At 67.3% G+C, this 49,022-nt stretch carries 50 protein-coding genes, 1 tRNA gene and 1 pseudogene (1 of these 52 only partly in view); 17 read left to right on the top strand and 35 right to left on the bottom strand.

The window, feature by feature from the left end; translation table 11 throughout:
- The coding region (locus tag ACWEVR_RS22165; RefSeq protein WP_452468523.1) for a hypothetical protein at positions 1 to 231 on the top strand (231 nt) is incomplete at its 5' end.
- 108 nt (positions 232 to 339) lie between these two features.
- On the opposite strand, the gene ACWEVR_RS22160 is transcribed toward ACWEVR_RS22165, so the two are convergent.
- Positions 340 to 1,473: a metallophosphoesterase gene (locus ACWEVR_RS22160; RefSeq protein ID WP_452468522.1), complete on the bottom strand. Its 1,134-nt coding sequence runs from the start codon at positions 1,471 to 1,473 to the stop codon at positions 340 to 342.
- Between the two features lie 114 nt (positions 1,474 to 1,587).
- Here ACWEVR_RS22160 and ACWEVR_RS22155 point away from each other — a divergent pair, with 114 nt between their 5' ends.
- Positions 1,588 to 1,710, top strand: a complete 123-nt coding sequence (locus ACWEVR_RS22155; protein WP_281201975.1) for a hypothetical protein — start codon at positions 1,588 to 1,590, stop codon at positions 1,708 to 1,710.
- Positions 1,707 to 3,014: a replication-associated recombination protein A gene (locus ACWEVR_RS22150; RefSeq protein WP_452468521.1), complete on the top strand. Its 1,308-nt coding sequence runs from the start codon at positions 1,707 to 1,709 to the stop codon at positions 3,012 to 3,014. The genes ACWEVR_RS22155 and ACWEVR_RS22150 overlap by 4 nt, the downstream gene beginning before the upstream one ends.
- 178 nt (positions 3,015 to 3,192) lie before the next feature.
- On the opposite strand, the gene ACWEVR_RS22145 is transcribed toward ACWEVR_RS22150, so the two are convergent.
- The 9 genes from ACWEVR_RS22145 to ACWEVR_RS22105 all read right to left on the bottom strand — a co-directional run bounded on the left by ACWEVR_RS22145 (position 3,193) and on the right by ACWEVR_RS22105 (position 13,577).
- Positions 3,193 to 4,497, bottom strand: a complete 1,305-nt coding sequence (locus tag ACWEVR_RS22145; RefSeq protein WP_452468520.1) for an FAD-binding oxidoreductase — start codon at positions 4,495 to 4,497, stop codon at positions 3,193 to 3,195.
- Between the two features lie 221 nt (positions 4,498 to 4,718).
- Positions 4,719 to 6,059 (bottom strand): UDP-glucose dehydrogenase family protein, encoded by a 1,341-nt coding sequence (locus tag ACWEVR_RS22140; protein WP_452468519.1) that lies wholly within the window; start codon positions 6,057 to 6,059, stop codon positions 4,719 to 4,721.
- Positions 6,052 to 7,002 (bottom strand): glycosyltransferase family 9 protein, encoded by a 951-nt coding sequence (locus ACWEVR_RS22135; protein WP_452468518.1) that lies wholly within the window; start codon positions 7,000 to 7,002, stop codon positions 6,052 to 6,054. Before ACWEVR_RS22135 ends, ACWEVR_RS22140 begins: the two co-directional genes overlap by 8 nt.
- A gap of 64 nt (positions 7,003 to 7,066) precedes the next feature.
- Complete coding sequence (locus tag ACWEVR_RS22130) at positions 7,067 to 7,630, bottom strand: D-sedoheptulose-7-phosphate isomerase (RefSeq protein ID WP_452468517.1); 564 nt, start codon at positions 7,628 to 7,630, stop codon at positions 7,067 to 7,069.
- Between the two features lie 3 nt (positions 7,631 to 7,633).
- The gene (locus tag ACWEVR_RS22125) at positions 7,634 to 8,731 is read right to left on the bottom strand and encodes a glycosyltransferase family 2 protein (RefSeq protein WP_452468516.1); all 1,098 of its coding nucleotides are present in this window, start codon (positions 8,729 to 8,731) and stop codon (positions 7,634 to 7,636) included.
- On the bottom strand, positions 8,728 to 10,350 hold the full coding sequence (locus tag ACWEVR_RS22120) for a carbamoyltransferase family protein (RefSeq protein WP_452468515.1): 1,623 nt from the start codon (positions 10,348 to 10,350) through the stop codon (positions 8,728 to 8,730). The genes ACWEVR_RS22125 and ACWEVR_RS22120 overlap by 4 nt, the downstream gene beginning before the upstream one ends.
- Positions 10,351 to 10,431: 81 nt before the next feature.
- Positions 10,432 to 11,394 (bottom strand): UDP-glucuronic acid decarboxylase family protein, encoded by a 963-nt coding sequence (locus tag ACWEVR_RS22115; protein ID WP_452468514.1) that lies wholly within the window; start codon positions 11,392 to 11,394, stop codon positions 10,432 to 10,434.
- Positions 11,391 to 12,602, bottom strand: coding sequence for a glycosyltransferase (locus ACWEVR_RS22110; RefSeq protein WP_452468513.1), 1,212 nt, complete (start codon positions 12,600 to 12,602; stop codon positions 11,391 to 11,393). Before ACWEVR_RS22110 ends, ACWEVR_RS22115 begins: the two co-directional genes overlap by 4 nt.
- Positions 12,603 to 12,632: 30 nt before the next feature.
- Positions 12,633 to 13,577: a glycosyltransferase gene (locus tag ACWEVR_RS22105; protein WP_452468532.1), complete on the bottom strand. Its 945-nt coding sequence runs from the start codon at positions 13,575 to 13,577 to the stop codon at positions 12,633 to 12,635.
- 201 nt (positions 13,578 to 13,778) lie between these two features.
- Here ACWEVR_RS22105 and ACWEVR_RS22100 point away from each other — a divergent pair, with 201 nt between their 5' ends.
- The 5 genes and pseudogenes from ACWEVR_RS22100 (at position 13,779) to ACWEVR_RS22080 (ending at position 18,919) form a co-directional block, all read left to right on the top strand.
- On the top strand, positions 13,779 to 14,654 hold the full coding sequence (locus tag ACWEVR_RS22100) for a glycosyltransferase family 2 protein (RefSeq protein ID WP_452468512.1): 876 nt from the start codon (positions 13,779 to 13,781) through the stop codon (positions 14,652 to 14,654).
- A gap of 3 nt (positions 14,655 to 14,657) precedes the next feature.
- Positions 14,658 to 15,554, top strand: coding sequence for a glycosyltransferase family 2 protein (locus ACWEVR_RS22095; RefSeq protein ID WP_067639418.1), 897 nt, complete (start codon positions 14,658 to 14,660; stop codon positions 15,552 to 15,554).
- A 447-nt stretch (positions 15,555 to 16,001) separates the two neighbouring features.
- Complete coding sequence (locus ACWEVR_RS22090; protein WP_452468511.1) at positions 16,002 to 17,153, top strand: alpha/beta hydrolase family protein; 1,152 nt, start codon at positions 16,002 to 16,004, stop codon at positions 17,151 to 17,153.
- A gap of 40 nt (positions 17,154 to 17,193) precedes the next feature.
- Positions 17,194 to 17,566, top strand: a pseudogene (locus ACWEVR_RS22085) (DUF6196 family protein); the annotation flags it as partial.
- Positions 17,567 to 17,725: 159 nt separating this feature from the next.
- On the top strand, positions 17,726 to 18,919 hold the full coding sequence (locus tag ACWEVR_RS22080; protein WP_452468533.1) for a hypothetical protein: 1,194 nt from the start codon (positions 17,726 to 17,728) through the stop codon (positions 18,917 to 18,919).
- Here ACWEVR_RS22080 and ACWEVR_RS22075 read toward each other — a convergent pair.
- From ACWEVR_RS22075 to ACWEVR_RS22040, 8 genes are all read right to left on the bottom strand, one after another.
- Positions 18,894 to 19,544, bottom strand: a complete 651-nt coding sequence (locus tag ACWEVR_RS22075) for a hypothetical protein (RefSeq protein WP_452468510.1) — start codon at positions 19,542 to 19,544, stop codon at positions 18,894 to 18,896. The two genes, ACWEVR_RS22080 and ACWEVR_RS22075, sit on opposite strands and share 26 nt — an antisense overlap.
- A 237-nt stretch (positions 19,545 to 19,781) precedes the next feature.
- Positions 19,782 to 19,855 (bottom strand) — tRNA-Pro (locus ACWEVR_RS22070).
- Positions 19,856 to 19,912: 57 nt separating this feature from the next.
- Positions 19,913 to 21,004 (bottom strand): mechanosensitive ion channel family protein, encoded by a 1,092-nt coding sequence (locus tag ACWEVR_RS22065; RefSeq protein ID WP_452468509.1) that lies wholly within the window; start codon positions 21,002 to 21,004, stop codon positions 19,913 to 19,915.
- 91 nt (positions 21,005 to 21,095) lie between these two features.
- Entirely contained in the window at positions 21,096 to 22,004 is a 909-nt protein-coding gene (locus tag ACWEVR_RS22060) for a TIGR03564 family F420-dependent LLM class oxidoreductase (RefSeq protein ID WP_452468508.1), read from the bottom strand.
- Positions 22,005 to 22,084: 80 nt separating this feature from the next.
- Positions 22,085 to 22,516, bottom strand: a complete 432-nt coding sequence (locus tag ACWEVR_RS22055) for a DUF3592 domain-containing protein (RefSeq protein WP_452468507.1) — start codon at positions 22,514 to 22,516, stop codon at positions 22,085 to 22,087.
- 51 nt (positions 22,517 to 22,567) lie between these two features.
- Complete coding sequence (locus ACWEVR_RS22050) at positions 22,568 to 23,506, bottom strand: alpha/beta hydrolase (RefSeq protein WP_452468506.1); 939 nt, start codon at positions 23,504 to 23,506, stop codon at positions 22,568 to 22,570.
- Between the two features lie 180 nt (positions 23,507 to 23,686).
- Positions 23,687 to 24,949, bottom strand: a complete 1,263-nt coding sequence (locus ACWEVR_RS22045; protein ID WP_067488994.1) for a PucR family transcriptional regulator — start codon at positions 24,947 to 24,949, stop codon at positions 23,687 to 23,689.
- Positions 24,950 to 25,143: 194 nt separating this feature from the next.
- Positions 25,144 to 25,305 carry a hypothetical protein gene (locus tag ACWEVR_RS22040; RefSeq protein WP_452468505.1) on the bottom strand — a complete coding sequence of 54 codons (162 nt, stop codon included), beginning with the start codon at positions 25,303 to 25,305 and terminating at the stop codon, positions 25,144 to 25,146.
- 352 nt (positions 25,306 to 25,657) lie between these two features.
- On the opposite strand from ACWEVR_RS22040, the gene ACWEVR_RS22035 reads away from it, so the two are divergent.
- Positions 25,658 to 27,211 (top strand): acyl-CoA carboxylase subunit beta, encoded by a 1,554-nt coding sequence (locus tag ACWEVR_RS22035; protein ID WP_181697288.1) that lies wholly within the window; start codon positions 25,658 to 25,660, stop codon positions 27,209 to 27,211.
- A 54-nt stretch (positions 27,212 to 27,265) separates the two neighbouring features.
- Here ACWEVR_RS22035 and ACWEVR_RS22030 read toward each other — a convergent pair whose 3' ends face one another.
- Positions 27,266 to 27,637 (bottom strand): STAS domain-containing protein, encoded by a 372-nt coding sequence (locus ACWEVR_RS22030; RefSeq protein ID WP_067488991.1) that lies wholly within the window; start codon positions 27,635 to 27,637, stop codon positions 27,266 to 27,268.
- A 162-nt stretch (positions 27,638 to 27,799) separates the two neighbouring features.
- Here ACWEVR_RS22030 and ACWEVR_RS22025 point away from each other — a divergent pair, with 162 nt between their 5' ends.
- Positions 27,800 to 28,246, top strand: coding sequence for an ATP-binding protein (locus ACWEVR_RS22025; protein ID WP_452468504.1), 447 nt, complete (start codon positions 27,800 to 27,802; stop codon positions 28,244 to 28,246).
- 7 nt (positions 28,247 to 28,253) lie between these two features.
- Here ACWEVR_RS22025 and ACWEVR_RS22020 read toward each other — a convergent pair whose 3' ends face one another.
- The 5 genes from ACWEVR_RS22020 to ACWEVR_RS22000 form a co-directional block, all read right to left on the bottom strand.
- Entirely contained in the window at positions 28,254 to 28,697 is a 444-nt protein-coding gene (locus ACWEVR_RS22020; RefSeq protein ID WP_357143243.1) for a response regulator, read from the bottom strand.
- A complete protein-coding gene (locus ACWEVR_RS22015; protein WP_452468503.1) occupies positions 28,694 to 30,289 on the bottom strand; it encodes a sensor histidine kinase in 1,596 nt (531 codons plus the stop codon). The genes ACWEVR_RS22020 and ACWEVR_RS22015 overlap by 4 nt, the downstream gene beginning before the upstream one ends.
- Positions 30,286 to 31,521 carry a PP2C family protein-serine/threonine phosphatase gene (locus ACWEVR_RS22010; protein WP_452468502.1) on the bottom strand — a complete coding sequence of 412 codons (1,236 nt, stop codon included), beginning with the start codon at positions 31,519 to 31,521 and terminating at the stop codon, positions 30,286 to 30,288. The genes ACWEVR_RS22015 and ACWEVR_RS22010 overlap by 4 nt, the downstream gene beginning before the upstream one ends.
- Before the next feature lie 232 nt (positions 31,522 to 31,753).
- Positions 31,754 to 32,674, bottom strand: a complete 921-nt coding sequence (locus tag ACWEVR_RS22005; protein ID WP_452468501.1) for a LysR family transcriptional regulator — start codon at positions 32,672 to 32,674, stop codon at positions 31,754 to 31,756.
- Positions 32,675 to 32,708: 34 nt separating this feature from the next.
- Complete coding sequence (locus ACWEVR_RS22000) at positions 32,709 to 33,938, bottom strand: PE-PPE domain-containing protein (protein ID WP_452468500.1); 1,230 nt, start codon at positions 33,936 to 33,938, stop codon at positions 32,709 to 32,711.
- 411 nt (positions 33,939 to 34,349) lie between these two features.
- Between ACWEVR_RS22000 and ACWEVR_RS21995 the strand changes: the two genes are divergently transcribed.
- Entirely contained in the window at positions 34,350 to 35,117 is a 768-nt protein-coding gene (locus ACWEVR_RS21995) for an ankyrin repeat domain-containing protein (RefSeq protein ID WP_452468499.1), read from the top strand.
- A gap of 129 nt (positions 35,118 to 35,246) precedes the next feature.
- Complete coding sequence (locus ACWEVR_RS21990; protein ID WP_452468498.1) at positions 35,247 to 35,486, top strand: hypothetical protein; 240 nt, start codon at positions 35,247 to 35,249, stop codon at positions 35,484 to 35,486.
- Between the two features lie 2 nt (positions 35,487 to 35,488).
- Here the strand turns inward: ACWEVR_RS21990 and ACWEVR_RS21985 are convergent, their stop codons facing one another.
- A complete protein-coding gene (locus ACWEVR_RS21985; RefSeq protein ID WP_452468497.1) occupies positions 35,489 to 35,845 on the bottom strand; it encodes a hypothetical protein in 357 nt (118 codons plus the stop codon).
- A 107-nt stretch (positions 35,846 to 35,952) separates the two neighbouring features.
- On the opposite strand from ACWEVR_RS21985, the gene ACWEVR_RS21980 reads away from it, so the two are divergent.
- A complete protein-coding gene (locus tag ACWEVR_RS21980; RefSeq protein ID WP_452468496.1) occupies positions 35,953 to 36,639 on the top strand; it encodes a ZIP family metal transporter in 687 nt (228 codons plus the stop codon).
- A 4-nt stretch (positions 36,640 to 36,643) separates the two neighbouring features.
- Here the strand turns inward: ACWEVR_RS21980 and ACWEVR_RS21975 are convergent, their stop codons facing one another.
- Positions 36,644 to 38,692 (bottom strand): heavy metal translocating P-type ATPase, encoded by a 2,049-nt coding sequence (locus ACWEVR_RS21975; protein WP_452468495.1) that lies wholly within the window; start codon positions 38,690 to 38,692, stop codon positions 36,644 to 36,646.
- Between the two features lie 88 nt (positions 38,693 to 38,780).
- The gene (locus ACWEVR_RS21970) at positions 38,781 to 39,104 is read right to left on the bottom strand and encodes a hypothetical protein (protein WP_452468494.1); all 324 of its coding nucleotides are present in this window, start codon (positions 39,102 to 39,104) and stop codon (positions 38,781 to 38,783) included.
- A 48-nt stretch (positions 39,105 to 39,152) separates the two neighbouring features.
- Here ACWEVR_RS21970 and ACWEVR_RS21965 point away from each other — a divergent pair, with 48 nt between their 5' ends.
- Positions 39,153 to 39,935 carry an LmeA family phospholipid-binding protein gene (locus ACWEVR_RS21965; protein WP_452468493.1) on the top strand — a complete coding sequence of 261 codons (783 nt, stop codon included), beginning with the start codon at positions 39,153 to 39,155 and terminating at the stop codon, positions 39,933 to 39,935.
- Here the strand turns inward: ACWEVR_RS21965 and rph are convergent.
- The 5 genes from rph to ACWEVR_RS21940 all read right to left on the bottom strand — a co-directional run bounded on the left by rph (position 39,932) and on the right by ACWEVR_RS21940 (position 45,515).
- Complete coding sequence (rph, locus tag ACWEVR_RS21960) at positions 39,932 to 42,517, bottom strand: rifamycin-inactivating phosphotransferase (protein WP_452468492.1); 2,586 nt, start codon at positions 42,515 to 42,517, stop codon at positions 39,932 to 39,934. The two genes, ACWEVR_RS21965 and rph, sit on opposite strands and share 4 nt — an antisense overlap.
- A gap of 158 nt (positions 42,518 to 42,675) precedes the next feature.
- Positions 42,676 to 43,239 (bottom strand): ABC transporter permease, encoded by a 564-nt coding sequence (locus tag ACWEVR_RS21955; protein WP_452468491.1) that lies wholly within the window; start codon positions 43,237 to 43,239, stop codon positions 42,676 to 42,678.
- A 28-nt stretch (positions 43,240 to 43,267) separates the two neighbouring features.
- The gene (locus ACWEVR_RS21950; RefSeq protein ID WP_452468490.1) at positions 43,268 to 44,302 is read right to left on the bottom strand and encodes a medium chain dehydrogenase/reductase family protein; all 1,035 of its coding nucleotides are present in this window, start codon (positions 44,300 to 44,302) and stop codon (positions 43,268 to 43,270) included.
- A 73-nt stretch (positions 44,303 to 44,375) separates the two neighbouring features.
- A complete protein-coding gene (locus tag ACWEVR_RS21945) occupies positions 44,376 to 44,945 on the bottom strand; it encodes a TetR/AcrR family transcriptional regulator (RefSeq protein WP_452468489.1) in 570 nt (189 codons plus the stop codon).
- A 57-nt stretch (positions 44,946 to 45,002) separates the two neighbouring features.
- Positions 45,003 to 45,515, bottom strand: coding sequence for an ArsI/CadI family heavy metal resistance metalloenzyme (locus tag ACWEVR_RS21940; protein ID WP_452468488.1), 513 nt, complete (start codon positions 45,513 to 45,515; stop codon positions 45,003 to 45,005).
- 99 nt (positions 45,516 to 45,614) lie between these two features.
- Here ACWEVR_RS21940 and ACWEVR_RS21935 point away from each other — a divergent pair, with 99 nt between their 5' ends.
- The 3 genes from ACWEVR_RS21935 to ACWEVR_RS21925 all read left to right on the top strand — a co-directional run bounded on the left by ACWEVR_RS21935 (position 45,615) and on the right by ACWEVR_RS21925 (position 47,493).
- Positions 45,615 to 45,974 (top strand): Rv2640c family ArsR-like transcriptional regulator, encoded by a 360-nt coding sequence (locus ACWEVR_RS21935; protein WP_181697306.1) that lies wholly within the window; start codon positions 45,615 to 45,617, stop codon positions 45,972 to 45,974.
- 149 nt (positions 45,975 to 46,123) lie between these two features.
- Positions 46,124 to 46,795 (top strand): cutinase family protein, encoded by a 672-nt coding sequence (locus ACWEVR_RS21930; protein ID WP_452468487.1) that lies wholly within the window; start codon positions 46,124 to 46,126, stop codon positions 46,793 to 46,795.
- A gap of 38 nt (positions 46,796 to 46,833) precedes the next feature.
- On the top strand, positions 46,834 to 47,493 hold the full coding sequence (locus tag ACWEVR_RS21925; protein ID WP_084457009.1) for a TetR/AcrR family transcriptional regulator: 660 nt from the start codon (positions 46,834 to 46,836) through the stop codon (positions 47,491 to 47,493).
- Between the two features lie 12 nt (positions 47,494 to 47,505).
- On the opposite strand, the gene ACWEVR_RS21920 is transcribed toward ACWEVR_RS21925, so the two are convergent.
- The 3 genes in view from ACWEVR_RS21920 to ACWEVR_RS21910 are tightly spaced (at most 58 nt apart) and all read right to left on the bottom strand, a layout consistent with a single transcriptional unit that may run on beyond the window.
- On the bottom strand, positions 47,506 to 47,679 hold the full coding sequence (locus ACWEVR_RS21920) for a hypothetical protein (protein ID WP_452468486.1): 174 nt from the start codon (positions 47,677 to 47,679) through the stop codon (positions 47,506 to 47,508).
- 58 nt (positions 47,680 to 47,737) lie between these two features.
- Positions 47,738 to 48,811, bottom strand: a complete 1,074-nt coding sequence (locus tag ACWEVR_RS21915; protein WP_452468485.1) for an oxygenase MpaB family protein — start codon at positions 48,809 to 48,811, stop codon at positions 47,738 to 47,740.
- Between the two features lie 11 nt (positions 48,812 to 48,822).
- Positions 48,823 to 49,022: the 3' portion of a hypothetical protein gene (locus tag ACWEVR_RS21910; protein WP_452468484.1), read on the bottom strand. 373 nt of this gene lie beyond the right edge of the window; 200 of the gene's 573 nt are visible here — the last part of the coding sequence; the start codon falls outside the window, past its right edge — the gene reads right to left on this strand; it ends in the stop codon at positions 48,823 to 48,825.

Below are 49,022 nucleotides of genomic sequence, written 5' to 3'. Positions count from 1 at the left end.
CCGGAGAAGACCGACATCATCGTCGAAGACTTCGACGTGTTCCGGTATTACCTGCACCGGTTGGACGACCAGAAGGTGCAGTGGGACGCGGACCGGGTGCATACCCTGCTGGCGCGCCTCGGTGTCGCGCATCGCTACGACGGCCGTCGGGAGACGATCGCCGCCGCGCTCGGCGAACCTGTGCACCCCGCCGACGGTGTTCCCGGTGCGCCTCCACTGCGCTGCTACTGAAAGGCAAGCGTGTTCTGCTCGGCGCGGTGTCCGACGAAGCCTGTGTGATCGTCCTCGGTGAGAATCGAACGCCGCGTCCTCAGCGGCGGCTCGGGAGCTGTCGCCCCTTCACCTCTGCGGATGCAGGACCAGCACAGTGATCTCGCTGGGCGCGAACACTCGCATCGGCGGCCCCCAGTACCCGGTACCACGGCTGGTGTAGAGCTGGGTGCCGTTCGCGTGGCTGCTCAAACCGGAGACGACCGGCTGGTCGAGTCGGACCAGGTAATGGAAAGGCCAGATCTGACCGCCGTGGGTGTGTCCGGAGATCTGCAGTTCCACCCCCGCCGCCGAACTGTCGGCGACCTGACTGGGCTGATGTGCGAACAGAACCACCGGCAACCCCGGGTCGGTGCCCGCGAGCGCGCCCGCGAGATCAGGGCCGTGGCCTGGCACATCGTCGCCCGTGGGATCGTCGATCCCGGCTACGGTCAACCTGTCCCCGTCGCGTTCGACGGTCCGGTGCGCGTTGTGCAGCGGCTGCCACCCGATCGAGGTCATGTAGTCCAGCCACGACTGGGCGTCGCCGAGGTACTCGTGATTGCCGGTGATGTAGAACCGCCCCAGCGGCGCCCGCACCCCGGCGAGCGGAGCAACCTGATGGCGCCGTTCGTCCACCGAGCCGTCGACGAGGTCACCCGCCAGTCCCACGATGTCGGGTCGCTGCGCGTTGACTTCCTCGACCACCCGTCGCGACCAGCCCTCCCGATCGAGCGCGGCGAAATGGGTGTCGGTGAGCACCACCACCCGCAATCCGTCGAGGCCCGGCGCCAGCCCCGGTATCGCGACGTCGACGGTGCGCACCTGCGGCACCCGCCGCGCCTCGTAAACGCCGTACCCGGTCAGCACCACCGACACCACCACCACGGCGAGCGCGACAACTCGACTCGCACGAACTCCCCGTGCACCGACCATCCGCAGCCCACCACCGACCACCAGCCCGATCACCGACCAGCTGAACAGCACCCACACCACCCCGAGCAGGACGTCCCCGACGATCGCTGCCGAGTCGATCTGCGGCGGCCCGTGCCCGAGGATCAGCGCGGCCGGCAGGCAGATGTACCCGGCGACGAAAGCCACAGTGCCGACCCGGTACAGCGGACCACTGCGTTCGGTAGGGGCAGCGATCAGCGCCCACCACGGCACAGCGAGCATCACCGCCGGAATCAACACGATCAGTACCAGAAAGACAGCGGAGCTCACGAAATCCCGTTCTTCACAAGGCACCCCCGGGGCGGGACGCGGTTTCGGCGACACCGCTATTGTGCGACAACGCGAGATGTCGATGACGACCGGTAGCTTCGGAAAGGCAGAGCGATGACCCTCTCGGGGGAGCAGCTTCAGCAGGTCGCCCGCGAGACCGCGGGGGCGCTCGCCCACGTCGGCCACGGGCGGCCGTTCACCCCGCACCTCGATGTGGACCCAGGGAAGAAATCGTGAGTGAACAGCCGCCGTCGCTGTTCGAGGCCGACGACGCTTCCCGCCCTTTGGCGGACCGGTTGCGGCCTCGGACCCTGACCGATGTCGTCGGTCAGGACCATCTGCTGGCCGAGGACGCCCCGATCGGCCGGATGGTCGCCGCGCACCGGTTGGCGTCGATGATCCTGTGGGGCCCGCCCGGCTGTGGGAAGACCACCATCGCCCGGCTCCTCGCCGAACGGACCGACCTCACCTTCGAACCGTTGTCGGCGACGTTCTCCGGTGTCGCGGATCTGCGGAAGGTGTTCCACGCGGCACAGCGACGGAAAGAGGTCGGACAGGGCACGCTGCTGTTCGTCGACGAGATCCACCGCTTCAACCGTGCGCAGCAGGACTCGTTTCTGCCCTACGTCGAGGACGGCACGATCGTCCTCGTCGGCGCGACCACGGAGAACCCCAGCTTCGAACTCAACGGCGCATTGCTGTCACGCTGTCAGGTATTCGTCCTGAGACGTCTCGACGCCACCGCCCTGCGCGCACTCATCGGTCGGGCCGAAACCCTGCTCGGACCGCTGCCACTCGACGAGGACGCCCGGCAGGCGCTCGTCGCGATGGCGGACGGGGACGGCCGGTACTTGCTGAACATGATCGAGCAGGTGCAGGCATTGCCCGCACCCGTCGACTCGCTCGCCCTCGCCGCCGCGGTGCAGAAACGGGCACCGCTGTACGACAAGTCGCAGGAAGGCCACTACAACCTCATCTCCGCGCTCCACAAATCGATGCGCGGCTCCGACCCCGATGCGGCGCTGTACTGGTTGGCGCGGATGCTCGACGGTGGCGAGGACCCGTTGTTCATCGCCCGCCGCATCACCCGATTCGCCACCGAGGACATCGGCCTCGCCGATCCCGCCGCGGTGCAGCAGGCCCTCGCCGCATGGGATGTGTACGAACGGCTCGGCTCACCCGAAGGCGAACTCGCGATCGCGCAGGCGGTGCTCTATCTGGCGACCGCGCCGAAGTCGATCGGGGTGTACCGCGCCTTCGGCAAAGCCCGCGCGGCGGCGAAACGGACCGGCTCCTTGATGCCACCGGCGCACATTCTCAACGCCCCGACCCGGCTCATGAAAGACCTCGGTTACGGGAAGAACTACCAGTACGACCCCGACACCGAGACCGGCTTCTCCGGGGCGAACTACTTCCCCGACGGCATGCCACGGCAGACCTTCTACGAGCCGACCACCGGCGGATACGAGGCAGCGATCACCGAACGACTCCGCCACTGGGCGCGACTCCGCAAGGACAGCGACACCGGCACCGACTCATGACGTGAATCATGGCTTGGCTCAACCGATCCGGTGACGGCCACTTTTCGTGAGTCTGCCGCGGCAAGCCCTCTGCACCGGGCGGCCCCGCGCCGATCGTGGCGAATTCGGACCTCGCGGCTGTCGATCACGACGACCTCGGAGAATCCACGACGCCTGCGGATTCTCAGAGCCTCGGATTTCAGTGGTGGAGTGAGGCTCGGATGGTGTTGTGCGGATCGCGGGTGGTTTTGATCTGTCGTAGGCGCGCAAGGGTTTCCGGGTCGAAGGCTGCTGAAGCCGTCTCGCCGGGGGCGAGGAAGGTGTAGGGCTTGGAGCCGGTGATATGGGGGCCGAGGGCGCCGAGGATTTCGGTGAACCTGGCCTGGATGTCGTCGAGCAGGTGCGGAAGGCCGAGGCCGAGCATGTAGAGCGCGTACGGCTCGGTGACGGGCCCGCGGGCGCCACCTTCGGGCCGGGGTTCGGCGAGGGCGCCGCCGAGGCCGCGGAGTTGGATGTTGAGCAGCGGCGCGACCGGAGCCTCGATGAGGGTTTTGACCACCGCGTCGTCGAGATCGGTGAGCAGTTCACCGCGCGACAGCGAGGGGCTGGGATCGGTGGGTTCGGCGGTGATCCGGCCGATCTGGGCGGGGGTCAACGTGCCTCGGGTGTCGGCGAGGATTCCCTCGATGCTGTCGAGCCGGGCGGTCAGCGCTCGGCCTTCGTCCGGCTCGCCGAGGTAGGCGAAGTCGATCGCGACGGTCGGAGCGGCGCCGGGGATCTGGTAGCGCTGCAACCAGAGCGACAGTTCGGGCGGTGCGTCCGTGGTGAGCTCGGTGAACAGGTCGAACACCGCGCGGGTGCGGTCGGCGGGCCACATCACGCGGCCGCCGTACAGTCGCGGCAGCGGGAACAGGTCGAACTCGATCTCGGTGACGATCGCGAAATCGCCGCCGCCGCCGCGCAGTGCCCAGAACAGCTGCGGGTCGGTTTCGGCGGTGATCCGAGCGCAGCGGCCGTCGGCGTCGACGATCTCGAAGGCACGCACCGCGTCGGCGGCCCAGCCGTATTTGCGTGCGAGCCAGCCGAATCCGCCGCCGAGGGTGTAGCCGGTGACGCCGACGACGGGATTGCTACCGGCCAGGCCGGTCAGTCCCTGCGTGGCGGCGGCGGCTTGGACGGCACCCCATTGCACGCCGGTACCGACCCTGGCCGTGCGGCGCTCGGGCTCGATCTCGAGACGGTTCAGGGCGCCGGTGCGGATGAGGATCGCGTCTTCGATTCCGCCGGTCGCGCCGTGCCCGGTTGTTTGGGTGACTAGTTGCCGGTTCGTGCTGCGTGCGAACTTCACCAAGTCGGCGGCGTCGTGGGCGTCGGCGATAGCGACGACGCCCGAAACCGGCTGCGCCACCGCAAGATTCCACGGCTGAACCGCCTGCTCGAATCCCGCGTCACCGGGCAGCAGCACACGTCCACGGACCGCACTACGCAATTCCTCGATACCCATTGCCATGTCCTCGCTTGCTGTTGCTGTGGTCTCAGGTTGCTGCCTGGTTGACGACGTAAGGCAGGCAAGTGTGACATGCGATGGGTGAACGGGATTTCGTCGTGAACTAGAACCTCGGTCACTGCCTGACGGCCCCGATATCCGGGTGCGCTGATCGGCGGGCCCCGCCGTTCTTCATCGCGCTCAGGACGAAAGCCGCAAGGGCGCCGCACCTACCCCGGTTACTTCGACTGGTCCCTGAATCCGGCGGGGACGGATGACCCGATGCCCGCCACCGTGAACCCTGTGCCGTCCAGTAGTTGTTCATCGAGCAGGTTGCGGGTGTCCACGATGACGGGGTGTTCGACGGCGTCGGCGATCTTCTTCCAGTCGAGCGTTCGGAACTCGGGCCACTCGGTGAGGATGAGGATCGCGTTGGCGTCCTTCGCGGCGAGGTAGGGGTCGTCGACGACCTGGATCGCATCGGGGCCCGCCGCGAGGTCGTGTGCGCCGGATTGCGGCACGCAGGGGTCGTATGCCGTCACGAGGGCGTCGTGGTGGGCGAGCTGACGAGCGATGGCCACGGCGGGGGAGTCGCGTAGGTCGCCCGTGCCGGCTTTGAACGCGAGCCCGAACACCCCGATCCGCATACCCGCGAGGGAGCCGTCGACCGTACCGGTGACAGCGCGACGGACCTTGCGCAAGACCATCGCGCGCTGGTGGTCGTTGGCACGCACAGCGTCGCGGACGATGGCGAAGTCCACACCGGAGGCCTGCGCTACCGCCAAGAGGGCGCGGGTGTCCTTCGGCAGACACGAACCGCCCCAACCGGGTCCGGGTGCGAGGAACGACGGCCCGATACGCGCGTCCTTGCCCATCGCGTCGGTGACCTTCGAGATGTCGGCGTCGACGTGTTCGCACAGTTCGGCCACGGTGTTGACGAAGGAGAGTTTGACGGCGAGAAACGCGTTGCTGGCGTACTTGGCGAGTTCGGCGCTGGCCGTGTCGGATCGCAGGACCGGCGCATCCGTCCCCTCGTAGAGGCCGGCGACGTGCTCGGCCGCCTCGTGATCCGGCTCATCCGCACCGACGACGACGCGGTCGGGGTGCAGGAAGTCGTGCACGGCGTAACCCTCGCGCAGGAATTCCGGATTGCTGACGACCGGATGCCGGTGGCCGGTCAGTGCGGGGATGCGCGTGGCGGTGCCGACGGGGACGGTGGACTTGGTGACGAGCACGCACCCCGGGGACAGGATCGGACTCAGGGTCACCAGCGCGTCCTCGAGAATGCTGAGATCCGCTGTGCCGTCGGTGCCCATGGGTGTGGGCAGGCACAGCATGACCACTTCCGACTCGGCCAGTGACTGCGGGTCCGAAGTGAAGGTCAAGCGGTCCTCGGCGAGTCCTTCACGGACCAGTTCGGGTAGGCCCGGCTCGACAATCGTGACGGTGCCCGCGCGTAGGGCCTCGACCTTGGTCTCGTCGTTGTCCAGACAGGTCACATGATGGCCCAGATGTGCCAGGCATGCGGCACTGGTGAGGCCGACATAGCCCGCACCGACCACACCCACGCGGTTACCCATGGCGCGCCTCCTGTCCGATCAGTCTCGCCGCGGTCGAAAGCACTTGTTGCGGTGTGATGGAGAGCAGTCCGGGATCGGGTCGGTCGGCATGTGGATCGCCGACTACACCAGCCCAGAGCGTGATGTGGCTGCGCGCGTCGGGGGGTGGCCCCCACACACGCGGTGGGGTCGGTCCGAACAGCAGGACCGACGGTGTGCCGAAGGCGGTGGCGAGATGACCGACACCGGTGTCGCCGCAGACCACCAGAGCCGCGTCGGCGACGATCGCGGCGAGTTCGGCCAAGTCGGTACGGCCGGCGTACACCGCGGCGGGCGGGAGTCCCGCATCGCGTGCGACCGCGGTCGCCAACGAGACTTCATTCGCCGAACCGGTCACCACCACTCGATGACCATCGGCGCTGAGCTCCCGGGCCACCGTCGCGAAATATTCAGCGGGCCACCGTCGCGCGTTCGACGCCGCGCCGGGATGGATCACGATCACGTTCGACTCCGCGGCGGCGATCTCCGGCTTGGGCAGCGCAAGCGCCCGCGGATCGGTGTCGATACGCGCGTACGCCAGCAGCCGGCACCACCGCTGCACCTCGTGCAGTTCCGCGGACCACCGCGGCCCGGGGATTTCGGGAAAATCCGGGTGCCGATGAGTCAGCATCGTGGCGGGGCGCACCGCCGCCAGGTCCCGAATGCTCTGCGGCCCGCTGCCGTGCAGGTTCACCGCCATCCTGGGTGGTGTGCCGCTCCACCGCAGGGCGCCCAAGCCTGGAGTCGGTAGCAACTCGTCGACCGCGTCGATCAGGTCGACCAAGGGGCGCAGGGGTTCCGGCGCGGCGAGTACCACGCGATCGTCGGGGTACGCGGTCCGCAGCCCACGCAGGGCGGGCACGATCGTCAGCAGGTCGCCGAGGCCGAGCGCGCGGAGCACGAGAATCGTGCCGGTCAAGGCCACGACCCCGCTTCGGTCGTGCGCCGTGGGTACCACTGCGAGCTCGCGCCGACCACGACCACGGGCCTCATGTCGGGACTCCCAGTGCTTCGTCGAGCGACTCGCACAGCGCGTGCACCATGACCAGATGAACCTCCTGCACGGTGGCTGTGCTCGGCGCGTCGACCGGCAGCGCGTCGTCGCAGAGCGCGGCGAGGGGATTGGGCGCGGGGCCGGTCATCGCCCAGGTGGTGACGCCTATCTCCTGCGCGGCCTTGGCCGCCGCGACCACGTTCTGGCTGGTTCCACTGGTGGACAGCAGCACGAGCACGTCTCCGGTCCTGCCGTGTGCCCGGACCTGACGCGCGAACAGTTCGGCCTCGCCGTAATCGTTCACGATCGCGGTGCCCGCGGAGGTGTCGGCGTGCAGCGGGATCGCCGAGAGCGGTCGTCGTTCGTTGCGGAAGCGCCCGACCAGTTCCGCGGTCAGATGCTGGGCTTCGGCGGCGCTGCCGCCGTTGCCACAGGCCAGCAGTCTGCCGCCGTTGTCGAATACCGCGGCCAGTTCGCGACCCCACCTGCGAAGTCCCGGTGCCAAGGAACGGTTCCGCTCCAACGCGCTGGACAAGACGGCGAAATGATCCTCGTTCACGGCCTACCTCCTGTTCGCGGACTCACTTCCGGCGGTGAGTTCTTCTGCCACCGAGACCGTCGACGGATCGGCGAGGTCGGGAACGTCCCCGATGACGGTGTCGTCCCCGTCGAACAGCGGGGCCTGCGGTGAGGGGGGCGTCGCGTTGCGATGCCGCATTTCGCCGCGGAACCGATACCAGCATGCGGCAGGCGGGATCAGCGCACTGGTCACCACCATTCGCCCGATCTCACCTGCGGTTCGAGGACCCTGCACGATTCGGCGCGCGGCGAATTCGGTCGTCAGCGCCGCCCATGCCGCCGCGAAACCGAGAGCCCAGCGCTGACGGCCCGCCACGCCAGAACCAACGGCGGCCGCGCCCAGCGCGGTGGTGAACGCGTGGCGGCCGAGCATGCCGGGTCTTTCGCCGATCCGCTGCCGCCACCGAGGGCCGAACTTTCGCCGCATCAACGCGTTGTCGAAATTTCCCCGTTGGGCTCGAACACTGGCCATCGGCCCCGACCTGCGCGTCGGATGGGTGGTGACCCGCTCACCCTGGGCGATCCGGTAGCCGGCCAGGCACACCCGCATCGCCAGATCGGCGTCTTCGCGAAAGGCACGGGGAAAGCGTTCGTCGAAACCGTCGACCGCGAGTAGCACCGCTCTGCGGTAGGCCATGTCGGCGGTGATCCAGCGCGCGACGGTCAAGCCCGCCGTTCCCCGTTCCTCGTCGGTCGGTTCGCGATCGGTCGGCAGCGGCACCTCGATGTGCGCGGTGGAAGCGGCCGTCGTCTCATCGAGATCCGCGAGATCCTCGGCCAAGCGGTGGGGCCAATCGGGTGTGGTGACGACATCGTCGTCGAGGAAGGCCACCCAGGTACCCGATGCGTGCCGCCAGCCCACATTTCTCGCCGCCGCCGGTCCGCGACCACCGGAGTGGAGCACCCGCACCTGCGGCGAGGTGTCCACCAGGGGAAGTTCTCCGCCGTCCGGGCGATCGTCGACGACGATGATCTCCCTGGGCGGCGGACCGGTGGCGGCAGCGAGCGCGCGCAGCAATACCCGCAGGCTCTCGCGGCCTGTGGTCGGGATGACGATGCTGTAGTCGATGGGTGAATTCATCGGCGCCACACCAGGAACGGGCCGATGGCGAGCAGGTCGATCGGCGCGGAACCGAAGCATTCGAGCGCGTCGCGGGGGGAATCGACCATCGGTCTGCCCGCGGTGTTGAGGCTCGTATTGACCACGACGGGCACACCGGTGCGCTTGTCGAATTCCGAGAGCATCCGGGCAAGTAGCGCATTCTCGGCGGGGTCGACCGTCTGCACCCGGGCGGTGCCGTCGACGTGGGTGACCGCCGGAATCCGGTCGCGCCAGTCGGCGGCGACATCGTGGACGAACAACATGTAGGGACTGGGCAGCGGCCCACGCGAAAAGATCTCGGGCGCTCGATCCGCGAGCACCATCGGGGCCACCGGCCGGAACTGCTCACGGCCCTTCACATCGTTGAGACGCTCGAGGTTCGCGGCCCGACCGGGGTGGGCCAGCAGCGAGCGGTGCCCGAGCGCACGCGGGCCGAATTCGGCACGGCCCTGGAACCAGGCGACGATGCCGTCGTCGGCCAGGGCTTGCGCCACATCGGCCGCCACATCGTCCGAGCGGGTGTAGCGGACCTTCGCCGCACGCAGAATGGATTCGAGTTCGGCGTCGCTCCATTCACGGCCGAGGTCGGCACCCCGCATCGGGGTGACGGGCTCACCGAACTCCGCGGCCAGTTGCAATGCCGCGCCCAGCGCGGTGCCCGCGTCGCCCGCAGCCGGCTGAACCCAGACGTTGTCGAACGGTCCTTCGTCGTGCAGGCGCGTATTGGCCACACAGTTCAAGGCGATACCGCCTGCCAGCGTGAGGTTGCGTTGACCCGTTTGCTGATGCAGCCACGTGATCAGCTCGAGCAGCACGTCCTCCAACCGGCGCTGGACGCTTGCGGTCAGGTCGGCGTGCTCGCTGCCGAAGTCACCGCCGTGCCCGGCCGGTGCGAAGCTCTCCCACGGCACCGGTTCGGTGCGGAATCCGCCGTCGCCGGTGGTGTACAGCAGTTCCCGGAACCGGTCGAGAAATCGCGGCTCGCCATAGGAGGCCAGGGCCATGACCTTGTACTCGTCGCTGGAACGCTCGAATCCGAGGTGCTGGGTGAGATCCTCGTACATCAACCCCAGCGAATGCGGCAGTCGCTGCGACGCCAGTTCCACGAATTTGCCGTCCCGGTATTCCCCGGCCAGATAGGACGTGCTCTCCCCGCGTCCGTCGGCGACCAACACCGCCGAATCACCCAGCGGCGCCGCCAGCGCTGTCGACGCAGCGTGCGCGACGTGATGACGGACGAAGCGGACGATCGATGGATCCAGACCGGGTAGTGCGGCGCGCAGAAAGGCGGGCGCGCGGCGGGCGTAATCCGTTCGGGTCTGCTCGCTCTGCTGGTCGAGACCGTCGAGCGAATGATCGACCAGCCCCGGATCGTAGGAGTAGCCCACCGCGTCGAGCTGATCGGGACGGATGCCCGCCTGCGCCAAGCACCACGCGGCCGACTGCTCGGGCAGCTCCCACGTCGAGAACGGCACTGGCCTCTTACCGTGTTTGCGGCGGCTGAATCGTTCCTCTTCCGCCGCCGAGACGATTTCGCCGTCCACGATCAGCGCCGCGGCGGGGTCGTGGAACACTGCGTTGATTCCGAGAATGCGCAACGGCTCGCCTTTCTCATCGAGGCGACAGGAGGTTGCGCCTCCCGCCGCTACCTGCGTACGCGCTACCCGGGTAAGTCGGGGCTAAACCGTCCGCGCCACGCATCGCTGCCGGGCGAACCACTCGATCGTGCGGCGCAGCCCCTCGGTCCGGGTGATCATCGGCTGCCAGCCCAATTCGCGTTGTGCCAGCGAGATGTCCGGGCAACGCCGCTTCGGATCGTCGACCGCCTCGTCGATGTATTCCAGCGTCGACGAGCTGTCGGTGGCGATGCGGATCTCTTCGGCGAGCGCCCGCACGGACAACTCGTGCGGATTACCGATGTTGATCGGTCCGGGATGATCGGAGCTGGCCAATGCGCGCAACCCGAGCACGGTGTCCTCGACGTAACACAGCGAACGGGTCTGCTCACCGGTGCCCGCCACGGTCAGCGGTGCGTTCGCCAACGCCCGCGCGATGAACGTCGGCACCACCCGGCCGTCGTCTGCACGCATGCGTGGGCCGTAGGTGTTGAAGATCCGGGCGATGCCGGTGTCGACCCCGCGCTCGCGGCGGTACGCCATCGTCAACGCCTCGGCGTACCGCTTGGCTTCGTCGTACACGCTGCGCGGACCGATGGAATTGACGTTGCCCCAATAGCTCTCGGGCTGAGGATGCACTGCGGGATCGCCGTAGACCTCGCTCGTGGACGCGAGTACGAAACGCGCGTGATCCCGCTCGGCCAGTTCCAGGACGTTGGTCGTGCCAAGCGAGCCGGCGCGCAGCGTCTCGATCGGTAACCGCAGGTAGTCCGGCGGCGAGGCGGCCGACGCGAGATGGTAGACGACGTCGAAGGAGCCGATATCGGGCAACGGCTCGGTGACGTCGTGCTGGAGCAGTTCGAAGCCCGGCCGATGCAGTAGCCCCGCCACATTCTCGGGGGTGGAGGTGGCGAAGTTGTCGACGGCGACGACGTCGGTGTCCGCCGCGAGGAGTTGCTCGCACAGATGGGATCCGACGAAACCACAACCGCCGGTGACCAACGCGCGCGTCGCGGCGGTACTCACTGTGCTTGCTTTCGCTCGTCGGCGACGCGTCCGCCCGCGGTCCGGCGATAGGCGCGCAGCGTCTCCACCGCGACCCGGTCCCACGAATACCGCGTATGGACGCGCTCGTGCCCGGCCGCACCGTACCGGCGCCGGAGGGCGGGCGCGTCGATCAGTTCGCGGATCGCCGCTGCCAATCCGGAGGGATCACGCGGGGGAACCAGCGTGCCGGTGCCGCCGTCGACGACGGTGTCGATGAGACCGCCGACCGCGGCGGCCACGACAGGAACACCGCACGCCATGGCCTCGAGGGGGGTGATGCCGAACGGCTCGTACCACGGTGTGCACACCGCGACATCGGCCGAACGCAACAGGGGAGCCACCTGCGTTCGAGGCACCTGGCCGAGCATGTGCAGCCGGTCGCCGACGCCGAGATCGTCGGCCAACCGCAGCAGCCGCTGCGCTTCCGGGTCGTCGGCCAGTCGGCCGTCCGGTCCGCCGACCAGTACCAGTTCGGTCCCGGCCAGCTCGGCGAGGGCGGTGACGGCGATGTCGAAACCCTTTCGCGGCACGAGTCGCCCCACACTGATGAGGCGGTGTTCGGCTGTCCTCGCGGCTTTCGGGCCCTCGGGGGAGAACTGGTGGAGGTCCACGCCGCAGGGAACCACCGACGTCCGGTGGCGCGGAACACCCATTCGAGCGAGTTCGAACACTTCGTCAGTGCAGGTGGCGATGATTCGGTCTGCCTGCTCGGCCACCTGCTGTTCCAGCCGCAGCCGGTCGGGCGGGCTGGTGTCGGCATTGCCCTGATACCGACGTTTCACGACACCCAGTGCGTGAAAAGTCTGTACCACCGGGATATCGGTGTCGCGAACCGCGGCCAGGGCGGCCAGACCCGACATCCAGAAATGGGCGTGCACCACATCGGGACAGTCGTCGCGCCACCGCGCGCTCAGGAAATTTCCGAATTCCGGCATATAGGGCAGAAGTTCGTCCTTCGGCAGGGGATGCGCGGGTCCCGCCGGAACGTGCACCACGCGATAACCGGGCGCGGTGGTGACAGTGTGGGGTACCCGCGCGCTCTCGCGCCGCGTGTACACCGTGACGTCGTGACCCTGCCGGCACAGGGCTGCGGACAACTCCGCGACGTGCACGTTCTGCCCGCCGGCGTCGACGCCACCCAAGGTGGCGAGCGGGCTGGCGTGTTCGGACACCATCGCGATCTTCATGTTTCCGCCTTTCCGACCTGGATGCCGCCTTTATTCGGTGATCTCGGCCAGCAGGCGATCCCAGCGATGCAGGAAGCTCTCGAGGCCGTAGTGCTCCAGCGCGAACTGCCGTCCCGATTTCCCCGCGAGCACCGCCAGATCGGGTTCGTGCAGCAATTCGCGAAATCTCGTGGTGAGGGCGGTGACGTCCGTGGAGAGAGCGCCCGCCTCGGGCGGTACCGCGCTGACGGCCTCGGTGGTCGCCAGCGCCACCACCGGCATTCCCAGGTGCATGGCTTCCAGCAGCGACAACCCGAGCGAAGTCCACCGCGCGGTGTGCAGGTAGACCCGCCTCTTGGCCATCTCGGGGTGCAATGTCGACTGCCGCAGATCCGCTATCCCGTTGACCGGATGCGCGGTCGGCCCGTGCGCCCGGAAGTCCTGCGCGCCGATCCCGTAGAGATCGACCGGCCCTTCGCGCGCGAAGCGGGTCAGCAGATCGCTGCCGGTGATCCGCCCGCGCCGCATCGGCTCGTTGATCAGCGCGACACCGTGGGGCAGTTCGCCGGTGTAGAGCTCACCGGGATCCACGATCCCGTGCGGGATGACACGCGTGGGCGCCGTGCCGTTGTCCCACATCACCTCGTTGAAATGGGTGACGTGCACGACCGGTATATCGGTTCGCTCCGCCATCGGATGCGCGGTGAGCGCCGCGCTGGGACGTGGGGTGTTGTGCTCTACATAGACGGCGGGGATGTCGACGCCGGGTCGCCGCCCGAGCCATCGATGCGCGAGGTCGATCTCCTCGGGACGCTGCAGCACGATCACATCCACTTCGATGTCGCGCAACGCGCCGACGGTGACCTCTTCGGCATTCGGCCAATCGCGTCCGCAACGGCCAAGGCCCCAGGGTCCGCGCTCGTCGGTCACCGGTAACAGATAGCGGTGCGGCCCTTGGACGAAGGCGGTAGTCCACGAGCCGTGCACATGCCACAGAAGAATTCCGCGCGGACTGATCATGCCGTAGTTCTTGCCGTTCGCCGCGTGATCAAACCGCGCGGTGCCCCGCTGATTGGCGCGGCGGACACCGGGTATGTGTCGAGGCATGTGCGTATTCGTCATCGGATGGGCAAATTGCTGCACGATGGACGCATCGATTTCGGAGTCGCTCGACGAGCTGCTGCCGGGGCGGGTGTCATGAATACGAGCAAGATCACGGTCGTCATCGCCACTCGAAATCGCGCGACGGAATTGGCGAGAACGCTCACCGAGTTGTGCACGCTTCGACCGCGCCCGGCGATCGTCGTACTCGACAACGCATCCGACGACAACACCGCCGACACTGCCGAAACATTCCCGGACGTACACGTTGTCCGGTTGGCCGACAATCGTGGAGCGGCCGCCCGCAATCTCGGTGTGGCGATCGCCCGAACACCGTACGTCGCCTTCAGCGACGACGACTCCTGGTGGGCAAGCGACGCGCTCGCCGAAGCCGAACGGATATTGGATTCCTATCCACAGGTGGGCCTGATCGCCGGACGCACCCTCGTCGGCTCGGAACATCGAGACGACCCCGTCAACGAACTGATGGCCGACAGCCCGCTCGGACACGATCCGGACCTGCCCGGTCCGTCGGTTCTCGGCTTTCTGGCGTGTGCGGCGATCGTGCGGAAAGAGGCCTATGCGCAGGCCGCCGGATTCAGCCCGCTGCTGCATTTCGGTGCCGAGGAACGCTTGCTCTCGCTCGACCTGGCCGCCCGCGGTTGGCATCTGTGTTACGTGCCGGCGGTGCGGGCCCACCATCACCCCTCCACCCACCGACCCACGCAGGCGTGGCGGCGGCGGGCCGAACAGCGCAACAACGCCTTGATCACCTGGATGCGGCGACCACTACGGCACTGCGCCGCGGAGTCGCTCGACCTGGTTCGCCGGATCGTGCGCGAGCCACTGACGCTCTTGACCGTCGCCCAGATCGTCCAACGGCTGCCGAAAGCGTTGGCACAGCGGCGTCCTCTGCCCCCGGAGATCGAAACCCGAGCCAGGACACTCGAACTCGCCCACACAAGGAGCTGACCGATGTCGACACACCGGATGACGGTTGTCATCATCACCCGAGACCGGCGTGACCAGCTACTGCAGACCCTCGCGCATATGACCGCGCTGCCCGACGCGGCCCCGATCATCCTCGTCGACAACGGTTCCGCCGACGGCACAGCCGACGCGGTCGCGGCGAACTACCCACAGGTGCAATTGATCCGCTCCGCCGAAAACCTGGGCGCTCTCGGTCGAAACCTCGCCGTCGAACGGGTGCGAACGCCCTACGTGGCCTTCTGCGATGACGACACCCGCTGGCAGCCCGGTGCGCTGACTCGCGCGGCCGATCTCCTCGACGAGTATCCCGGCTTGGGCTCCGTGACGGGACGCTGTCTCGTCGCACCCGACCTGCGTGAAGACCCGATCACTCCCGAATTCCGCGATTCGCCGATCTCCGGCCCCGACTGGCTGCCCGGGCCCGCGCTCCTGGGCGTGATGGCCGGCCTGTCCGCCTTCCGCGTGCGCGCGTTCGAGGAGGTGGGTGGCTTTTCCCGGCGCCTGTGGTTCGCGGGCGAGGAAGAGTTGCTCGCGTTGGATCTCGCGGCACGCGGATGGTGGATGTGCTGGGTGGAAGACATGATCATCCACCACGAGCCCTCCCGCACCCGCGACGCCACCCACCGTCGCGGACTCGGAATCCGCAACACGCTGTGGACCCTGTGGTTGCGCCGACCGGCCCGCAGCGCGGCCCGCCGTACCGCCGACATCCTCAGATCGGCCCCCGCCGACCGTACGACAGCCGCCGCCGTATTCGCGGCCCTACGCGGGCTGCCATGGGTATTGCGCGAACGAAAGGTCCTGCCCGCCCAGGTCGAGGCGGGCCTCGTCCTGCTGGAAGCCTCGCAACGCAACTCGACCGCCCGCCGCTACGTCGGCTAGTCGATGTGCCTCACGAACCATCGACATTTTCGCACCGGCTAAGAAACCGAGCGCGGTGTTAAGAAATCCATTCGTATCGTGATGCGAACGACGCCGATCGGGAACAAGCCCGGTTGGAGCCACGACATCGCTGCTCGCTCTCGTGCGGTACTCGAGGACGGTAACCGTAATCACCTCCTGTCGCCTGACGGTACGTGGAACATCGAGGGCCCGCCAGGCACGTGGTGGTTCGACGGCCAGATGCGCCAAGGCGCTTGCAATGGGTCTTGGAACTACACCGTGAACTGAGGTCGTTCGGAAACGACCGTTTATCGAACGCCTTGCTTGAAGCAGCCGTTGGACGAAGCTGCCCTGCGTCCGCGCTTGTAGGCTCCATGCATCACCGATTCGATGTGGGGGTAGGCATTGGCAGGCAAGGGATTACGCCGAGTCGCGGCAGGCCTGGCGATGGCACTGGTCGCAACAGGTAGCGGTGCCGGGCTGGGTGCTGCGGCTCCGCAGGCGCCGACCGTGGTGAGCGTGGAACTGCCCGCGCCGACCGGCCTGTCCCCAGTCGGGGTCACCGAATGGCATCTGATCGACAGAAACCGCACTGATCCGTGGACCGGCGGGCCGCGGGAAGTGCTGGCCCAGATCTGGTACCCCGCCGAGAACACCGCGGCCGAGGCTGCACCGTGGATGCCGCCGGGTGCTTCGACGGCGCAGGAGGAATTCCTCAGCGAGCTCGACGTTCCCGCCGGCACCTGGACCCTCGCCTCGAGCCACAGCCGCCGCGACGCACCGGTCCGCAAGCGCGATGGCGGGTTTCCGATCCTGTTGAACTCTCCCGGAATGGGCGACGCCACCGGCTGGAGCACCGCCCAAGCCGAGGATCTCGCCAGCCACGGTTACGTGGTCGTCGCCCTCAATCACACCCACGAAGCGTTCGCCGTCGAGTTCCCCGACGGCCGCACCGCCCTGACACAGGTACCGCTGGATTCCCCTCAGGAAGTCCTGCGTGACCTGTTACTGCCCACCCGGGTGGCCGACACCCGCTTCGTCCTCGACGAACTGACCGCCACCCACACCGACGAGCGGAGCACGAGTGCGCTACCTGCCGGACTCATCGCGAACCTGGACTCGAGCCGGGTGGCGATGTTCGGCCACTCGCTCGGGGGGTCGACCACAATGCAAGCCCTACACGAGGACCCCCGGATCCGGGCGGGGGTGAACTTGGACGGCCCTGTGCTCGGATCCGTCGCCGAGAGCGGCCTCGACCAACCGCTGCTGATGGTGGCCGGCGAGTTCTCGCCGTGGTTCGGTGAGCCGGGCTGGGAGCCGTATTGGCAGAACAACACCGGGCTGAAATTCCCACTGCGGGTACGGGAAACTCAGCACATGTCGTTCTGCGACCAGCAACTGATCCTTGCCCGTCTCGCCGACACCGGGCTCCTGCCCGATGAGGTGCGACAGAAAGCGGTCGGTGCCATCGACCCGGCCCGCTCGATCGACCTGCAACGCACCTACCTACGCACCTGGTTCGACACCGTCTTCGGCCGCGCCGACCTCACCACAGCCGTCACCGGCCTGGCGCAGCCGGAAGTCATGCCGTACCCGTAGATCGACGTGGCTACCGTGCTCTGGAAAGAGTGCTTCCCGAATGGTCCGGTCGATCTTCGTGAGTCGCCTCTGCTATCGGCGGGCAACAGCGTCTGTATCGCGCGCTACGTCGGGTGATCGCCCAGACCGACCTCGTGTGCACAAGGGCGTCTGGTGTTTCGAAGATTTTCCGGCCGACCAGCCACCCGCACTCACCACCGAGACCCTCGCCATTGTCCGGTACCGACAGGTTTGGAGTCACCTGGTCCCGTTCGACCGAGATGACGATCTCGTCGAACGCTTTGGAATCTTCTCCTTTCACTTCGCAGGCGACGTTGGCCACACGCCTCGAGGTTGATTTCGGGACAGGCGTGTTCGTTGTCTGTTGCAGCAATCGTGAGCGCGGTGGGGTCTATGCCTACTGGGACGCGTCTTGCGGTGCGGTTGCGGCGTACGCCAATTCGGTGGCCGTCGGACGCTGCGACGGATTCCCGTCGTTCACGCGATTCGGCGCGGAAGGCACCGTCGGCTTGGGACAATCGTTTTCGGAGCCGGTCGGCGAGGCAATCGGGGGTGGTCGTTCGATGACGAGGATGCGTGGATCGAATGGATACGGCGGTGGGGCCGAGGTGCCCGACATCGCGCGCCGGCCCGGGCCTACGCCGCTGCCGGAGCCGGTGTCCGTGCTGCACGATCGAATCCTGCTGCACGCCAACAGACATACCGCCCGCGCGCTCGTGCCCCTTCCCACCCCCGTCGCTGGGCTGGTGCTGACGGGCAAGACGGCGGCCGCCGGGATCAAGACCCTGCGCCGCGAGCATCCGGACCTGCTGCTGCTCCGGGATCCCGAAGGGTACCGCCGTGCCCTGGCCACCGAGCACGTGCCTTTCGTGCTCGATGACGACGAGTCGCAACATCTGTTCCCGCTGTCACTCGACGACTACTTGCAAGCTCAGCGCGACTGCGGGGCCGACCTGGCGCTGACGCCGACCGGCTACCTCGGCGCCGGGAATGATGACGCGCTGCGGGCGGTGATCCGTACGGCCGACCGGATCGGGCGCGACGATGTGATCGTCAGTCTGCCGATCGATATCGCCTGGCTACGCGACGATCACATCGACCACCTCATCGCGGCAGCCACCGGGCTCGAACGGCCCAAGGCGGTGCTGCTCGGTGGACAGTTCGATCCCATGCGAAGAAGCGCGGAGGCGGTCCAGAATTTGCGTCGACTGGTGGCCGAGGGAGGCGATGTCGCCGTGCTGCGAACAGATCTCACCGGCTTCGACGCCATGAGTCACGGCGCTTACGCGACGTCCCTCGGCACCGGCGGCAGCCTTCGCCACGTCATCCCGTTCGGACAGCGGCCATTCGGTGGGGGCAATGACCCCTCACCGACCGTATTGCTCGCCGAACTGATGTCCTTCTACAAGGGCTCGACGCTCGTCGAACGGTTCGCCGACAGTCGGCCGCCGGTGTGTGCGTGTCTGTCGTGTCAGGGACGGCCGATGGACCGGTTCGTCGGCCGAGACGACACTCTCGACGCGCACCGCCACAATGTGCACGTGTGGGCATCGTGGGCGAACGACCTCTACGGCCAGCCGACAGTGGACGGGCGGGCCACCTGGTGGAAGAACCTGTGCTCGGCAGCCGTGGATTACGCCGCGGTGCTCAATGCGCGGATCAGGCAGCCCGGTGCGTTCCAGCCGCCGAGTACTCTGCGTTCCTGGGCAGAGCTACCCGAGTGGTGGCCGATGCCGGGAACTACCGCGCGAGTTCGGACGCGCTAGTCTTCTCGTACAGCTTCTCAGCGAACAACCACTGGCCGCACGAATGCCGTTGTCGCACATACAGTTGCGGTTCGACGAGCGTTCGCAGCCCGGATGCGTCGGACACGCAGATACCGATCCCGAAGAACGAGGCTTGCAGCTGCGCTTCCGCGAGATCGGTCGGGATCGACCGCAGCAGCATCGCACGGCTACAGAACGGGGCGAACCGACCCGCCGAGCGCAGCCCTTCCTGCCATGTTCGGCTCGCCACCACGGCCAACCGGGCCGATATCGGCGCCCTGGCACGTCGGACGTAGTAGCCGCCCTCGACCTCGACGACGCCGGCCGGCGCCTGCCCGATGATCCGGCGCTCGCGGCTGGTGAGATCACCGACGGAGATCGGCAGCCCGACCGGCAAATTCATCACGACGTCCAACAGGTCCAATCGGGTGACCGCGCCGAGACGGAGCCGTCGGCGGCGTTCGATTTCCTGGACGTCGGGTAGATACGCGATCCCCACGGTGGCGTCGAACATCCGCACGACGGCGTAGGCGCACGGCTCCGACGAGCCAGCCGACTGCTGTGCGGACAAGGCGACGCGCGCTGCCTCGACCACACCGCTTCTACTCACGAGACTGCCGTCCACGTCACAGATCGGAGCGTAGCCGCAACGCTGAACCGCCGTACGACGACGTCACTGTCCGGATGAGGGCGCCTGCTGACCGGTTGTTTCACCTCAGCTCTACGCAAACGGGTCCCGAAAGCGGCCCTCGACCGATCGGTTCAAGCAATAGCTGTGGGATTTCTGTGTGAGCCGGGCAAGCCACGTTGAATCCCGGACACAAGAAAACCCCTCCGACTCGAGTCAGAGGGGTTTTCGCTGTCGGGCTGACAGGATTTGAACCTGCGACCACCTGACCCCCAGTCAGGTGCGCTACCAAGCTGCGCCACAGCCCGTTCCTTGCCCCCGTCGCCGGGTGCTCGGAAAGATTACCGCAACAGTCCGCGTGAGTACTAATCGGCTGGTAGATGGCCGTTGCGGGACGTGGTCGAGACTGGTTCGGGGGGTGGGTCGGTGGGGTTGGTGATGAGGGTGGGGATTTTGGGGAGGGCGTGGGGGTGGTGGTCGGAGAGCCAGGTGAGGAGTTCCTCGCGGACGGCGCAGCGCAGGGTCCAGGCGTCGTCGGCGTCGGCGGCGGACATGGCGGCGCGGACGACGATGTTGGTTGGGGTGCTGTCGGTGACGAGCAGGCTCCAGGTGCGGCCGTCCCAGTCGGGGCGTTGGCGCAGGTAGGTGTGCAGGTGTTCGCGGAGGGCGGGGATGGGGGTGGAGTGGTCGAGGTGGAGGGCGACGGTGCCGGTGACTTCGGATCCGCCGCGCGACCAGTTCTCGTAGGGCTTGCTGTTGAAGTAGGAGACCGGCATGGTGAGGCGGCGGTCGTCCCAGATGCGGACGGTGAGGAAGGCGAGGGTGATGTCCTCGACCACGCCCCATTCGCCTTCGACGACCACCGTGTCGCCGATCTTGACCGAGTCGCCGAAGGCGATCTGCAGCCCGGCCATCAGATTGCTGAGGGTGGATTGGGCGGCCACGCCCGCGATGATGCCGATGACGCCGGCCGAGGCGAGCATCGAGGTGCCGAGTGTGCGCAGGCTGGGGAACAGCAGCAGGATCACGACCGCCGCGGTGGTGACGACGAGCACCGAGGTGATGATGCGGCGCACCAGTCCGAGCTGGGTGCGCAACTGTCGCACCCGCGAAATCTCGGTTGTGCGTTGGGCATAGCGGCGCAGCAGGTGCTCGGCGACGGCGTCGGTGGCGCGAATCACCAACCACGCTGCCACGATCAGCGCGGCGGTGGCGAGGAAATTCTGGACCACCGTGTCGCGGCGTGGATCCACGTCGGCCAGGGGGTAGAGGGCACGCAAAAGCAGTGTGCCCAGCAGTAATTGGAGGGGCACCCGTATCCGGCGTACCGCATTCAGGGGGACACCGGGACGGCGGCGGGCGCTGTAGCGCAGCAGCCGGTCGATCGCCAGGCCGGCGGCCACGGTGATCGCGATCGTGCCGAACACCACGAGCATCGGCCGCAACAGGTCTTCCACGAGATCGAACTCCTCTCGTTCCTCGACTCGCCTCAGCCGGTCGCTTACCCGGGTGTCGCGGCCTCAGACATGACGTTCTGATGGCAACGGATCACCGCCGGGCCAGTTCGCCCACTAGGGCGATGGTGCGGCGATGGTCGGCCTGGCCGGTGAGGTCGGTCGCGGTGAGGACGACTTCGGTGGCGCCCGCGTCGAAGTAGCGGCGGATGCCCGCGGCGACGGTTTCCTCGTCACCGATCAGCGCGAGTTCTGCCGCTCTGGCGACTCCTTCGAGGTCGAGGACGCGGCGATAGGACGGAATCTGCTCGTAGAAAGCCAAGTGCCGCAACGCTTCGGAACGGGCCGTCTCGACATCGGCGGTGACGACGGCAGGCACGAAGGCGACGATTCGCGGGGGAGTGGCTGCCGCCCTGGTGATTTCGGGCACGATGTGTTCGCTCAGCGTCTTGGGCCCAGCAAGGTAGGGCAGGGTGCCGTCGGCGAGTTCACCGGTGACCCGCAGTGCCTGCGGACCCATGGCAGCCACCAGCACCGGAAGCCGCTCGGCGCCGGGAACCGAGGTCGGTAGCGCCGGGGTGGTGGTGAACAGTTCACCGTGGATGTCGGCGGTTCCGGTGTCGAGAAGCTGCCGCAACGCGGTGAGGAACTCGCGCAAGCGGGCGATGGGCCGATCGAACGGCTGACCGAAAGCACTTGCGGACAAGGTGGAGCCGACCGCGAGACCGAGATGGTAGCGGCCGCGCGTGGCGGCCTGGGCGGTCTGTGCCTGCGACGAGATCAGCAGCGGATGTCGCCCCGTCACCGGAATGGCGGAGGTACCGACCTGCAAGGTGGGTATCTCACGTCCGACGATCGCGGCGAGGGTGGGGGAGTCGTAGTCCATCCGCTGCCCGAACCACACCGCGGGCACACCCTGTTCGGCGACATAGCGTGCCTGCTCGACGATGTCGTCGACGTAGTTGGTGGCGTTTTCGACGGCCAGCGCGATTCCGAGAGTCATGCCCGGTCCAACCGGGCCCTCGGGAGGCTTTGTTCCGAAATGCCGCTATCTGATCACCATGATCGAAAGGGCCGCCGGGCTCAGAAAGCCGCCACCAGGCACACCGCGAGAGTCACACCGAGCACACCCGCGCCCAGCAGGCAGAACAACCATTCCGAACCGCCGCTGTAGCCCTCGATGACCATCTTCGCCGGGCGATCCGGATCGTAATGAACGAGTACCGGCGTACCGGGCCGGAAATTCACAATCCACGACTTACCTATGACGGCGCGTTCCTCCACGGTGCGCCCATCGGCCGTCACCCACTGGACCACCGGGTGATACAGGGTGCCGTTCTGTCCCGAACTGGTCGACAATCGGACTACTGTGCCGACCGCTTTCGCGCCGGAACTCTTCAACTTTCGAGTACGGCGAATCAAGACCAGACCGATAACGAAGAAGACCGACCCCAGGCAACCCGGAATCAGCGCGAACAACCATTCCGTCGACACAGTCTTCCCTCCCCACGACATTCACGCGCATCCGGCTCGCGAGGCCGAGTACCTCCGGCAGTCCGGCACCGATCAGCCGACGCCCACGGAACGCAGCAGATCCCGCAGCGCCCAGGACATCGCCGACGACCAAGCCGGCCAGTCGTGTCCGGCCCCTGCGTCATAGCGTTCCCTGACATCCACGCCGGGCGTGTTCTCCAGTTCGGCGACGAAGCGTGAGTTCTGCTCGTAGACAGCGGATTCGACGAGCCCGTTCTTGCCGTAGGTGACGAACAGGGGGATTCCGGTCAGCTTGGCTGCTTGGGTGTAGGGGTTGTTCTGCTCCCAGATGTGGCGCTGGGCCGTGTAGTCACCCCAGACGCGTTTCCAGTCCGCGGCACATCCCTGGCCGGGCTTGTCCGGTTCGCCGGGAGCGCCCGAGTCGTGCAGCGGGTCGACGTTGCCGCTGAAACTGGCCGCCGAACGGAACCAGCCCTGGTACTTCGCGGCGAATTTCATCGCGCCGAGACCGCCCATCGAGTTGCCCGCGATGGCGCGGGTGGTGTTGGCGCGGTAGGTCGATTCCAGCAGGGTCCGCACGTCGCCCATCAGGTATTTCTCCCAGGCGGGCGCGCCGTAGGAACCGTAGTTCCACCAGTCGGAATAGGCACTGCACCAACTGGTTTCGGGGAGCACGTAGATGGCGTCGGTGTTCGCCGTGAGGGCTTCGAGATCGCCCTTGTCGGTCCAGGACTTGTGATCGTCGAACCCGCCGTGCAGAACCCAGATCGTGGGCCAGGTGCGGGTGGCGTCTTTCGACCAGCCGGGCGGGAGCAGCAACCGCACCACCTTCACCGCGAAGTCGGGACCCTCGAGGTTCGGCGAGGAGATCCCGATATCGAGGATGCGGTCACTGACCCGCGCTTCCCACCGCACCGTGGCCGCGGCCTGTGCGGGAGCCGGGATGAACGAGGGCGCCATGGCGACCAGGACGGTGACGAGGGTCAGGATCGCAAGCCGGAGTCTGGACAACGGGGGTTCCTCTCGATCGCCGAACCGGTGATCGAGAGCGATCACGGGTGCTCGGACAGGTGCCCACGCTCGCTGTCCGCCCCGGTGAGGCTCGCGCGACGCGACGGTGCACCCTTATCGAAGAACGATCCCGTTCGTAGGAAAGCCCGGCCAGACCCCAGAAATGTGGGCACACGGCCCTCAGCCGGCGCGGGAACCCCGGTCAGGGGAGATGTCGCTCGACGCCGTTCCTCGGTGCGCGCGGATGAGCAGCGCCGCCCGCAGGTAACACAATCCGGTGACGTCGTTGAGGTCGAAGCCCGTCATCTGGCTGATCCGCTTGAGGCGGTAGTCGACGGTATTGGTGTGGATGAACATCTTCCGGGCCGTGCGTGAGCGCTGCATATTGGTGGCCATGTAGACCTCGAGGGTCTGCATGAGTTCCGGATGCGCTTCGAGGGAATCGACGACCGAACTCAGGTAGTCGCGGGCGGGGCCGGGACGGGTGAGCTGGTATTCGAAGGCCAGTTCGTGCGGGCGGTAGACCTTGCTCGGGCCGCCGAGGCGGTGCACGATCTCGACGAGTTCGTGGACTTGTTCCGCGGCGCGCGGGATCTCACCCGGCGCGGCCGACATCACCACGGCGCGCACCGGCACCTGGGCGGCGGTGGACAGATGCACGATCAGCTCGTCGAGCTCAGGCTCGGTGAACTCGGTGGCGGGCAGCAGCAGGGTGCCGCCGTCGACGCTGAGCAGCGACAGCACCTTGCCGTCGCAGCGGTTGGCGAGTTCGGCCTGCACGCGCCGCAACTTGCGCCGCGCAACGACTTTCGCGTTCAGGCCGGGCTCGGATTCCTCCGGGTGTGGTGGCAGCTCCAGGGCCATCACGTGGTATTCGTCGGCGACCTCGATGCCGCATTCGCGGGCCATGGTCGAGGTGTTCTGGCCGCCGAGCAGTGCGGAGGTGAGGGTGTGCACGGCGGTGTGGTGCTCGCTGACGACGGCGCGAAGCTCGCGCACGTAGGCCGCCGAGACGGCGGAGGTGATCATGTCCTGGGCGTCCATCAGGCGCCGGGCCACGCCGACCACGGTGTCGTAGTCGTGGTTGGTGACATTGGTGATCACCAGGTCGAAGCCGAGTTTGAAGCCCTCGTGGACGGCGTGGTGGATGGTGTCGATCGGGATGCCCTCGCGCGCCCAGTCGGCGGCGGCGGCCTGCACGCGCTCCACCCGGCCGGGCAGATCGCGACCGTCGAGCATGCTTCGGGTGAGCTCGAGGCAGACCCTGGTGACGGTGGTGACGTCGCCGTCGAGCGCTTCGCCCGGCAGCGTCGCGCAGGGGACGACGTTTTCGATGAAATGCACCACCATCTGGCGCGAGATTGTGCGTACGTCTTTCAACGGGGTTGACACCGGGCGGCCCGAAGCGGTCAAGAACGGTTCGATGGAAGTTGTGACAGCCATGATGAATCCTTCCCACCCAGATCGCTGGGCAAGTGACCAAACTACCGCGTAGGCCAATGTCACGTCCGGGCTTCGCTTGTGACAAAGGTCAAGAGAATAGGGGAATGATTAGGGTTACGACGAGTACCGGATACACGCCGGTGTGGGCGGCCCCGACGCCCGCCCACACCGGCTGACCGCGCCGATCTAGCCGGTCAGAGGCACAGGCTCAGCTCGAGCGGGCCCAGCGGCAGCGGCGCGCACACCTCGACCGACCCGGCGACGGGGCCGGCCGCGGCCGCAGTGCCGGTGCTGAGCGCGGCGGCCGAGAGGGCAAGGGCGGCAACGGCAATCGGGCGGGCAATTCTGGAGTTCATACGTACTTCCTCGCGTTCGGTGAACATCCCATGTTCGGGACATCTCGATCAGATCACGGTGGCAATCCCGAATTCACGTGTCGGCGACGGCTTTTGACGTTTCCATTTGGTTCGACGCGCCATTCTCGGAGAAATCCACAACAATTCGGCGCGGTCGTCATATCGCCTTGTGCCGCGCGATCAGGTATGGACCGGTGGTTCGGCGCGGACCACAACGGGGTTGTCGGAACCACGAGGGATCGCCACCGATCACTGTGACCTGTCCACATACCGCACACAGGCGTCGTGTGCGCGCGCGATTGGGCCTAGGTTCGCCCGGAGTACTACAGGTGGTTGGAAGGTGGCAGCGAGCGTGGCGACAACGCAGGCGAAGCTCGACGAGTTGGTCAAGATCCTGGCGATCGCCGCGGAACCCGCGGGTGCGGCCGGCGTCGCGAAGCGGGCGAAGAAGGGCGTGCCGAGCGTGCGGGAGCGGCTGAACATGCTGCTCGATCCCGGGACGTTCATCGAGGTGGGTGCCTTGGCGCGCCAGCCCGACCAGCCCGACGCGCTCTACGGCGACGGCCTGGTCACCGGGCGGGGCCTGATCGACGGGCGGCCGGTGGTGGTGATCGCGCACGACCAGACCGTGTACGGCGGATCGGTGGGTGTGGTGTCGGCGCGCAAGTTCATGCGGGCGCTGAAGCTGGCGTTCGACTCCGGCTGCCCCGTGGTGACGATCAACGACTCCGGCGGTGCGCGCATCCAGGACGCGGTGGGGTCGATCGCGTCGTTCGGTGACATCTCCCGGGTACTGGAGAAGCTGTCGGGTTATGTGCCGCAGGTGTCGATCATTCTCGGCAAGTGCGCGGCGGGGTCGGTGTACGGGCCGATCAATACCGATGTGCTGATCGGGACCGAGGATTCGTACATGTTCGTCACCGGGCCGGAGGTGATCAAAGCCGTCAACGGTGAGGACATCAGCGCCGAAGACCTCGGCGGGGCCGCGGTGCAGGCCGAGCGCGGCACGCTGCACCACGTGGCGAAGACCGAGGCGGATGCCTACGCCTGGGCGCGGGCCTACCTCAGCTACATGCCGTCGAGTTGTCTCGAGCAGCCGCCGATCGTGAATCCCGGCCTGGAGCCGGAGATCACCGGCTCGGACCGTGAACTCGACACCATCATTCCCGACTCCGATCGCACCGGCTACGACATGCACGAGATCCTGCTGCGGATCTTCGACGACGGCGAATTCCACGAGATCCGTGCGGCATTCGCCCCCAACCTCATCACCGGCTTCGCGCGGGTGGACGGGTATCCGGTCGGCGTGATCGCCAATCAGCCACTCGTGCTGGGTGGTTCGATCGACGCGGCGTGCTCGGACAAATCGACCTACTTCATCCGGCTCTGCGACGCGTTCAACATCCCGCTGGTGTTCGTCGTCGACACACCCGGTGTGCTGCCGGGGCTCGATCAGGAAGCCGCGGGCGTGATCATCCGGGGTGGGCGGGTGCCGAGGGCGATCATCGAGGCCACCGTGCCGATCATCAATCTCGTGGTGCGCAAGTCCTACGGCGGTGCCTACGGGATGATGGCGGCGCGTCAGGTGGGCGCCGACGTGAGCTTCGCGTGGCCGACGGCGCGGATCGCGGTGATCGGCGCCGAGAGCGCGGTGGACCTGATCGGTAAGCGGCAGCTGGCGGCGGTCCCCGAGGAACACCGTGCCGCCGCACGAGAATTCATGATCAACCAGTACAACGAGACGGTCGCCACGCCCTGGATCGCGGCCGAACGCGGCTATATCGATGCCGTCATCGAACCGGCGCGTACCCGGCTCGAGATCCGCCACGCGCTCCGCCTCTTGCGCGACAAACCGCCGGTGGCCCGGGAATTCAACCCGCGCAAGCATTCGGTGTATCCGATGTGAGTGCCGCGGTGCCCGGATCGCATACGACCGATCCGGGCACCGCCCGGCATGCGCTTACAGCGCGGAGGGCGCCCCGTCGGTGGCGGCGACGGCCGCTTCGAGGGTGCTGTACACGGCGAGGAGCTTGTCCAGGCCGGTCAGCTCGATGGGGCGCGCCACCTCACGGGAGGCGACCACCCGCAACTGGCCCGGTGCCGCTTTCGACACGACGAGCAGCGCGCTGAGTCCGGCCGACCCGAGGAATCCCACCTGGGTCATGTCGACGACGAGCGTATTTCCACCCTGCTGTGCCTTTTCCAGCGCGGCCTGCAACTGCGGCGCCGATGCCATGTCGACTTCGCCGCGAACGGTGAGGATTTCGAATCCGTCTTCGGCGCGTACCTGCACATCGAGGTCGGGGATTCCGTTCTGGTCGCGATTCGCCACTTTCCACCTCTTGCCTCGGTGTCGCCGGGTCGGCGAACACATCTTACTCAACTTACCCGATGAAAGCGGACCTTACAGAGGAGGTCTCATGTCCTCGCGCTATCCTCGCCGGACGTATGCATCACACTTGCGCCCTGCTTAGCAGTGGATCGGATGGGGTAAATGCCAGAAGCGAGACCGACAGCACACAGTTCGGTGCCGAGGCGCCCGTCCGGTCAGGAGAACACCCTGAGACCTTTCTATCTGGAATTTTCTGCGAAGGCTGATCGTTTGGTCGAGGTCCGTCGTGCGCTGCGTACCTGGCTGAGCGACATTCCGGTGCGGCAAACACTGGTCGACGATGTGGTACTGGCCGCGGGAGAGGCCTGTACCAATGCTGTCGAGCACGGACATCGCGGTGATGGCGGGCCCGTCGAAATCGGCGCATCGGTCACCGACGGTCACATTCGTGTGGTCGTCACCGACCACGGCAGCTGGCGGCCGGGTGCCGCGGTCGCCGACGAGTCGCGCGGCCGGGGGCTGACCATCATGCGTGCGGTGAGCAGTGAATTCGACGTCGAGACAACCGAATCCGGGACCGTCGTCACCATGCTCATCGCCTGCTCGTGAACCCCGGTCAGCGCACCCTCGGCAGCCGGACGACCTGCACGAAGAATTCGTCGATCTGCCGGATGGCCGCGATGAACTGGTCGAGGTCGACCGGTTTGGTCACATAGGCATTCGCATGCAACTTGTAACTGCGCAGAATGTCCTCCTCGGCGGCGGATGTGGTCAGCACGACCACCGGAATCGGTGACAACTCGGGATCGGCCTTGATCTTCTCCAATACCTGCCTGCCGTCGTATCTCGGAAGATTCAGATCGAGCAGGATCAGGTCGGGTGTCGGCGCATCTGCGTAGTCGCCGTTACGGTAGAGAAAGTCGAGAGCCTCCTCACCGTCTCTTACCACATGCAGGGTATTGCCGATTTTGTTGTCTTCGAACGCTTCTCTCGTCATCAATTCGTCGCCGGGGTCGTCTTCGACGAGCAGAATATCGATGGGCTGGCCGGGAACGGTCACGCGATAGCCTCTTTCCGGGCGTCGGATGCGGTGGTGGATTCGTCGAGGACGGGGAGGGTGAAACACAGGCGGGTGCCGTCGTGATAGTCGGTGTCGATCCAGATCCGGCCGCCGTGGAATTCCACGATCTTCTTGCAGACGGCCAGCCCGATACCGGTTCCGCTGTAGGCGTCGCGGGCGTGCAGGCGCTGGAAGATGACGAAAACCTTGTCCGCGAATTCGGCGTCGACGCCGATGCCGTTGTCGGCGACGCTGAACTGCCAATACGAGCCGGTGTCGTCCGGTGCGTAGGTGATCCGGATCAGCGGTGTCGAGCCCGGGGTGCGGAACTTGATCGCGTTGCCGATGATGTTCTGCCACAGCATGACCAGCAGTGTCGGCTCGCCCTCGACTCGTGGCAGCAGCTCCGGTCGCTCGATCACCGCGCCGGTCTCCTCGATGCTCGACGACAGCGCCGTGAGCCCGGCGTCGAGACTGTCGGCGAGCTCGACGGGTTCGGTGCCGTCGGATACGCGCCCGACCCGCGAGAAGGTGAGCAGGTCGTTGATGAGTATCTGCATGCGTTTGGCGCCGTCGACGGCGAAGTCGATGTACTGCTTGCCGCGTTCGTCGAGCTGGTCGCCGTAGCGTTTGTCGAGCAGCTGGCAGAACGAGGCGACCTTGCGCAGCGGCTCCTGCAGGTCGTGGGAGGCGACGTAGGCGAACTGCTCGAGTTCGGTATTGGAGCGCCGCAGTTCCTCCGCCTGGTCGGCCAGTTCCTGTTTCTGCTGGTGCAGCACCGATTCCTGCACGCGTGAGGAGGCGAGTTCGGCGACGATATGGTCGCGCATGTTCTCCACGGCGGCGCAGACGAGCGCGATGTCGGAGGGGCCGACGGGGTCGATGCGGGAGTCGAATTCGCCTGCCGCGACGCGGCGGGAGGACTCCGTGAGATAGCCGAGCGGCCGGACGACGAGGCGGCGCACCAGGACGGTGAGCGCCGCTCCCGTCACCAGGAAGGCGACCACGATGCCCGACAGCACGAGGTTGCGGGTGGTGCGGGCGGTGTCGAGCCGGCTGTTGTCGCGGGCGACGGCAGCGGTGAGATTGTCGTTCTGGTTGGCGAACCGTGATTGCAACTCGCCGAAGTAGGTGATGCCCATGTCTGTCCGGTTCGGTGCGCCGCCCTGGGCGATCACCGGCTCGGCATACGCGGTGCGCCACAGGTCGGCGGCGGTCAGCAGAGCGGTCAGGTCGGCCTGGAGTTCGGGACGGCCCTCGATCAACTGCTCGAGCCGTTCGACGGCTTTCGCCTCGTCCTGTCGGGCGCTGGTGTAGTGCGAGACGAACAGGGGGTCACCGGTGAGCACGTAGCCGCGGATGCCCGCCTCTTCGTTCACCAGCGCGCCCTGCAGTCGCGCGGCCTCGGCGGCGGCCGGAAGCGTTTGGGCCACCAGCCGGTCGGTGACGCGGTTGGTGTGTGCGATGACCTGGGCGCCCGCCACGGCGCCGACGATCACGGCGACGATCATCGAGGCGAAGACGAGCTGGAACCAGCCCTGAGCCGTCATCCGGCTGATCAACCGTTTCCGGTCGTGGGCTGTGGTCGTCACTGCGCAAGCCTTCCGTTGTCGCGCCACCGCACATAGAGGATGGCCACGTCGTCTTCCAGGCCGCCCGCGGTGGCGGCCTGGTCTTCTACTCGTTCGATCAGCGCGTCGACGAATTCGTCCGGGTGTGCGATGGGCAGGGTGTTGGCGAGTTCGAGCAGGCCGTCCTCGCCGAGGCGGCGGCTGCCGTCGCCGACGTGGCCTTCGAACAGTCCGTCGGTGAACAGCATCAGCCCGGCGTTCTCGGCAAGACTGAGCTCGTGCGCAGGCCACTGCCCGTGGCCCGGGACGAACCCGAGGGCCGGGCCACCGTCGACTTCCAACCAGCTCGAGACGCCCGCCGCGCGCCGCAGCATCCCCGGATGGCCCGCTCGGCGCACCTGAACCAGCCTGGTCACCGGGTCGAGCCGCAACACGGTCGCCGTCGCGAAGGTTTGCTCGTCGCGGCGTTCGGCCACGAGCAGTTCCTCGAGCAAGGAGAGCTGACGGGCACCGGTGACGCCGCTGAGAACCAGTGTGCGCCAGGCCAATCGGAGCGCGACACCCGTAGCGGCAGCGTCGGGGCCGTGACCCGCGACATCACCGATCACCACGTGCACCACGCCGTCGGCGTCCTGGACCGCGTCGTAGAAGTCACCGCCGAGCAGGGAGTGGTCGGCTCCGGGTCGGTACCGGGCGAGCACCTCGACGGCACGGTCGGCACCGAGCAGGGGAGTGGGCAGCAGGCCGCGTTCCAGACGCGCGTTCTCCTGTGCCCGCATCTGGCTGCTCCGCAGGGCGGCGGTCGTGCGCTCGGCGTGCTTACGCTGGATGGCGTAACGCACCGCGCGACCGAACAGTTCGGGCTCCACCCGGCCCTTGACGAGGTAGTCCTGCGCGCCTGCGGCCAGGGCGTTGAGCCCGGTCTGCTCCTCGTCGAGCCCGGTCATCACCACGACGGCGATCTGGTCGTCGATCTGGTGCAGTCGCGCCAGTGCCTCGAGCCCGTTGGCATCGGGCAGGTGCAGGTCGAGCAGGACACAATCGGGGGTGTCGGTGCGCAGCCGTTCGCCCGCCTCGGCCAGGGTGCGCACCCACTCCAGGCGCGGTCCGGCGCCGAGATCGGCCACCAGCTCCTCTACCAGCAGTGCGTCACCCGGGTCGTCCTCGACGAGCAGGATCCGGGCTGCCCGGCCCGGCAGGGCCGCGGCCTCGGTGACGAGGAGATCGGCGGCGGTTGTATCACTGCGCGGCACGACGACCTGTGGGAACGCCGATCTTGACACTCACACTGTTTCGGCGAGTGGGTCTTCTCCCGCAGGTGGACAGCCGAAATCCAGCGGTGTGCACGAATGTCTCCGATCCCGAGCGCCCGCAGCGCAAACTGGCTCCTTCAGCCGCTGGCTGGACCGAATGAGCTCTGCGATCTTATCCGATCACCGAACCGCTCGGCGCCACCCGATGCGGGGTGCCCGGCCGCCCGGTGGATCACCAGGTCGGCGCAACCTCGCGAAGACGGGTGCGGACGAGTGCGACGTGGGGGCGTTCGGTGCGAGTGGAACGGCCGACCAGGTAGGCGGTATTGATCGGCGGGTCTTCCGGATCGAGAAGCGCGACAACGGTTCCGGCGGCCAAGGCGGACGCGCAAAGATAGCGTGGCAACACGCTTACGCCACCGCCTGCTGTCACCACGGCGAGGACCGCGCGCAGGTCGGGGACGACGACGGCGGGCCTGCGCTCGAGGCGGCGCCCGAAGACGTGGCGCCAATAGCGGCGCAGGATCGGCAGATCGGGGGCATAGCTCACCAGTGGCACATGGGCGAGTGCGGTGGCGTCGCCGCGTTCGAGGCGTCCGGTGTCGATGCGAGCGGCGGTGGCCGGGTTCGCGACGAGAACGAACTCCTCGTCGGCCAGCGGTTCGGCGAGGACGGCTCGGCCGCGCGGCCGGATTGCGGAGATGACCAGATCCAGAGTACCGGTGCGTAATTCGGCGAGCAGGTCGTCGGCGAGGCCGGTTACCACCTGCAATCGCACGCCCTCGGTGATCAGCGGTGCCAGGGCGGGCACGGCAAGGGTGGCCAGCATCTCGGCGGGCCCGCCGAGCAGCACGGGTGGCTCAGGCGGCGGGTGACCAGTGGTGGTGCTGGTGACCTCGGCGAGGGCATCGAGCGGGTCCGCGATCCGGGCGGCCAGTTCGTGAGCGGCGGCCGTTGGGGAGACGCCACGGGGTAGGCGGTCGAAAAGTGTTCGGCCCACGGCTTTTTCCAGTGTTTGCAGCTGGCCGGTGACGGTGGGCTGGGACAGGCCGACCTGGGTGGCGCCCGCGGTGAGCGAACCGGAACGGTAGACGGCCAGGAAGGTCCGCAACTGAACCAGGTCGAGACTGCCATCACCGTGCCGATGCTTCATTCATCCAGTGTATTGGTGAACAAATAGCACCTGGTCAGGGCGCGGCCGGAAGAAATTCGCGGATGAGCGACACGACCGGATCGGGTGGGAGCAGATCTTCGATGTTGGCGAGGACCGTGTCCAGAGGCAGGGTGCGGTCGGTGTTGTGGGTGGGATTCTTGATCTCGGCGGTGGCGTCGGCGATGCCCTGGTCGACGGCGGCAGGGAGATCGGTGGCCAACGTCGCGGTCTTCTGCGGGTTGAGCGGCTGGTCGATCCGCAACGGGGTCGGCGCGGAGTAGTCGGTGCGGTCGTAACCGGTTTCGACGAGTACGCGCAGGGCGGGTTCGACCAGTGCGGCGGCCGGTTCGGTAAAATCGGTGCGGTTCGTGTGCTTGCCGATGGCGCGCAGCGGATACAGCAGCGGCAGCGCACCCTGAGGGTTCGGAACGGTGACATATGTTGTGTCGCCGTGGTTTTGGCAGTGCTGTGGCATCTCGTCGCAGTTCTGTTGCGCGATGAACTCGGACCGGTCCGGGTATCCGTAGATCGCGGCGCCCGCCTTCGGCTCACCTCCCGCGCCGTTGCCCTTGGGCTGCAGATAGGACGGGTGGATGAGTAGCGTGCCGAGCAGCGCGTTGGCGTCGGCGAGCACATTGAGCGGGTAGGCCGGGAAATCGGAGATGCCGTCGTACTGCATGGCGATGTCGGTGGTCGCGATGCCGGTGTCGGTGGGTGTCGGTGGCCCGAAGGTGATGTCGGCGACCGCTATCGCACCGAAAAGGACCGGGCGTTCGATGATTCCGCCGTTGGGCCGGTTCGGATTCGCGATCAGCACGAACGACAACCGGGTTTTGTCCTCGGGCGAAAGCCCGGCCAACGCTGCTTTTTCCTCACTGGCGACCGTGGAACCTTGCGAGTAGCCGAACACGGTCACGGTACCCGGCGCGCCGAGCTGTCGGCGGGTGAGCTGATCGAGTGTGGCGACCCCACCCGCGACCGAGGTGTCCCATTTCGCGGACGACGCCCCCGGCCCCTTGGACGAGATCACCGGCCACAGCGAGGCGTCGTAGGGGACCGGAACGAAATCGACACCCGGGCAGGCGTTGTCGGTGCAGCCCTGCGCACCGGGGTCGATGAAGTTCTGGTAGGCGTTGCTCTCGAAATCGCGTGCCACAGACGGGTCGCTCGTCCCGGTGCCGGGCACGATCAGCGCCGACGCCGCCGCCAAAGCCACCGCACACAGGCTCTGGACCTCGAGCCAGCCGACGCCGAGCGCCGTCACGAATGCCGCGGAAGCACCGACCCGTGCCGCCGAACGCTTCCGATGCCGACCACGCCTCTTCTGCACGTCCAAAAATCGCGCATTCGGCCTCATGGACTACCTCTTCGGTATCAGGGAGAAACCTCGGCAACCGCTGAGCAATTGTGGCAGCTGGGGCCACCGGGGTACAACCATGTGTCCGGATTGTCGGGCTACCGCTGCGGTCAGGTAGTCGGTAAGTGTGTGGATGACGTCGGTGAGTGTCGGTTCGTTGCCGTCCTGTCGACTGTCGCGTACAGCGTCGGTCGACGTAGCGTCTAACGTAGCCATCGTGGGTGGTCAGGGGCGTGAACTCGACCGGCGCGCCTGTCCACCGGGGCCGGAGCAGGTCGGCTCGCCGATGTACCGGATGCTCGGCAAAGGAGGCTCCACATGATCACCTCGATCCGCATGGCAATGCTGGCGCTCGCCGGGACGGCGGTGCTGTCCACCGCGTGCTCGACCGACACGCCCACCGAGTCCGACGCGCAGTCGACCACGCAGACCACCACAGCGGCTACGACCACCGCCGCGGGCACGACCGGCGCGCCGACGTCGGCACCGTCCGATCCCGCGCTCGCCGGACCGCTGCACGAGGCCGCGGCTGCCGACGACGGCGTTCACGTGCGAGAACTGCTCGACCGCGGCGCACCCCTGGAAGCGCGCGACGACGAGGGCCGCACGCCACTGGTGACGGCCGTGAAGAATCAGGCCACCGCCGCGGCACGAGTCCTGATCGATGCGGGTGCCGACGTCAACGCCAAGGACGACATGCAGGATTCGGCCTACCTGTACGCGGGCGCCGAAGGCTACGACGAGATCCTGACGATGACCCTCGCGCACGGTGCCGACGTGCGCAGCCTGAACCGATACGGCGGCACCGCGCTGATCCCGGCCGCCGAGCACGGATTCGTCTCGACAGTACGAATCCTGATCGATGCGGGTGTCGACGTCGACCACGTGAACACACCCCGCTGGACGGCCCTGCAGGAAGCCGTGATCTACGGCGACGGCTCCCAGAAATACCAGGACACGGTCACCGCTCTCCTCGATGCGGGCGCCGACCCGAACATCCCCGACGCCGAGGGCCGCACGGTGCTCGAGAACGCGGAGCGGCTCGGCCAGACCGCGATCGTCGAGATCCTGCGCAACCATTCCTGACCTGTGCACTCGTCTGCGGGTGACACGGCGGGGCGCAGGCGTCGTCGGCGACGATCCCGGGCGACAGCCGGTTACGCTGGACCGGTTGATCGCAGAGGTAGCACTTTCCACCACGAGAAGGGGCTCACGTTGTCGACTCACACTTTCGCCACCGCCGCGGCGGTCGGAGTTCTCACGGTCCTGCTGGCAGGCGGTGCGGCGAGCGCCCATCCTGTCCAACCCGTCCAGCCCCCGGTCGCCGCCGCCCAAGACGAGGGGACCGTCGTCGACGAGGAGAAGGAGCCCGGCGGAAAGGGTGAGGGCAAGGGGAAAGGTAAGGGTAAAGGCAAAGGGAAGGGAAAAGGTAAGGGCGGCAAGGGAACCGAGTAAGGTCAGGGCGCGTCGAGCACGCTGACCGGAACCCCGTAGGGCAGGAAACGCACCCGACGATGCTCATCGGTGTTGTCGCGATGGGCCCGCAGCGCCTCCAGTTCGCTCGGAAACACCTGATCCACCCGCGCCTGCCCGTCCTCGTCGATGGTGTAGATCGCCCACACCCCGCCCCCGGTGTCCCCGGTGGTCTCGGGTTCGGGCGCGTGCTGGGGCCCGGTGAACTGCCCGAACAGCGAATTCAGCACCGACTGATCCAGGAAGCCCCCCGCCTTCCCGAGCAATCCGCGGATCTCATCGCCGGCCCCACGCAGAACCCGTTCGAAATCATCGGCATCGAATGGCCTGTCATCCGCCATGGTCAGTCCTCCTCGGAACATCGGCGTATTTGTTCCCAAGTGTCCTCGCCGAACGCGCCACGCGCCATGAGCCCCGTCGGCGGCCACTGTCTCGATAGGCTCTGCGCATGCTGACTGCGCTGCTCTACGGGCTGGGAACCGTGGTTCCGCTGATGATCGGGGTGGCGATCGGCGTGCGGTGGACGCTGCCTCGGCCGGTGCTGGCGACCCTGATGGCCTTCGGCGCGGGAACGATGATCGCGGCGGTGTCGGAGGAGTTGTTCGCGCCCGCGTTCCGGCGCGACGGGGCGGTGATCGCGGGAATCGCGCTGTTCGCGGGCGCCGGGATGTATGTGGTCGCCGACCATCTGATCGAGAACAAGCTGGGCGGGGCCGCGATCGGGTGGGCGCTGTTGCTCGGCACGGTGCTCGACGGAATTCCCGAGAACACGGCGCTGGGTGTGTCGTTGGTCGGGGGTGGGGGACTGGTGCTGCTGGTCGCCATCGCGGTGGGCAACGTGCCCGAAGCGGTGAGCGCGGTCGCGTTCCTGCGCGACCAGCACGGATTCTCACCGGGCCGCACGTTCGGCCTGTGGGCGATCACCTCGGCCGTACTCGTCGGGGTCACCGTGCTCGGCAACGCGCTGGCCGACTCCATCTCCAGCACCGCCATCAGCGCGGTGCAGGCGTTCGCGGGCGGTGCGACCATCGCGATGCTCACGGATTCCCTTGTGCCGGAGGCCTATCGGGAGGGCGGCTGGTGGGTCGGAATGGCGACAGCGGCCGGCTTCTTCGTCGCCTTCGCAATCGGATGAGTGCTCACCCTCGCACCACGGTGGCCGGGTCGAGGTCGATGCGCCGCAACCACTGAGCGTTCAGCGCGACCACGATCGTGGACGCCGACATGAGCAGCGCCCCGACCTCCATCGGCATGGTGACACCCCACGGCGCGAGCACACCGGCGGCCAGCGGCACGGCGATGATGTTGTACCCCGCCGCCCACACCAGATTCTGGATCATCTTGCGGTAGGTGGCCTGTGACAGCTCGATCACCGAGACCACCGCGCGCGGATCGTCGGAGGCCAGGACCACACCCGCGGAGGCGATGGCCACGTCGGTGCCCGCGCCGATCGCGATACCCACATCGGCCTGCGCGAGAGCGGGCGCGTCGTTGACACCGTCACCGACCATGGCCACGGTGTGCCCGGCCTCCTGCAGCGAACGCACCTTGTCGCCCTTGTCCTTCGGCAGGACCCCGGCGAACACCTGGTCGATATCGAGCTGCTCGGCGACAGCGCGGGCCACCGGTTCGGCGTCACCGGTGATCATGGCGACGTGGATGCCCCGGCGATGCAGCGCCTGGATCGCCTGCGCGGATTCGGGGCGCACCTCGTCGGCAAGGGCGAGCGCGCCGATCAGCTCACCGTCGCGCAGTACGTGCAGCACCGTCGACCCCTGCGCGGACCAGCGGGCGGTGGTCTCGGCGGGCTCGAGGTGGTGGCGGTGCAGCAGGGCGGGACCGCCGACCTCGATCGTCGAACCGTCGACCGTCGCACGCACACCCACACCGTTGTGGGCGGTGAACTCAGTGGCGGCGGGGACGTGGATACCGCGTTCGGTCGCGGTGTCGACGATGGCGCGTCCGAGCGGATGCTCGCTCTCGGATTCGGCGGCCGCGGCCAGGGCGAGAACTTCGTCGTCCGCGAGGCCCGACCGGGTGGCGGTGGTTCCGACGACGGCGGGCGCGCCACGCGTGAGGGTGCCGGTCTTGTCGAACAGGATCGCATCGACGGTGCGCATCGCTTCGAGCGCACGGCGATCGGTGATGAGCACTCCGGCTTTCGCGGCGCGTTCGGTGGCGATCGACACCACGAGCGGAATCGCCAGGCCGAGCGCGTGCGGGCAGGCGATGACCAGCACGGTGATGGTCCGGGTGACGGCATCCTCGGGCCTGCCCAGCGCCAGCCAGACGACGGCCGTGATCGCGGCGGACCCGGCGGCGAACCAGAACAGCCAGCCCGCCGCCCGATCGGCGAGCACCTGAGCGCGGGAGGAGGAATTCTGGGCTTCGGCGACCAGCCGCTGGATGCCGGCCAGGGCGGTATCGGCACCGACGGCGGTGACGCGTACCCGCAGCGCCGAATCGGTGGTGACCGTGCCCGCGACGACCTTGTCGCCCGGTTCGCGGCGCACGGGCCGCGATTCGCCGGTGATCATGGACTCGTCGACGTCGGCGCTGCCCGACTCGACGAGCCCGTCGGCGGGTACCCGACTGCCCGGTCGCACGACGACGCGGTCACCGGTGCGCAGTTCGTCGACCCGGACGGTGTCGGTCGAGCCGTCGTCGCGGACGCGTTCGGCCTCGTCGGGCAGCAGCGCGGCCAGCGATTCCAGCGCGCTCGAGGCCTGCCCGAGCGAGCGCATCTCGATCCAGTGACCGAGCAGCATGATCACGATCAGCAGCGCCAGTTCCCACCAGTAGTCGAGCTCGTGGTGCAGCACGCCGAGTGTCGAGCCCCAGGACGCGAGGAAGGCCACGGTGATGGCCAGCGAGATCAGCAGCATCATGGCGGGTTTGCGCGCCCGGATCTCGTCGACGGCCCCGGTGAGGAACGGTCGGCCGCCCCAGAAATACATGACGGTGCCGAGCACCGGCGACACCCACCGCAATTCCGTCGGCACGGTGTAGCCGACGAGTTCGGCGAACATCATGTCGGCGGCGACCACCGGCACCGCCAAGGCAAGCATCACCCAGAACAACCGCCGGAACATGGCCACGTGGTCGCCGTGCTGATGACCCGAAGACATGTCGTGGTGCTCGTCGTGGATCGTGTCCGAACCGCTGCCCATCCGGTGGTCGTCGGCCATGACGCCGACGCTACCCCCGAGCGTCGCGGGGGCCGCACAGGAAAACGCCCCCGACCTGACACAGGCCGGAGGCGTCGAGCGCGATGGGCTAGTGACCGCGTTGGTCGGTGAGATTCAGGCCTTCCTTCGCCTTCACGCGTCGGTGTTCCAGCAGCAACCAGGCGACACCGGCGACGGCCAGCGTCGCGGCGGCCACGGCGGCGATAGCACCCCAGCCCGCGAAGCCGTATCCGGCGGCCGTCAGGCACAGCCCGAGTGCGATCACGGCCATCGCGCACAGGATGATGCCGGGGAAGTTGTACCCGTCCTCGAGGCCTTCACCGGCGTGGCTGCGGGTGGTTCGGGCGTGGTCGGGGAACTCGCGCCCGGTGCGGCGCGACATGGGGGAGCGTTGATGGGCGGGGTACGCCATGGTCGATCCTTCCCTCCGATGGACTGCGTGTGGACGGCAATACCCACTGTGTCGCGGTCCAATCGGGCCGGACGAACCGGCGCCCGCGCCGTAGCATGGGCGACCACCGGCTACACCGGTGCGGCGAAGGGATTGAGCGTGCGCACGTTGCTGACGTTGCTGATCGTGGCGGCGATCGCGCTGGTGGTCGGCGACCGGGTCGCGCTCGTGCTGGCACAGAACGCGATCGGACGCCAGATCGCCGCCGAATACCAGCTCACCCGACAGCCCGATGTCGACATCCCGGGTTTCCCGTTCCTCACCCAGGCGCTCGACGGCCGGTACCCGGTCATCGACATCGCGGTAGGCGACTGGACCGGCGACGACATCACCGTGCGCGACCTCGATGTCACCCTGCGCGATGTGTCCGCACCGCTGGGCGATGTGCTCGGCAACCGGACTTCGAACCTGGTCGCGGCGACGGCCACGGCGACGGCCGTCGTCCCCTACGACGTCGTGCGAGGGTTCGCTCCCGACGACGTCGAGTCCATCGAATTCGGGTCGGACGGTTTGAGCGTGGCGGGCCGGTTCCCGGTCGCCGGGATCATGGTGCCCGCCACGGTCATCGTCACCGTCGCACCGACCACCGACGGTATCGAGGTGACGCCCGTGTCCGTGCGTCATGCGGCCGGGGGTCCGACGATTTCTCTCGGCCTGATCCAGCGGAGCCTGACCTTCGTCGTTCCCTTGCAGAGCCTGCCCCTCGGGGCACACATCACCGCGATCACCCCGGCCGCCGACGGTCTGCACGTCACCGCGGCGGCCGAGAACGTGCGTCTCGCCGACGGCTAGGTCAGGATTTCTACATAGCCGTCGGTGCCGTTCACCCGGATGCGCTGCCCGTCGCGGATCAGGTCGGTCGCGTGTTCCACCCCGACCACGGCGGGTAGCCCGTATTCGCGGGCGATGACCGCGCCGTGGGTCATCAGGCCGCCCACTTCGGTGACCAGGCCGGCGATACCGACGAACAGCGGGGTCCAGCTGGGGTCGGTGTAGGCGGTGACGAGAATGTCGCCCGCTTCCAGATCGGCCTGACCGATGTCGAGGACCACCCGGGCTCGCCCTTCGATCGTTCCTGCCGAGACCGCCATGCCCGGCAGGGCACCCTCGGGCAGATCTTCGCGTCGATACGCGCCGGTCACCGCCTCACCGTCGGAGGTGAGAACCCTTGGCGCACTGAGCGTCCGGAAGGTATCGAACGCATCTCTGCGCTGGGCTACGAGGGCCTGGTCCGCATGCTGGACGCGCACCACCTCACGCAATTCATCGAACCGCAGGTAGTAGATGTCGTCGGGTTCCTGGAGTACACCGGCCGCCACGAGTCGCTCGGCTTCACGCGACAATGCCTGCTTGTACACGAAGTAGCGGCTGACCATGCCGTACTTCGGGTACTCCCGGTAACCGGCGAAGGTGCGGACCCGGTCGATCATCCGCTCGGTTTCGGAGGCCTTGCTCTCCCCGTCCGGCAGCGCACGCAATTCCCGCAGGATCCGTGCCCGCTGCGCTTCGGCGTCGCGCAAACCGTCCTCGAAACGTTCTGTGCCCGCGCCGTTTTCGAAGTTGCGTACATTACCGAGGATGGTCGGCACGAGAGTGGTCGGGTCCTCGCTCCACCGTGTCCGGGTGATGTCGATTTCGCCGACGCACCGCATGCCGTACCTGTCGAGGAATTCGGTGATCGCGACCCGCGCCGCGGGCCCGCCCGAACGCTGCTCGAGTTCACCGAGGAAATCGTTCGTGCCGTTCTCCTCGACCGCACGCAGATACTCGATCACCTGCGGGTGCGGGCGGATGGCATCGGCGACATCGAGCAACGCCAATCCCATTTCCGAGGTCACATTGCCCGGCACCGACTGGGTGAGCGCATCGGCGGCGTTCTTCTCCCCGAGCCATTCGCCCAGGCGATCGTTGAGCCATTCGGTCGCCTCCATGGCGGCCGTGATGATCTGCAATCCGCGCGGGGAGAACAACACTCGGCGCAATTCCGCGATATCGGCGTGGATGAAATCGAGCAGGGCCGACCCGGACAGGGGAGCGATCTCGCGTTTCAGCACGGCGAGCGAGGCCTCGCAGTCGGCGATCAGTTCGTCGACGATCGCCGCGTCGGTGTCGATCGGAGCGGGTGCGGGCGGCGCGGCAACCGGTTCGGTCTGCGGCACAACGGGAACGAAGCCGCGCTCGAGCACGGTGCGCAGCGCGTCGCCCATCAGCGGATCGGACTTCCCGAGCGCCTCGGCCACCGCGGGACCGGCCGTCGGCGAGGCCAACCGCTCGGTGACATCGACGAACAACCGCCCGCCCGCGTCCCGCATCGCCGCGTGACTGGTGAGCTGCCACAGCGAAATCCCGAGTGGTTTCATGGCGTCGGTCATCATCTGCTGATGACCCACCGACACATACACGCGGTGGGCGTCGTCGGCCGCCTCGGGAATCGGGAACAGGGTGGTGATCGGCCTGCTCTGCACGAGCCGGATCTCGTCGTCGAGACACCACTCGATGTCCTGGGGCGAGCCGAAATGCGCCTCGATGCGCCGACCCAATTCGGCCAGTCGCAGCACCTCGGCATCCGAAAGCACCGGTTCGTTGCGGCGATCCTCGTCGATATCGCGCACCTCGGTGCCGCCCGAGCCCACCGGTTCGACGGCGATCTTCTTGGTGGCGATGGTCTTGCTGATCTCCTCGTCGCGCACCTTGTACACATCGGCGTTCACCAGACCGGAAACCAGTGCCTCGCCGAGACCGAAACCGGCGTCGATGGAGACGACGGTCCGATCCCCCGTCACCGGGTCGGCCGTCATCAGAATGCCCGACGCACGCGGGAACACCATTCGCTGCACCACGACCGCCATCCGGATCATGCTGCTGTCGAACCCGTTTCGCAGGCGGTAGGTCACCGCCCGGTCGGTGAACAGCGACGCCCAGCACCGGCGGACATGATCGAGCACCTCCGCCGCGCCGATCACATTCAGGTAGGTGTCCTGCTGGCCGGCGAACGACGCGGTCGGCAGATCCTCGGCCGTGGCGCTGGAACGCACCGCGTACGCGGCGTCGGTGCCGAGCCGGGCATGTGCGGCGACGATCTCGGCCGCCACGTCCTCGGGCACCGGCAGTTCCTCGACAGCCCCGCGGATCGCCGCACTTGCCGCGGCGATCCCCGCCCGGTCGTCGGGCGAGAGGGCCGCCAGTTCGCCGATCCGTTCCCGGACCGCCGACGCGCCTGCCAGCGCCCGATCGAACGCCTCGGTCGTCACACAGAACCCCTCGGGCACCCGCACCCCCTCGATGCGCGCCAGCTCACCCAGGTTCGCTCCCTTGCCCCCGACGATTCCCACCTGCGACCGGTCGATCTGCCCGAACTCGAGAACAACACCCATAACCCACTCCTCACCTGCGGTTTCAGCAGTACGCGAGCGATTATGGACCACATTTCGATGTCTCATGAGCGGCCGCGATCGTGTATACAGTGAGAAGGGGAAGAGAAACGCGGCAAACCGCCGCCGAGCCGGGGCTCGACGACGGCCAAACGCTTGATTCAAGCAGCGACAGCGCGGCGACGGGGTTCGAGTGCGGCCGCGACCAGATAACTGCCACCACCGGCCAGCGCCAGCACCCAATACGGGCTCGCACCCGTCAGGAACAGTGCCGCCGAGGACGTCAACGCCAGCCACGCACCGAGCGCGTACTGCAGCACGTCGCGGTAAGCGGCACCACCGGCGAGGTACAGCAGGCCGACGACGAGTCCGGAACCGGTGGGCCACAACAGCATTCGCACGTTGTCGTCGGTCAGCGCCGAACTCAGCGCCGTGATGACGAAGAACAGTGCTCCGAAACCCACCAGCCACGACGCGGCGAGCAGATTGCCGACCACCGCCTCGGCCCCGGTGGCGCCGCGCTTGGCGCGCATCGTGACCACACTGGTCACCACCATCGTGATCAGCAGGCCACCGACCAGCAGTGCGCCCGGCACCGCGGCGGGCAGCCGCACGAGTGGTGAATCACCGTGGGACACGGCATAAGCGCCGTGCCCGAGCAGCCACGCGGCACCGAAACTGAGGTAGGACGGACGGTTGTCGAGCAGAACACGCAGAGCGGACATCGCAATTTCTCCAGGATCAGTGGGGTTTTCAGGACTCGGTGTCGGCGACCAGGACGACTTTGCCGACGACGGTGCGAGATTCGGCCAGCCGCATCGCTCGCCCGGCCTCCGACAGCGGCACGCGCGCACCGATCTGCGCGCGCAGCACGCCGCGCGCGGCGAGATCGAAAACGGCCGACAGGTCCTCGGCGATGCGGGCACGGAAACGCGGCAGATCGCGCTTGCCCGCCCACAGATTGAAGAAATGCGCATTGCGCTTGTTGGGCAACGCGTTCCACACCAGCAACCGGACGAGCAAACGCAGGACCGGAAGCCGCGAATTGCCCTCGTCGTCCTTGGTCGACGCGGTGCCGTAGGACACCAGGGTGCCACCGGGTGCGAGCAGTGCGAACGAATCCGCGATTCCCGGGCCGCCGATGTGGTCGAACACCGCGTCCACGCCCCCGGGTGCCAGCGCCCGGACCTGCTGACCCACATCACCGCGATAGTCCACCCACGTCGCGCCGAGCGCACGCACAGCCTCGGCATGACGCGCCGATGACGTGCCGATGACCTGAATGCCCTTCGAGCGGGCCAGCTGCACCAGTGTCGAGCCGACGCCCCCGTTGGCGCCGTGCACCAGCACGGTCTGTCCGGTGCGCGCCTTCGCGATGCGGAACAACATCTGCCAGGCCGTGATGCCGTTGACGACAAAGGTTTCCGCCGCATCGGCAGCGAGCCCGTCGGGCACCGCGACGAGATCGGCGGCGTCGAGCACGGCGTGACTGCTCCACCCACCGATCTTGGTCAGCGCGGCCACCCGCCTGCCGACCATGTCCGGCTCGACGCCGGCACCGACCGCGAGGACGTTCCCGACCAGGTCGTAGCCGGGAACGAAGGGGAAGGGCGGCTGGTCGTAGTACTTGCCGCGCCGCATCTGCTGTTCGGCGAACGAGACACCGCTCGCCGCGACAGCGACCACGGCCTGGCCGGGACCGGGGTCGGGCAACGGACGCCGGGTAATGAGCAGACCATCGGGCTCGACCCGATCGGGCAGGACGATTTCGGTGGCGATGACAGACATGGTTCTCCTAGTGTGTGACTGGTCAATCACTCGATGGGTTGAAAAAATGCCCCGCGAGGGGGCATCGGTTCGGTCAGCCGGCGTCCGGGTGTCGGATGCCCGCGGTGACGATCTTCGCCCACGGGCTGTCGTCGCCGTCGAGGCCGAGAGTGGTGATGAGGTGGCAGAGCTGGCCGAAGGCGATGAACCGCTGGACGTGCTCGTCCGCGGCGCCGGAGCGGTGTTTGGCGAGTTCGGTGATCCGGGCGAGCCCGGCGCGCATCGCCGCGCCGATTTCGGGCACCTCGGCCACCGATTGGGCGTGGACCTGCAGCATGAGCAGGCTCCGATCGCTGATCAACTGCGCATAGGCGCCGCCCATGTCGTAGAGGATCTGCTCGGGGCTGTCGCCGGCCGACTGTGCCGCACCGGCCGACATGGCCGCCGCGATCCGGTCGAAGCACCGCTCGAGCGCGGCGACGAACAGGGCGACCTTGCCGGGGAACAGCTTGAATACATAGGCAGGGGAGATCTGTGCCGTCGCCGCGACCGTACTGATCGGGGTGCCGTGGTAGCCGGTGCGGGCGAACTCGACGATCGCGGCGTCGACCACGGCGTCGCGGCGGATGTCGGATCGGGAGAGTGTTGCTCCGCTCTTGCTCATGTGAGTGACTGTACACTCACTCTTTCGAGTGCGTCAACTCCGCGAAATGTGGACTCGTCAGCTGCAGCAACTCGCGCCCGACGCCACCGCCTTCTGCTTGGCCTCGGTGCCGCAGCAGGCGCCTTCCGCCTCGGCTTCCGCTGCAGTGCCGCAGCACGCGTCGCCCTGCTCCACTTCGACGAGTTGCGGTGCGCTACCGAAGGTTTCGCTGTCGGCCAGTACGGTGTAGACCTCCCACCGCTCGGCGTCGGGCGCGCTCACCCACACCTTGTCCTGGGTGGCGAAGCAACAGGTCGTGGCAATCTGCTCCTCGGTGAACAATCCCGCCTGCGAAAGGCGCGCGATCTCGCCGTGCACCTGCTCGGACGACTCGACCTCCACGCCGAGGTGGTTGAGGCTGCCGCCCTTGCCCGCGTTCTCGATCAGCACCAGCTTGAGCGGCGGGTCGGTGACGGCGAAGTTGGCGTAGCCGGGCTTGCGCTTGGCCGGCTCGGTGGCGAACAGGGTCGAGTAGAAACGCACGGCCTGGTCGAGATCGTCGACATTGAGGGCCAGCTGAATTCGGGACATGATCGAACCTCCACTTGTGAGACATATGTCGAAGAACTTGCGAGCTCGAGTGTGCTCACCTTTTCGACATATGTCAACACCGAGTGTAGAGTCGTCGACATGCCCAAGGCGCTACCCGTGATCGATATGTCCGCTCCCGTCTGCTGCGCACCCGTGGCGGCGGCACCGGTCGACGATGCCGCCGCGCTGGAGGTGGCGTTGCGGCTCAAGGCCATCGCCGACCCGGTCCGGGTGAAACTGCTGTCATTGCTGCTCACCACACCGGCAGGGGAGAGCAATGGTGGTGACCTGGCCGCTGCCGTCGAGCTGAGCGAGTCGACCGTCTCGCATCATCTCGGGCAGTTGCGTAAGGCCGGTCTCGTCGAATCCGAGCGCCGCGGGATGAACACCTTCCACCGGGCGCGCCGCGAGGCGCTGTCCGCGCTGTGCACGGTGCTCGACCCCAACTGCTGCAGCTGAGCCGACGGCCCCTGGAAATCGGTGGCCGAACGGTGGCGTGGTCGTTGCATTCGGTGTGAACCGGGCCGAAAGCGCGCGCCGTGCACCGATCGGCCCGGGTCGGTCCGCATACGCTCTCGACCATCGACGACCGATGCGAAGGACGAGCCGTGATCGACATACGCGCCCGCGTGGGCCTGGCACTTTCCGCCGCCGTACTGGCGGGCACCATGACCACCGTGGTGGGTGCCGCTCCCGCCAAGGCGGCGGGCTGCGTAGACGTGCACGTCGTCGCCGCGCGCGGAACCAACGAACCCGGCGGCCTGTGGAGCCAGTACTGGCTGGGCTCCGTGGTCGGCAACCCGGTGTACGCGGCCATCGATGCCGCCTTGTCGCAGTCGACGAACGCCTACCGGGTGCAGTACCCGGCCGGTTACGACCAGCCCGCCTCCGTGCAAGCAGGCAACCGCGACCTGGTCGATCACGTGGTCGAACGGGCGGCGGCCTGCCCGGATCAGAAGTTCGTGCTCGTCGGCTACTCCCAGGGCGCCAACGTGGTGGACAACTCGATCGGGATGAGCAGCGAGGGCGCCCGGGTCGGCGGCCCGATCGTGGCCACCCTGCCCGCCGAGCTGGCACCGAGGATTGCGGCGATCCTGTTGTTCGGCAACCCTATTCGTGGGGTGGGCCGTGAGGTCACCGGCGTGTACGCCGACCGCACCTACGACGTATGCAACGACAACGACCCGGTATGCGACCCGCAGGGAACGGACTGGAACGTCCACCTGCAATACCAGGGGTACGCCCAGGAAGCCGCGGCCTTCGTCGCCGCCCGGGTCTGACCCAGCGTCGACGACAGCGCGTGGGGGATGATGGTCGGGTGGGTACCGACAGCAGTTCCGAGGTTCGACCGAAGCGCCGCAACGGCCCTCGGCTGCCGCCGGACGAACGTCGAACGCAACTGCTCGACGCCGCCCTGCGGGTGGTCGGCAGCGAAGGTATCGCGAACTTGACCATGCAGGCGGTCGCCAAAGAAGCGGGCGTCGCCAAACCGGTGCTGTACGCGATGTTTCCGACCGCGCCGGAGCTGGTGGCACATCTGCTGCACCGGGAGCACTCGCGCGGAATGGCGCAGGTTTTCGCGGCGATGCCGGGTGATCTGCGCGGATCGGATCCCGACCGCGAATATGTCGGAGCGGTCATGGCCTTTCTCGAATCGGTGGCGGCGGCGCCGACGCGTTGGCGCCTGATTCTGATGCACAGCGACGGCGCCCCCGCCGATTACCGGGAATTGCTCGCTGCCGCCCGCGACAAATTGCTCGACCAGTGTGTGGACCTGCTGAACGCGGGTTTCGCGGTGCGCGGCGGACCACACGATGCCGATGTGGAGCTGATCGCCCATGTCATGCTCGGTTTCACCGAGGTGCTCGGCAGGATGGTGCTCTCGGACCCGCAACGTTTTCCACCCGAACGACTGCGCGCCACCGTCCGTTCCATGGTGCGGACCCTGCCCCAGGAGCCGAGCACCGACTCCCGGTGATTTCGCGGACTTCTACCGCAGATCGATGTCGGCGACGAGCAGTACCGGCCAGGCGATCACCTGGCCGAGGATCGAGAAGAATCGGTCCAGCCCGGACAGCTCGCCGAGGTGATCTCGATGCGAGAGCAACCACACCAGCCCGATCGCGACATAGGGGATGCCACCCGCGATTGCCAGGTACGTCATCTGACGGATACTGAGCCGGCGTTCCATGAGTTTCGTGAGCACGTGTTCTCTCCTTCGTTCAGGCCATGTCGCCGAGGATCGGCTGCGATTCGATGAGCCCCTCGTCCGAGGGCGGGAGTCCTCTGCTCAACACGCGATCGCGCTGCTTGCGGCGGAGTGCGTGATGGGCTCGAGCGGGGATGTCGTATCCGTATGTCCGCTGTGCTTGCCGCGGTGTGGTCGTCACCGGGTTCTTCGGCGGTATGCCGAGCAGGACCGGCCCCGCGACCGGCACCGTCGTCGGCGAGATCAGTTGCAGCAGAATCAGTTCGAGCCGGGCGTTGAAGCTGATGAGGGTCATCGCCGCGCTGAGCCATGGCACGACGAGTGCGTCGAGAACCCGCCCGGTCGGCAGGCCCGCCATCTCCCGCATCCACCGCGGCATCGTCGCCAGCGTGCCGCGTCGCAGGAAGGCCGCCACGAGCTTGAACATCGGACGCAGTACCAGCGGCATCGGCGGCAGCATCACCTCGGCGTCGAGCAGGTGATTCATCGCCTTCTTCGCGATGTCGGATCCGATCAGCTGCGGGCGCATACGTTCGAAATACTGGGCGACGCCCTCGCGGGTGCGGGGAATATCAGCCGGGTCACAGGTCTGCAGTTCCGCGGCACGGGCGCACTCGTGCCAATACCGCGATTCGTCCGCCGCGCTGAGCCGTCCGGGGCCGTATTTCTCGTAGGCGATCAGGAGCGAATGCCATGCGGTCAGATGAATCCACAACTGCGAATCCGGATCGTTGGCGTCGTAGTGCCGACCGGTCACCGGATCGATCCCGACAGCCTTGGAGTGGATCTTGACCAGAATATCGGCCGCGCTGACCGTCGACCGGCTGTCGGCGAACATCACCATGGCGAAATAGCGCAGCGTGCGGTCGTAACGAGTGCGCGGGCGCGTATAGATAGCACTGGTCGCATCGACAGCCGCGATGAGGTTCGGATCGAGTTCCTCGATGACGACCGCGCGTTGGAAACCGATCGTCAATCCGGTCGGGTAACTCCATACCCGCCATGCGACGGATTCGGGTCCGAAGAAGCCGTAGTCCTCGGCCGGTTCCACCTCGGGCAGTGAAAACCAGGTTCGCAAAGAGCCCATGTGGCCCTCCTTCATCGTGTGAGCAACGGAGTACTGAGTTCGCTGACCAGCCAGCGGTCGGTGTCCCTGCGCAGCGACATGTTCACCGAGAGCTGGCCGGGAGCGGGCGTGCCTCGGGTGCCGAGGCTGGTGATGGTCTGATTGATGACGGCCACGGCCCGCGCGGTGGTCTCGTCGGCGGACTCGATGGCGCAGGTGACGTTGCCGACGG

The organism is Nocardia sp. NPDC003979, assembly GCF_053605015.1.
The sequence above is the reverse complement of the archived record's forward strand: the minus strand, read 5'-3'. Positions and strand labels throughout refer to the sequence as shown.

What these genes read in the sequence shown, in the direction of transcription:
- ACWEVR_RS22060 (WP_452468508.1), bottom strand. Translation starts at nt 22,004, where the DNA reads ATGACTCTCGGAATCGCGCTGGCCGTCGAAAACGCCACCAACTACGTC.
- ACWEVR_RS22140 (WP_452468519.1), bottom strand. Translation starts at nt 6,059, where the DNA reads ATGGGTAACCGCGTGGGTGTGGTCGGTGCGGGCTATGTCGGCCTCACC.
- ACWEVR_RS22155 (WP_281201975.1), top strand. Translation starts at nt 1,588, where the DNA reads ATGACCCTCTCGGGGGAGCAGCTTCAGCAGGTCGCCCGCGAGACCGCG.
- ACWEVR_RS22080 (WP_452468533.1), top strand. Translation starts at nt 17,726, where the DNA reads ATGCGTGGATCGAATGGATACGGCGGTGGGGCCGAGGTGCCCGACATC.
- ACWEVR_RS22045 (WP_067488994.1), bottom strand. Translation starts at nt 24,949, where the DNA reads ATGGCTGTCACAACTTCCATCGAACCGTTCTTGACCGCTTCGGGCCGC.
- ACWEVR_RS22005 (WP_452468501.1), bottom strand. Translation starts at nt 32,674, where the DNA reads ATGAAGCATCGGCACGGTGATGGCAGTCTCGACCTGGTTCAGTTGCGG.
- ACWEVR_RS21985 (WP_452468497.1), bottom strand. Translation starts at nt 35,845, where the DNA reads ATGGCGGATGACAGGCCATTCGATGCCGATGATTTCGAACGGGTTCTG.
- ACWEVR_RS21935 (WP_181697306.1), top strand. Translation starts at nt 45,615, where the DNA reads ATGCCCAAGGCGCTACCCGTGATCGATATGTCCGCTCCCGTCTGCTGC.
- rph (WP_452468492.1), bottom strand. Translation starts at nt 42,517, where the DNA reads ATGGGTGTTGTTCTCGAGTTCGGGCAGATCGACCGGTCGCAGGTGGGA.
- ACWEVR_RS22100 (WP_452468512.1), top strand. Translation starts at nt 13,779, where the DNA reads ATGAATACGAGCAAGATCACGGTCGTCATCGCCACTCGAAATCGCGCG.
- ACWEVR_RS22125 (WP_452468516.1), bottom strand. Translation starts at nt 8,731, where the DNA reads ATGAATTCACCCATCGACTACAGCATCGTCATCCCGACCACAGGCCGC.
- ACWEVR_RS21995 (WP_452468499.1), top strand. Translation starts at nt 34,350, where the DNA reads ATGATCACCTCGATCCGCATGGCAATGCTGGCGCTCGCCGGGACGGCG.
- ACWEVR_RS21975 (WP_452468495.1), bottom strand. Translation starts at nt 38,692, where the DNA reads ATGGCCGACGACCACCGGATGGGCAGCGGTTCGGACACGATCCACGAC.
- ACWEVR_RS21980 (WP_452468496.1), top strand. Translation starts at nt 35,953, where the DNA reads ATGCTGACTGCGCTGCTCTACGGGCTGGGAACCGTGGTTCCGCTGATG.
- ACWEVR_RS21970 (WP_452468494.1), bottom strand. Translation starts at nt 39,104, where the DNA reads ATGGCGTACCCCGCCCATCAACGCTCCCCCATGTCGCGCCGCACCGGG.
- ACWEVR_RS21940 (WP_452468488.1), bottom strand. Translation starts at nt 45,515, where the DNA reads ATGTCCCGAATTCAGCTGGCCCTCAATGTCGACGATCTCGACCAGGCC.
- ACWEVR_RS21920 (WP_452468486.1), bottom strand. Translation starts at nt 47,679, where the DNA reads ATGACGTACCTGGCAATCGCGGGTGGCATCCCCTATGTCGCGATCGGG.
- ACWEVR_RS22025 (WP_452468504.1), top strand. Translation starts at nt 27,800, where the DNA reads ATGCCAGAAGCGAGACCGACAGCACACAGTTCGGTGCCGAGGCGCCCG.
- ACWEVR_RS21945 (WP_452468489.1), bottom strand. Translation starts at nt 44,945, where the DNA reads ATGAGCAAGAGCGGAGCAACACTCTCCCGATCCGACATCCGCCGCGAC.
- ACWEVR_RS21950 (WP_452468490.1), bottom strand. Translation starts at nt 44,302, where the DNA reads ATGTCTGTCATCGCCACCGAAATCGTCCTGCCCGATCGGGTCGAGCCC.
- ACWEVR_RS22090 (WP_452468511.1), top strand. Translation starts at nt 16,002, where the DNA reads ATGGCACTGGTCGCAACAGGTAGCGGTGCCGGGCTGGGTGCTGCGGCT.
- ACWEVR_RS22095 (WP_067639418.1), top strand. Translation starts at nt 14,658, where the DNA reads ATGTCGACACACCGGATGACGGTTGTCATCATCACCCGAGACCGGCGT.
- ACWEVR_RS21915 (WP_452468485.1), bottom strand. Translation starts at nt 48,811, where the DNA reads ATGGGCTCTTTGCGAACCTGGTTTTCACTGCCCGAGGTGGAACCGGCC.
- ACWEVR_RS22110 (WP_452468513.1), bottom strand. Translation starts at nt 12,602, where the DNA reads ATGAAGATCGCGATGGTGTCCGAACACGCCAGCCCGCTCGCCACCTTG.
- ACWEVR_RS21955 (WP_452468491.1), bottom strand. Translation starts at nt 43,239, where the DNA reads ATGTCCGCTCTGCGTGTTCTGCTCGACAACCGTCCGTCCTACCTCAGT.
- ACWEVR_RS22055 (WP_452468507.1), bottom strand. Translation starts at nt 22,516, where the DNA reads ATGTCGTGGGGAGGGAAGACTGTGTCGACGGAATGGTTGTTCGCGCTG.
- ACWEVR_RS22145 (WP_452468520.1), bottom strand. Translation starts at nt 4,497, where the DNA reads ATGGGTATCGAGGAATTGCGTAGTGCGGTCCGTGGACGTGTGCTGCTG.
- ACWEVR_RS22040 (WP_452468505.1), bottom strand. Translation starts at nt 25,305, where the DNA reads ATGAACTCCAGAATTGCCCGCCCGATTGCCGTTGCCGCCCTTGCCCTC.